We start from the raw sequence: 57671 nt of genomic DNA on the forward strand, positions 1-57671 counted from the left end.
CGCCCGCCGCGTCGCGGTGGCGCGCGCGGCGCGGGCATAGGCGGCGGCCTGCTCGATCTTGGCGTTGAGGATCGCGGGGAGCGGCGGCTGGTGGGGAATCGGTGCGGCGGGCGAGGCGATGACGGGATGGGGTGCGGATGCGGGCGGGCGGCGGGGCATGGGGGGAGCGTGGCATGCGGCGGCGGCGGTGGCTAGGGGTGTGTCCGGGAATCATGGTTATCGGACGCAATGCCCCCCCCATTGATCCAGCACGCAAGCGGCCTAGTCGCGGCTGGTAGCCGACTGTCGGAAGCCCTTCAGTATCTCGCACAACGCGAGCAGCACAAAACGGCTATCCTTGAAGTATCGGGGTCCCAACCGCTTTGGATCGCCCGCCATGCGCCAAAGCCACTCGAAGCCGCTGCGCTGCACGATCAATGGCGCGCGCGACAGGGTTCCGGCAGCGAAATCAAGCGCCGCACCGACCCCCAAGATGGCGTCGCACTGCAACTCGCCACGCCACAACGCGGCCCACTTTTCCTGCTTGGGGGCACCGACGCCAACGAACAAGATGTTTGTTCCGGCCTTGTTGATCTTGTTAACAAGTGCTCGCGAGATTTTCTCATCCGCCTCAAACCCAAAGGCCGGACAGTCTGTGCCACTGACGACAAGCCCAGGAAAGCGGGCGCGCAACACCTCCGCCGCCTGCAGGGCCACGCCCTGACGCCCGCCCATCAAAAAGATTGACGCGCCGCTCCGTGCCGCGTCTTCGGCGACCGAAATCAGCAGGTCGGCCCCGGTCACCCGTTCGGGCAAGCCGGGATTAAATCGCATCCTGCTCAGCGCGACGATCGGCATACCATCCGCATAACGGTATCGTGCCGCCTGGAATATCCGCATCATCAGCGGATCGCGCTGCATTGTGACGACATGATCGACGTTGGGCGTGACGATGAGTTCCGCCCCGCCCTTGCCGACAAGCGCCAGCACCTGCCTTGTCGCCTGCTCCAACGTGACGCGCTCGAATGCCAGCCCAAACATCTCGAGGCTGGTCAACGCTCAATATCCCCGTTGCCCGGCACCGCCCCGCGCCCGTTTTCATCCACTGTCCTCAGATCGGGCAACACGATGATCGACCTACGACTAACGAACCCGGCTAGGAACCAAGCGAACCAGGCCGAAGTCGTCGCGAAGAACACACTGGACACGATCGAGAGCGTTAATACCGCGATAAGCATGATGATTGCTATATAAGCGGTTCTAGATCCTTCTAGAGAATTGTTCGCGTAAATGCCGCGTAGGAACATTAGAAACAGTGCAAACGGAACAAACCCGAATAAAAATAGCATGTTGAAAAAGCCGGGTTCAAAGCCCGGCATGTTATTACTGGCCAAAGCGCCACCAAGCAACGTCGGCACGTTGATGAAGTCGAGAACCATGTTGACGGATAGGACATGCGCCGTAGTCGAGCTATTGTCTGACAGCCCCGAGATCAGATCGCCGGCAAAGATGATCGCGACGATGCCAAAGAAGGCAGCGGCCAGACAGATCATGAAGCCGCGGCGCGGTGATAACCAGTATATTAAGGCGCCAATTGGGAGGAACAGGAACACGGCACGAGTGAAAGACGCCGCAACGATGACGATCAGAGCGCCGCAAAATAATAGACGTTGCCGCGGAAACACGAAGTAGGTCGGGACGATCAAAATCATGCCGGCATAAGCAAGGGCAAGCGGATCACCGAACGAGCCCAAAAATCGGACGATCTGCCCCCCTTTGTAGTTGAAGAAGAAATTACCGTGCAATCCCTCGACTACATCATCGGTGAAGCCTTTGACGTCAAGGATGAAGCCAGCATAGTCTAGATAGTCGCGCCATATCGTAATTGCGCCAAAATAAACATTCAGCACACAGAACAGCGCCGCCATTCCCAAATATGAGTAAAGCTCGGCTTTTACCAAGTATTGGGTATCAAACGCCGATCTCGCACCAAAATAAACGCCAGCGTAGTACAGAATAACCGGAAACATGTATAGATACAGGCGGCTTGCAGCACTATATTGAGAATGAGCTGCGATGATTCCAACCCCTAGCACTACCACCGCAGCTAGGTAGAGCAGCCCGCACCATTCGTGGGAACGCAATTTAAAGCCGTTGACGAGATCGAATAGAAAAGCGACGAAGACCCCGCCTACTACGGCATATTTCACGTAGATGACTTGGAGTGCAAGGGCCTGATTTCCGGCACGGGCGTGCAGCCACGCCCCGAGGATGTTATCGGTCAGGTTGAGAGCGATGATGATGAAGAGGACGAGCTTTAGGAACACGTGGCGACTTTCGCTCTAAACACTAGGGCGTCAGTCATGATTAACCCGTACCAAGTTGATGTTGCCAATCCACTGATCACCGGCGACAGTATCAATGGGATTACCGGCCTCAAGCACCAGCCACTGCGACGAACAGCCCTGCGCGGGGACGCTGAAGTTGATCATAACGTTGCGCCCGCGCGATGGTGCGGTGGGGACGCTAGTGGCGGACAGCGGAGTCCCTGCGGCGAAGCAGGTAAGAAGGACCTTGGGTCGGTCCGCGACGTCGCCCGTCACTCCGCCGGTCGCATACTGCAGGCGATAGCGTCCGGGTACTAGGAACAGCAACTGGCGGGCGAAAGCGCCGACACGACCGCCCCGATTGACGAGGTTGAGCGCCGGCTGACCAGCCTCGTTCGTACCGAGTTCGGCCCGCAACTGTTCATTATCGGCCAATTCCCAGTCGATGGGCGGCAGGCGCCCTAGCCGTTCGAAGGCACCTTCGCGGAGCAGCGGGATGGATGCCGTCCGCACGTGCGTCGCCCGCGCATACAGGTGCAAGGCTAGGTCTGGCCGTCCGCTGTCGATCAGCCGCCCAATCGCCAGCGCAAGGCGTCCAGCCTCGTCGGGGTTTTGGACATCGAACCGCATTGCTTCGACCAGCCGCACGAAGTTGACCGGTCCGGGAAAGGTCGCCAGCAATCCACCGAAATAGTCGCCAGTCCAGGGGGGGCGCGTCGCCAGCACCTTGGTCATGCCACGCGTTACCTCGGACTCGGCGCTTGCCTGGAGCAACGTCGGCAGGAACTGCTTGCGATAGACGTCCGCCGTCCGGAACAGTCGATCATAGGCTTGTAGGGCAATTGGGATATTTGCCTGACTGACGCCATATTCGATGAACCAGATCTGGGTAAGCGCCAGGCGACGGGTCAGCATCTGGCTATATTGAAACGCAGCAAGTGGGGGCGTGTCGGGCCGGAGGATCGTCTCGGCAGTTCCAAGGGTAGCCGCGGCCTCGGCGCTCAGCGGACTTTCCCGTAGGGCCCGCTTGGCCAAGGCAGCGGCGCGACGCGCCGCTTCAGGCGTGGCTTCGCCGCTGATCAGCGTCGCTTGTCGCTCTGCGGCCCAGCTGTTGCTACTGTCAATCGCCAGAGCCAGCGCTGGATTACTCCGCGCAAATACCGTTGCCGCGGTGATACGGAACGACAGCCAGATGGCGACGAGGAGGATGGGCACCACCACGAGCGCACGGCCCCGTGCTGTGCTCCACAGGCTGCCGAGCCGTCCGAACACTGCGTGCTATCCTTGCTTCTTGGACGGGGCATCGGCCCCATAGGTATAAGCATAGTTAAATGAATAGCCGTAGTCGGCCTGACGGTGGTCAAATTTGGTCAGCACCGCGCCGAGGACCGGGACGTTGGCATTGTGGAGGCGGTTGAGGGCCACCTGCGCCATTCCCTTCTGGCTGCTGTGCGCCTGGACCACGAATACTATGCCGTCGACATAGCTGCCAATCAATGGAGCGTCGGCGAGACCCAATAAAGGCGGCGCATCGACAATGATATGTGCGAACTGATCGCTCAGGCTGTCGAGCAGCTGCCTGAAGCGGCCCGTCTCCAAAAGCTCGGGCGTGCTTGGCGGATTAGGACCCGCGGTGATCACGAACAAGCCGTCAAGATGGGTCGGCCGGAGCAGACTCTCTAAATCGCTGTCGCCGGCAAGATAGTTGCTGAGCCCGGTAGTGTTGGGGATGTTCATCAATCGGTGGATGGCCGGTCGCCGCATATCAGCATCGATGATGAGTATGCGATTGCTTGAGCGGGCGAGTAGCGTCGCCAGTGCGTAGGACGTCGTCGTCTTGCCCTCCGAGGCGCGCGTGCTCGTCACCGCAAGTACCCGAGGGAAACCACTGCTGGTCGACAGCGACAAGGTCATGCGCATCGAGTTGTACGCTTCGGTCAGCACCGACTTGCGATCACGCAGCGCCTCGCTCACGTCATCGCCATCAAGTTTGGGGATCGTCCCCAGCAGCGGGATCCCAAGTTCACTCGGGATCTGCTGTGGATCCGATATCGCCCGGTCGAGCTGCTCCTGCAGCAACGCAACGCCAAAGCCGAGGACTGTCCCCCCGGCTACCGCAAGCGCCAGGATGATGAACATTTTGGGCCACGACGGTGCCAGCGGCAGTTCCGCACCGTCTACGACTGATATGTTGTTCGCGCCGACGCCGCCTGCGACGCCGATCTCCTTGTATCGCTGCAGCAGCGCGTCGTATAATTGGCGATTGGTATCGACCTCACGAAGGTAAATATTGTACTGAATGCTTCGTTGACGCGCGTCGAGCACGCCAGTTTTCAGACTGCTAACGCGATTCTTAAGCAAGTTCTCACGCTCAAGCGCAGAACTATAGATGCGCCTCAGCGAGCCACCCACTCGATTTTCCTCCGCCGCAATTGAGCGGTCGAGCTGGTCGAGCTGGGCCTTGACCTGCCGCGCAGGGGGATAGTCCGGTTCGAATTGGGTCATAAGCTTAGCATATTCAGCTGCACGTGTAGCACGCTCCTGTCGTAGCGTCGCGATCGCTTGGTTCGACAGCGCCTCGCTGGCTTGTGCCGCCGGCGTATCAAGGCGGCTTTCCGCTTCGATGCGGCTGGCAGTCGCCTTCGCCAGTTCTGTGTTGAGCGTTTCCAAGTCACTGTCGACGAGCGAGCGTTCGGACGTCTGCCCGTCCCGACCGCCCGACGCGCCCGGCAAGTTCACGATGCCCTGTTGGCCGGCATAGCGTACCAGATCACGTTCAGACTGATTGATCCGCTCGCGCAACTGCTTCAACCGCCCTTCAAGGAAGTTGCGGGCATAGGCCGTGGCGCCGTAACGCCGCTCTAGAGTTGCTTGGACGAAACCGCGCGACCAGGCATCAACCACCTTCTTCGACAACGTTGCATCGGAACTGACGAACTTGATCCGCACCAGTCTAGAGTTGCGCTCGCTATTGATCGAAATATGCCCAAGCAGGATCGCACCGGCCGCACGTACTCTATCCTCGCGAGAGGCCGGGGTGAACCGGCCACCCTGTTCCCAGCTCGGATCAATCCCGCCCAGTTCCTTGAAGAAGCTCCTATTGTCGTACAAACGTAGATCAGTCGCCACGCGTTCGGCTAGCGACTGTGCGCGCAAAAGACCGTATTGCGTCTCGTAAAACTCTTGGTCGACCATCATTTGCTGCGCCTGAGAGCTACCGATGGAGACTAGATTTTCATTTTCACGCTTGATTTCAATCAGCGCCGTCGCCGTATACTGCTTTGTCGCGAGAAGCGAATAGGCTACCCCCGCGAGCAGACAAACCGCGGAGACCGCGATGATCGTCCGATAGCGCCGCCTCAACAACGACATAACCATGACGAGCAGATTGCTGCGATGCTCGGTATGAGCAGATGGGAGCGCGGCGGACAGGCCCGGATGCGCAGCAAGAGCATTAACAGGGCGGTCTATTACTTGCATTTCGATGCTCATTCTAGCGCTGAATCAGGGCAATTAGCGGTGCAATCAGGATACCCGAGCTTTGCAGGAACGCCCGGAACGTACGTGCACCACGATCTTCGCTCACTAGAACGAAATCATTCGCGTAGACTTCGGGGTCGGGGTACATGCCCTGCCGGATGGCGCGGACATCGTATAACGCCGCCATTTGCTGGTTATTGACCTGCCGAAAGACAGTAACATAACTTAAATCGGCGAACTCCCCGGCCCCTTGGGCTTGGGCAATGGCACGCATCAGAGTCAGTCGGCCGTTCACCGGATATAAGCCCGGCTTTTCCACTTCGCCATCGACGGTGATCTGCTGGCTTACCGTATCGACACTGACCGTCACCTGCGGATCACGAACATAGCGACCGCGCAGCGCGGTGGTGACGATCTGCGCCAGTTCAGAGGACGAACGGCCATTGGCTTGGATCTTGCCGATCAGCGGCAGCGCAAACGAGCCATCGGCATCGACCTGGATCGTGCGGGTCAATTCCGGCACGCCATAGACGTCAACGCTTACCTTATCGAGCGGCCCGATCAGATACGAGCGCTGCTGGAGCAGCAAATCTTCTCGCGCTGGTGGCGGAAGATTGCCCGATACGAGTTGCAGGCCCGGCCGGCCGACCAGCTTGTCCGTCGAGCAGCCACTTAGACCGCCGAGCAACGCCAGCGGCAGCATTAACGCAAGAACTCGCATTATCAGGCTATTTCCCGAAGAAATTTGTGTCGATCGGGCGGCTCGGCTCAGTAGATCCAATCGGTACACCCTATCGCTCCTATGCCCCGATAGGTCGGCCGAACGCAAGTCCGCCATTGGACTTCGACGAGTGCCCTATGCCATGGGCCCCCCTTACGGTTCAGGAGTATCAATCATGTGGTCGCGTCGTCAGGTCGTCGCCGGCGTTATGTGCTTGGGCAGCTTCCCGCCTACATCCACGATGCGTTCCGATCTATCGCAACTTCCCGATATCGGCGATTGGCCGTCGCTATTGGATGTCCTGCCGGCCCGCATCCAGGCCGATGTCAGGGCCGGCCGTTACCAAGGGGATCTTTCGGCCGCGATGCGCGAGGCGGTGGAAACGGGACGCGACTTCACCATCCCCGCTGGAACCTATCCGATCGCCGGTGGAATTATCGAGATGCGCAAACCTGGCCAGCGGATCGTCGGCACTGGCGGCCTGCTCCGCCGACTGCCGCTACGGGACGGCGTCGGCCTGCTCGTCTCGGCCGCCGACGTTGTCATCTACAATCTTCGAATGGATGGCACCGCCGCGGCGGTCGAAAACAACCAGATCAACGATATGGTCCGGGTCGTGGGGGATGGTTGCACGCTCGTCGACCTGCTTGTCCACGGCGCTTGGGGAAGCAACTTGCGGCTCGACGGCGTCCGCAACTGCCATGTCGTACGACCGGTGTTGACCGACGCCTATCAGAACAATTTGTTGATCTGCAACGCGCCTACCCAGGATATCCGTATCGACAACCCGATTTGCCACCGCACCGTTACCCAGAACAACATCTTCGTCACGGCGAGCGATGCCAGCACAAACAACGGTCACTCAATATTCCGGGTAACGATCAACAACCCGCTCTGCACGGATGCGGGGGATACAGCGATTGAGCTGGGCTATCACAGTTTCGACTGCACGGTGGAAGGCGGCAGGGTGGTGAACAGCTATCATCCCGGTCTGCTGCAGCGCGACGGCCGGCGCAACCGGTGGATCGGCACGATCGTCGAGAACAAGAAGCTCAGCGAGCAGCATGGCGATTACGACGGGGTGGCCGTAGTGCCGCAATGGGAAGCTCCGTCATGGGACAGCGACAGCGAGTTCAATGGAATTGTCGTCAAGGGGCAGTCGCGGCGTGCCGCCTATTATTGGGGCCAGAGCGGCATCCGCCGGATCAACTGCGTCGCCGATGCCTTCGCGCTCGGTGACGGTCCGGTCCGCGCCGGCCCGAACCGGATCGGAAGCGGCGACATGAAGGCCGGCGCTGTCTCGCGCATCCTGTTCCGTGGCGGAGCCGTCAGGGGATATGCGATCGGCGACAACTGGAATTACGACAGCCGGCCTTATGATCGCGCTGACTGCCTCACCGACGGCGTCGTGTTCGAGCAATGCGCCCAAATCCTAAATTGCTATAATATCGCGCCAAAGCATTCGGCGATTATAAACAACACCGGCAAGGACAACATTGTCAACGAGATCATGCTTCTTGCCGCCCGGCTCTGGCCTTCCGACGACAATCCGGACGTCGGTCTTACCTATTATAATAATAGTTTCAGTGGATCGTCAGGGCAGCAACGCTTGATGATCCTGCTGCCGCCCGGCGCGCCCCCGGTGGAGGGCTTGCTACTCTCGCGTAACAGTCGCTTCCTTAGGATAGCGCCGGATCGCCCGACCGTTGTTGATATCTGTGATACCGCCGGACTTTACAGTATCTACGCGGAAACGATGCGCATCAACTTTACACTGGCGGCGAGCGCCAGCGGCATATCTTTATTGGGATCGCCGAAGGTCAGCGGCAGCGGCAGCGGCAAGAATGACTTCCATATCGCGGTTGAAAATGGCAAACTGTTGCTGCATCAGCAGAACGCGCAGAATGGCGCCAGGTGGATCCACATCTCTGGCCCCGGTATCCGGGGTATCGCCAACGCCGGTACAACGTAAGGAAATATCGTGTCTCCAACCGTCAGGCGAGCGGATCAGCATCGTAGCAGGCCGACTGCCCTTACCCGGATACTAAGGCTGAGCGCATTTTTCGCCGCGATGCGCCAGCACCCTCGCTTGGCAATATTGGTCTGCCTGCTTGTGCTTTTCGCTGCCGGCGGTGGGGTAGCGCGATGGGACGCCTATTCGCTGCTATACGTACGGCCGGCCGCCGTAATAGCGCTGGGTCTGTTGTTCATCGTCCCGGGAGCGTGGAATTGGCAGGGGTTGCGCACGCCGCTCCTGCTGCTGCTGGCGTTCACCGCAACCATCGCCGTCCAGCTTATTCCCCTTCCCCCGGCGCTCTGGTCGCAACTGGGCGCGCGCGAACCCTATCTCCAGGCCGCCGTCATCGCAGGCGTCCCGCAACCCTGGCGTCCGATCAGTCTGCTCCCGTTCCGCACGGCGAACAGCCTCCTTGCAACAGTGCCTGCTTTTGCCGCGCTGATCGCGCTGGCGGGTATCCCGCGGCACAAGTGGCGCACGATCGTCCATCTCCTCCTAGCGATTTGCTGCGTCAGCGCCCTACTCGGCACAATACAATATGCCTCGAGCCTGTTCTACCCCTATGATCCGTCGGACAAGGGCTTGCCGATCGGTCTGCTGGCCAACCGCAACCACCAGGCGCTGCTGCTGACGATCGGCCTGCTGCTGCTCGCGCAGTGGGGCCTAGACGACTATGGCCATACTGGCGGCATGACCAAGCCGGCCGTGGCCCTCGCCGGCATCGTGTTCCTGTGCCTAATCATACTGCTGACCGGATCGCGTACCGGACTAGTCATCATGGTGCTCGCGCTAGCAGTGATAGCGGTGGCTGCCGGCTTGCTGATCACGCGCGTCAAGGGGCGGCGGCGGCCCTGGCTTCCCTGGCTGATCGCGCTGGCCCCCTTCCTTGTAGTGGCGGTGGGCGCCTATGCCGCGCAAAGTTCCGGTTTCAGCCGCCTGGATCAGTCACTGGGTGAGGACATGCGCACCAAGGCGCTGCCGACTGTCTGGCTGATCGCGCAGCATTACCTGCCTTGGGGCGCGGGTTTTGGCACGTTTGATCGGGTGTTCATGCAATTCGAGCCCGAGCAACTGCTTGTTCGCGGTTTTTATAACCGCGCGCACAGCGATCCGCTTGAGGTGCTAATCGCCGGCGGCCTTCCTTCTATCCTCGTCGTTGCTGCTTTTCTGGTCTGGTTGCTGGGCATAACGGGCATCGACCTGTTGCGCAAAGCTCGTGTCGGCAGCGGCCGCTATATCGTGTTTACCGCAATCATGCTTGCCCTGATCGCCAGCATCACCGACTATCCGCTACGCCCGCCCCTAATGACGCTGATCTTCACGCTCTTGTGCGGCCTGTATGCGGGATCACTGGCGGTCGATGCCGCAGACAGCCCGTTCCCGCCGATGCCGCGACGACGCTCCCGGTGAGCCCCATCTTGAAAATCGCGCACCTTGCCGGCAGGAAGGATCACCCCGTGATCGTCCATGACCTGATCCTAGCGACGCGGCGCCGTCATCTGACAGGTATCGAGCGCTTCGCGATCAACGTCTTCAAGGCGTCGGCCGCGACCGCCACTGATGTGATCGCCTTGGTCTCCCCCGGATCGCCGCTGGTTCACCACGACAATGTCGTCACGGTGGAGTCGGCAGCGAGCTGGGCTGCCGTTGCCGGCTATTTGCGTCCGTCGGACGCATGCCGTGGCCTGATCTGCGCGGCCTTCCCCGCCGGTCCGACGATGCTGCTCAACCGCATCCCGATCGTCCGCGTCATCCATGACGCGTTCGCCTGGACGCGCCCGCAGAACCTCAGCTGGCAGGGACGGCTGATGTTCGCGAAATGGGACCGGTTGGCGTTGCGCCGCTATGCCCACGTGTTCGCACCTAGCCAAATTGCGCGGGATGAGCTAGTCGACGTGCTGCCGCGCAAGGACATCAAGGTGTGCGGCAATGCCCCCGGCATGGACTTAACCTCCTCCAAAATGGCCCCGATTTCCCAACTGGAGGGCAAGACGTTTCTGCTCGCTGTCGGCACCGCAGAGCCACGGAAGAATTATGAACGGCTGATAGCGTTCGCCGATGCGACCGCCGACGGGCCGATGATCGTCGTCGTCGGGCGCTCCGGCTGGGGGGAGACCGCCGGGCGCCTGCACGCGGCGCAAACCCGGATGCCGCAGCGCTTCTTGTGGTTGCAGGATATCGACGACGCTGGCCTGCGCTGGCTATACCGCCATTGCGCGGCCTTTATCTCGCTGTCACACGCGGAAGGCTTCAACATGCCGCTCGTCGAAGCCGGCGTGACCGGTTGCCCGATTGTCTGCTCTGACATCCCCATCCACGCGGCAGTGGCCCCGCATTGGGCGGTCCGCGTTCGAGACGACATCAGCAACGAGGCTCTAGCGCAGGCGCTGCACGCAGGTACGCGCCCGCAAACCATCGAGGTCGAAGGCTATCGGGTGCGACATGATTGGCAGACCATCGCGCAAGCGATAGAGGCGCCGCTTCGCGCATAACCGGTCGAACGAAAACCAGTCGACGAAACTTCTGCTAGAGGCCGCCCATGCCTACCGTCACGCTTCCTACTGGCCGCTCGTTCGACGCGGACCCTACCCTCTCCATCCTCGACGCCGCGCGCAACGCCGGTATCACGCTCGAATATAGCTGCCGTACCGGCCGGTGCGGCATCTGCAAGGCGCCAGCGGCGGGCGACACAACGCTTCTACGCAGCGAAGATGAATCCCTGTCCCGCGAAGAGGCTGCAGCCGGCCTGATTCTCACCTGCTGCCGGGCGGCAACCGGCGCGGTGGCGCTGGATATCGAACCCCTCGACCGCCTGGCCAATCTTGCAATTAAGACGATGCCTGCCCGCATTGTCGCGATCGATCGCCTGGCTCCCAATGTCGTTTCCGTCACGTTGAAGACGCCGCCATCGTCGCCGATGCGGTTCGTTGCCGGGCAATATATCGATGTGCTGGCTGACGGCGTGCGCCGCTCCTATTCCTTGGCCAATGCGCCGCGGAAGGATGGCGTCCTAGAAATGATCATCAAACGCTACCCTAATGGCAGATTAAGTTCCTACTGGTTCGATCGGGCACAGCCCAATGATCTGGTGCGTATAGAAGGACCGTTTGGCACGTTCTTCCTGCGCGACGACGGGCCGCGCAATGTCGTTTTCCTGGCGACAGGGACTGGCATTGCCCCCGTTAAGGCCCTGCTCGAGGAACTAGCGGCAGATCCCGACCAAGCCTCGCGCCATTGCCTCTCCGTGTTCTGGGGCAATCGCGAGGCGGAGAACTTCTGTTGGAATCCAGCCAATCTAGGTCTCGACGTCCGCTTTGAATACCTGCTATCGGGCCCCGATATAAGCTGGGCTGGGTCGCGAGGGTATGTACATGAGGCGGCGGTGAGCGACGGGATCGATCCGAATGACACCGTGGTCTATGCATGTGGATCCAGCGCTATGATCGGATCTGCGCGAGAGGTTCTTCTGGCGCGGGGCCTGCCGGCCAAGCGCTTCTTTTCCGACGCATTTGTCAGCTCGAACTGAGGTTATAAAGATGAAGGCAGTCATCCTGGCCGGCGGCCTTGGCACGCGCTTTGCCGAGGAAACCAGTCTCCGCCCCAAGCCGATGATCGAGGTCGGTGGACGTCCCATCCTCTGGCATATCATGAAGATCTACTCTGCGCACGGCATCAATGATTTCGTCATTTGCTGCGGTTATAAAGGCTATGTGATCAAGGAATATTTTGCTAACTACTTCCTGCACATGTCCGATGTCACCTTCGATATGCGCGGCAACGAGATGATCGTGCATGAAAAGCGCGCCGAGCCGTGGAAGGTAACGCTGGTCGATACCGGCGACGACAGCATGACCGGCGGCCGGCTCAAGCGGGTCGCCGACCACGTCAAGGACGAGGAATTCTTCTTCTTTACCTATGGCGATGGCGTCGGCGACATCGACATCGCCAAGTCGATCGAATTCCATCGCGCCCATGGCAAGCTGGCGACGATGACCGCGACCTATCCGCCCGGCCGGTTTGGCGCGCTTGAGATCGACAACGGCCAAGTCACCCACTTCCTCGAAAAGCCGCAGGGCGACGGTGGGATGATCAACGGCGGCTATTTCGTGCTCAGCCCCAAAGTGATCAACTATGTCGCAGACGACGACACGATCTGGGAACAAGAGCCTCTGCGCGCCCTAGCCAAAGATGGTGAGCTAATGGCGTTCGAACATCACGGCTTCTGGCAGCCAATGGACACACTGCGCGAGAAGCAGCTGCTCAACAATCTGTGGGACAGCGGCAAGGCGCCATGGCGGACGTGGTGATCTCCCCGGCTGCCCCGATCGGCGCTGTCGACCCCGCCTTTTGGGCGGGAAAACGGGTGTTCCTGACCGGTCATACCGGATTCAAGGGCAGCTGGCTTTCGCTGTGGCTGCAGCGGATGGGCGCCGAGCTCACCGGTTTCGCGCTCGTACCGCCTACCAGCCCGTCGTTGTTCGAGGTCGCTGATGTTGCTGACCGCATGACCTCGATCGTCGGTGACATCCGCGACCAGCCCGCCCTGGAGCGTGCGTTGGTCGCGGCCGACCCCGAAATCGTCATCCATATGGCCGCGCAGCCGCTGGTCCGCGCCTCCTATGACGATCCGATCGGTACCTATGCGACCAATGTGATGGGCACGGTGCATCTGCTCGACGCGGTGCGGCGCGCGCCGGCCGTGCGCGCGGTCTGCGTCGTCACCACCGACAAATGCTACGAAAATCGCGAATGGGCTTGGGGCTATCGCGAAGACGAGGCGATGGGCGGCTATGATCCCTACAGCAATTCCAAGGGTTGCGCCGAGCTCGTTACCTCCGCCTATCGCCGCTCGTTCTTCGGCGAGAGCAGCCCGGTGGCGCTGGCTTCCGGTCGTGCCGGCAACGTCATCGGCGGGGGGGACTGGGCGGTTGACCGCCTGATTCCTGATATCCTGCGTGCGGTTGCGGACGGCCAGCCGGTGCCGATTCGCAATCCGCTCGCCATCCGCCCTTGGCAGCACGTGCTCGAACCGCTGTCTGGCTATCTGACCTTGTGCCAAGCGCTGTGGCATGATCCCAGCCACGCCGCGGACGCCTGGAATTTCGGCCCGCGCGACGACGACGCGCAGCCGGTCCAGTGGATCGTGGAGCGGATGTGCACGCTATGGGGAGACGAGGCGGGCTGGGTTCGCGACGAAAGCATCCAGCCGCATGAGGCGAACTACCTCAAACTTGATATCTCCAAGGCACGCGCCGGACTGCGCTGGCAGCCGCGCTGGTCGCTCGGCGAGGCGCTGGACAGCATCGTTGGCTGGCATCGCGCTTGGCTCGCCGGCGCTGACATGTACGCATACTGCAACTCAGAGTTGGAGCGCTTCGCCGGCGCTCACCTCGCCCATGCCGCATAGGACCCGATTTTGATGACCGCTGACGACCTTCGCAAGCAAATCCGCCAGCTTGTCGGGCAATATGCCGAAGCCCAATTTGCACCCAAGCCGTTCGTGCCCGGCGAGACGGTGATCCCGCCCGCCGGCAAGGTGATCGGCGCGCCCGAGATCGAGCTGATGGTCGAGGCCTCGCTTGACGGCTGGCTGACTACCGGCCGGTTCAACACCGAATTCGAGGCCGGGCTCGCCAAGCTGCTCGGTGCGCCGTTCGTGCTCACCACCACCTCCGGGTCGTCGGCGAACCTGCTCGCCTTGTCGTGCCTGACCAGCCACAAGCTCGGCGACCGTCGCCTCAAGCCCGGGGACGAGGTGATCACCGTTGCGGCTGGCTTCCCGACCACGGTGAACCCGTCGATCCAGCACGGCTTGGTACCGGTCTTCGTCGATGTCGACGTGCCGACCTACAATATCGACGCCAGCCTGATCGAGGCGGCGATTACCGAAAAGACCGGTGCGATCATGATCGCACACACGCTTGGTAACCCGTTCAACCTCGCCGAAGTGCGCCGCATCTGCGACGAACACGATCTGTGGCTGGTCGAGGATTGCTGTGATGCGCTTGGCGCCACCTTCCTCGACACCAAGATCGGCGCGCACAAAAACGTTGGTCTGTGGGGCGACGTCGCCACGGTCAGCTTTTACCCCGCGCACCATATCACAATGGGTGAAGGCGGCGCGGTCTTCACCCAGTCGCTAGAACTTAAGCCGATTATCGAGAGCATCCGCGACTGGGGCCGCGATTGCTATTGTGCGCCGGGCTGCGACAACACCTGCGGCAGCCGCTTCGGTCAGCAGCATGGCTCGCTGCCGTTCGGCTACGATCATAAATACGTATACAGCCACCTCGGCTATAACCTCAAGATCACCGACATGCAGGCGGCATGTGGCCTTGCTCAGCTCGATCGGGCCGAAGGCTTCGTCGAAGCACGTCGGCGCAACTTCGCGCTGCTTACCGAGCGGCTGAAGGGGATGGAGGAAATTTTTATCCTGCCCGAGGCGACGCCGGATTCAAACCCGTCGTGGTTCGGCTATCCGCTGATGCTGCGCGATGGCGTCGATGCCAAGCGCGTCGACCTCACCCGCTTCCTCGATCAGAACAAGATCGGCACGCGATTGCTGTTCGCCGGCAATCTCACCCGCCAGCCCTATTTCGAACACGTCAACTACCGCGTCGTCGGCGATCTAACCCGCACTGACCAGATCATGAATAACACCTTCTGGCTAGGCCTGTTCCCGGCGCTGGGTCAGCAGCACTTCGACTATGTCGGCGAGAAGCTCGAAGAGTTTTTCGGGCTGAACTTCTGACCTCGTGCAGCGGATACTGATCACCGGGGCGTCGGGATTTCTCGGCGCCCACGTTGCGGCTGGGGCAGTCGCGCTGGGACTGGAAACCCATGCCGGCGTCCGGGGCTCGAGCCAGCGTGATCGTCTGACTAGGCTGGCACCGGACGCCCAGATACTCACCTTTGACCTTGACAGTCCGGCCAGTACGCTGCTGGCGTCGCTGGAGGGGATCGACGTGGTGATACACTGTGCCGCTTATGGCGTGGATTATCGCCAGACCGACTTTGCGGCCGCGCTGACTGCCAATGTCGCGGGGTCAATGCGTCTGGCGGAGGCCGCGAGCATCCTGGGGTGCCGGTTTATTCATGTCGGGACATCTTATGAATACGGCACAGAAGACGGTATTCTAGCCGAAGATCGACGTCTCGCCCCCACGGGGGTCTATGGGGTGACCAAGGCGGCGGCAACGCTCGCTTTGCAGGATTTCGCGCGGCGTACCGGTGCCGATCTGGCGATCGTCCGCCCCTTCAGCATGTACGGTCCGCTAGAGGGCGATCATAAATTCGTCCCGCTCGTCATGGCTGCCAGCCGGACCGGGACGCCGATCGAGCTCAGCCCGGGATATCAGGAGCGCGACTATCTGTACGTCAGCGACGTCGCTGAGGCATGTCTGGCCCTCGCATGCACCGCGACCTTTCCGAAGGGGGAGATATTTAATATCTGCTCCGGTCATGGGGTGACCCTGCGCGATCTGGCGTTGGCCGCCGTCGCAGCCGTCGATGGCGATGCCTCGATCCTGCGATGGGGTGCAAAGCCCTATCGTCCGGCGGAGAGCATGCGCGTGGTTGGCGATGCCGCTAAGATTGCCGGCGTGATCGGATGGCGGGCAACGACATCGCTCGCCGAGGGTATGACAAGAACCGCAGCCGCCGACGCCTGACGTCAGGCAGGGAGATCGTACTATGAAACTTCTTATCACCGGCGGTTGCGGCTTCCTCGGCAGCAACCTTGCCGCCTCGGCCCTCAAGGCAGGCGTCGAGCTGATGGTGTTTGACAATCTGTCCCGGGTGGGCTCACCGCAAAACCTCGACTGGCTCCGCGGCCAGGGCCAGTTTACCCATGTCCATGGCGACATCCGCAACATCAACGACGTGACTCGGACGATCCGAGACTTCAGGCCGGACGCCGTCTTCCATGTCGCTGGTCAAGTCGCAATGACCACCTCGATCGCCAATCCCCGGCTCGATTTTGAGATCAACGCGATGGGCTCGCTAAACGTGCTCGAAGCCGTGCGCGACCATGCGCCTGACGCGGCCGTGCTGTATAGTTCATCAAACAAGGTCTATGGCGATCTGGAATATATCGCCTATCAAGAAACCGATACGCGCTATATCGATCCGGTGCATCCCAACGGGCTAGACGAAACCACACCTTTGGAGTTCCAGTCTCCCTACGGCTGCTCAAAGGGATCCGCCGATCAATACATGCAAGATTTCAGCCGGGTTTATGGCCTAAAGACGCTCGTATTCCGCCATTCTTCGATGTACGGATCGCGTCAGTTTGGGACTTTTGACCAAGGCTGGATTGCGTGGTTCTGCTCACAGGCGATCAAGCAGAACCAAGGACTTAGCAACGCCCCGTTCACGATTGCTGGCAATGGCAAGCAAGTTCGCGACGTGCTGGAAGCGACCGATATGGCGCGGCTGTACTTCGCTGGTCTGAAGCATATCGATCGTGCCAAGGGCCAGGTGCTTAACGTCGGGGGCGGCATGGCCAACAGCCTGTCGCTCCTTGAGCTGTTCACCCTGCTTGAGGAACTAACCGGTACACCGCTCCGGTATGACAAGACCCCTGCCCGCTTCAGCGACCAGCGGATTTTCGTCGCGGATCTGGCCAAGGCCAACGCTTTGCTCGACTGGGCTCCCCAAATCAGTGCTCGCGATGGCATCGCCGCGGCTGTCCGGTGGGCGGAGGAAGCTGGCGGGACGGCTTCTCGCACGCGATGACGGCGATGCTCCGCCTGGCTTGGCAGAGGCTGGGGTCGAGAGCGGCACTGCAGTCGGCCATAACAATGGTCATGCGGGTGGGATCAGTGGCGTGCAACGTGGCGGCAGCCGGGGTTGCGGTTCGCCTCGTCGGCGCCGAGCGCTATGGGCAACTCGTCCTAATTGTCGCCTTGACCCCTTGGCTGGCGCTATGCGCTCTCGGTACCGGCGAGCGGCTGACGCAGGTAATTGTCTCGGCGGTACACAAGACCACGCTCGCCCAAGCCTACCCTACAATTAGATCGGTGTTCGTGATCAGCGGATTTGCCGGTCTAATTGGCGCGCTGGGTGCCAGCGCCGTCGTCGTTTGGGGGCTGCAGTCCGGGCATGACCCAGCGTTCGTCATCGGCGGTATCATCACGGTTGCGGCGATCGCCTTGCTGACGCCGCTGGGAGTGAGCAGCCCGATCCTGATCGGACAGGGTTTGATCGCTAAGGACGGCTTCTACAAGCTGGCGCAGCCGATCTTGTACTTGGTGCTGAGCGGCGCGCTCCTGCTCACCGAGCATTTGACCCGCGAACAGGCCTTTGTCGCGCTGTCCCTTGCCTATGCCCTGTCGTTCGTCGCCTCCAAGATCATGGGCATGGTCGGGAGCGGGGGCATCGCTTTTCTGCGGCATCGTTCCTCGCCGGAGGTGCGCCGCAATCTTCTCCAAACCGCCTGGCCCTTCTTCATCGTCCAGATCGCCGCGCTGCTCGCCTTTCAAACCGACCGTTTTCTGGTCAATCGCTTCGCAACGTCGGCGGAACTGGGCAGTTACGACTTTCTGGTACGTATCTACGCTGGCCTATACATGCTGTTTTCGGTGCCACTGCAGCATCTGTGGCGCAACGTCGCGATCCTCTACGAGGAGGGGGAACAACATGGCATACGGCGGATCGTCGGCACCTATGCGGGTGGTAGCGTCCTTTTTTGGCTGTCAGTCACGGCGCTGGTGGTCGGGCTTGGTCCTTTGATCGTCTCGATATTATCCGGCGGTAGATTACCTTTGCCCGGATTATCGATGATCCTGCTCGTCGGCCTGTTTTTCCTGATCCGCGGCACGACTGACGTCTTCACGCTGACTCTCTACGCCACAGGCCGGCAGCGAGAAACCGTCTCTTACGGCATTGCACACGGCGTCGCGCACGTCGTCCTGGCTTGGGCGGGCGGTGTCGCTTTCGGCGTCGTCGGGGTGCTTGCTGGCCAAGTGCTCGCGTTCCTGCTAAGCTCTTTTCTGCCCTTTCTGATACTTGCATTTCGCGTACCAGCGGAGCCTAGCGCGTGAAGCAGCTCTACCGCCGCAGCGGGACCGAACGGCCGCTTTTGTCGATTTGCATACCGACCTGGAACCGAGCGGAGCGGCTTGCCGCCATGCTTGATCGACTGGCGCCGTTTCTCGGCCCGGAAACCGAACTTGTCGTCTCCGACAATGGCAGTTCTGACGATACCGACCGGGTGCTTCAGGCGTTCGCCGCTCGGGGCGGGGTGTTCCCGTTGTCGATATCGACAAATGAGGTCAACCTCGGCGCCGACGTCAATTATCTACGGGTACTCGAATTCGCTAGCGGCACATGGTTGTGGATGGTCGGTGACGACGAGGCGATCCTGCCATCGGCGATCCCCAACCTGCTTCGCGAGCTGCACGGGCGATCCGGCGTCATCTTGCTGAGCTCACCGTTACCCGAGTTGCCCGACCTTCCGACTACCGCGCAACTCTCGTTCAGCCAGTTTCTTGAAGCCCGCTATGACGTATTCGGCATGGCACTATTACAAATCGGACGGTTCGTACTAGAGCGCAACGCCATGCTTGCCCATCTGCGGCGAGCCTACAGCGGCGGTGTCGGACACCTGCACGCCTATGCCTTTCTCAGTCTAGCCGCGATCAAGGACGGCGCGATGTTAAACGTGGTGCCGGTCGCCGGCATCTTCCCGTCGGTAGCCGAAATAGCGTCTGAACAACCGCGGTGGAACCAGTTGGCCGGTCACGTCGGCGCGTGGCGCTCGTCGCTGCTCGCCCTCGATGGTAACACATTGGCTCGTCAGCGCGAGCGGCGGCTACGCGCACGGGCCATCATCCATTCCGCGATCTGGCATCTCAACAACGGCGGCCGGCTCGGCACCGCTTTGTCGCTGTGGATGTTTCTCCAACTTCCCTTTTCCGGCAAGGCTCAGATGATGCCCGTCATTATCCTCGACATCATCCCCACCCGGACCAGAATGCACCTGCTCCGTCTAGCGAGATACATGACTGGTCGAAAGGAATTTACTATGACATCGTCCAGTAACTACTGAGCCGCTCGCCATCAACTGACAGGAACAGTATCGTGCGACTTTCTATCTGCATTCCGACCTATAACCGCGGTGAATTCCTTGGTGAACTATTCGATAGTATCCTTGCACAGCAAGGTTATGACTGCGAATTGGAAATCGTTGTTAGCGACAATGCCTCGACCGATACGACCAGTGCCGTCGTCGAGGCGTATCGGGAGCGCTTGGGCAAGCTGATCTATCGACGCTCCCCGACAAACATGGGAGCTGATCGCAACTACCTTCGGGTAGTTGAACTGGCGAGCGGCGATTGGTGCTGGCTGATGGGCAGCGATGACATCCTTGAACCAGGCGCGCTCGCGCAAGTTGCACGGGTCCTCGCCAGCGATAGTGATATTGCCGGCTTGTCGGTCGGCCGCAATATCCGGACCTTCACCTTGCAGAAGCGCGGTGAGGAGCGCCTGCCAAAAGGTCTTGCCCTGACCAATGCTGGCAGAATGACCGGTGCCGAGCCAATCTTTACCGCGCTAGCGGCCTATTTTGCCTATCTGTCCGGCCAAGTAGTGAAGAAGCGACTTTGGGACGAGGCGGTGGCCGCACATCCGGTAGACAATTACCTCAACGCCTATGTGCACGTTTATGTCATCGGCCGCATGCTGCAAGCTCAGCCCCGATGGTTTTACCTCGCTGAACCGCTGGTAGGCTGGCGGGACGGGAATGACTCGTTCCTTGCTGACGGCCAGTTTAACCGGCTTCGCATCGACGTAGTCGGGTTCGAGGAGATTGCCCGTGGTCTGTTCGGGACGGCAAGCACATCCTACCGGCATATCAACGCGGACATCGCTACTGGCCTGCTGTTTCATCGCTTGCTCGCTGGCCGGATGAACAAGGCGCCGGCGTCCTTCTATACCGCCGCGGCCCGGCTCACGGTTCCACGTTACTGGAAGTTCCCGAGCTTCTGGTTGCGCACCGTTCCAATCTTTCTTCTTCCGGGCAGCCCCATGCGCGCCGCCCGTTCGATCTTCCGTCAACTCAAGACTAAAAACGGCTGAGCGCCAGCGACGCCTGCGACCGATCGGACGCCGTCTTACCTCGCGTATCCGTATCTGTCCGTTGGAATACTATGGGAGCCACCATGCGGCTATCGATCTGCATACCAACCTTCAACCGCGCCAATTTCCTGACCGACCTACTTCAAAGCATCGCCGATCAGACCGGCCATGGCTGCGACGTCGAGGTCGTGATCAGCGACAATGCCTCCAACGATCATACCGCCGCGGTCGTCGCGCACTTCGCCGAGACGATGGATTACCTTGTCTATCATCGACAGGAGCGGAACGAGGGACCTGATCGGAACTTCCTTAAAGTGATAGAATTGGCAAGCGGTGATTTCTGCTGGTTCATGGGTAGCGACGACGTGCTCGAGCCGGGCGCGATCGTCCGCATCACAGAAGAAATTGCGCAGCATCCCGAGATCGCGGGGATGTCGGTCGCGCGTTCGATGTGGGATATCGCCCTACAGGAGCGCTTCGTCTCACCAAGCAACGATCGACGGCTCTTCACGCACAGCCGCATCATGCACGACGATGCCGCGATCTTCCCGATCAGTGCTGACTATTTCGGCTATCTATCAGGAAACATCGTCAGGCGGGCGCTCTGGAACCATGTCGTCGCGACGGAACAGGTCTCCAAGTACTTCAACGCCTATGTTCACGTTTACGTGATGGGCCGGATGCTCCAACACCAACCGGTATGGTATTACCTCGCCGAGCGATGCGTGAAATATCGTACCGGCAACGACTTTTTTCTGAAGGATGGCGAGTTCAAGCGCATCAAGCTCGATGTCGACGGCTATGGCGAAATCGTTCGGTCTCTTTACGGTGAGGATAGCGCCCCTACCCGGCGGATGGACAATCGGGTGATGTTCCATGTCCGGCATCGCCTGATCGTCGGCAAAGCCAGCAACTTCGACAGCGATTATTATCGCGATGTGCTCCATCTCTCTTATCGACATTACCGGCGCTATCCGCGCTTCTGGTTGGAAATTCTTCCGGCAGCGCTTGTGCCCTCAAGGCTGGTTCGGCTAGCGCGCGCGACGTACCGACAAACGATTAGGCCGCTCCGTCTGGCCTTGATGAACCGGCATCACTAACCGGTCGCCCGCTGCTCTTCTCCTTCTGGCCGGAACGACATGACCCTACAATCTCTCGATCATCTCCGTAAGCTCGACGGGAAGCGGATCATCGTCTTGGGCGACGTGATGCTCGACACCTTTGTCTACGGCCATTGCGCCCGGATTTCGCCGGAGGCACCAATCCCGGTCGTGCGCATCGAACGGGAAGAGGTGATGCTGGGCGGCGCTGGCAACGTCGCACGCAACATCGCCGCCCTAGGCGCCGAGGCCATCCTGATCGGCGTCGTCGGACAAGATGCGGCGGGCGCCGCGCTGCGGACAAAAATCCATGAGGAAGCGCGCATCTACGCCGACTTGGCGCTCGAACAGCGGCCGACTACGCAAAAAATTCGCTATATTGCCGCGCAGCAGCAGATGCTGCGCGTTGATATTGAAGAAAGCGGCCCAATAGGCGCGGCAAGCTTGCTTCATGCCTTCGCCCGCCAGTTGCCGACTGCCGATGCCGTTGTGTTGTCCGACTATGCCAAAGGGGTTCTTACGCCCGATCTGCTCACCACCGTCATCCGCCAGGCAAGGGCGGCAGGAAAGCCAATCATCGCCGATCCGAAGACCATCGACGTCGCGCGGTACGATGGCGTGACGTTGCTTACCCCTAATGCGGCGGAGGCGGCGCAGGCATCCGGCCAGGCCTGTGACGAGGATGAAGGCGCATGCAGCGCAGCCGACCAGTTACTGGCGGCGATGCCGACGTCGCCGGCAGTACTCATCACCCGCGGAGCCAAGGGCATGACGCTGGCCCAGCGCGGCGCGCCAGCCATCCATCTGCCCGCGCTGGCCCGCGCAGTATTCGACGTATCCGGCGCCGGCGACACCGTGGTCGCCATGCTGGCGGTGGCGCTGGCATCGGGCCTCGACGTCACCGAGGCGGCTCATCTCGCCAATGTGGCGGCAGGAAAGGCTGTCAGCAAACCCGGCACCGCTGTCGTGACCGTCGACGAACTGCGCGAGGAACTGCAGCACGATTATGCGCTGTCCACATCGGACAAGATCGCCGTACCTAGTGGTGCAGTGCGGATCATCGACTCCTGGCGTCGATGCGGCGCCCGCATCGGCTTCACCAACGGCTGTTTCGATCTTTTGCATCCCGGCCATCTTTCGCAACTAGCGCAAGCCCGTGCGGTGTGCGACCGCCTCGTTGTCGGCCTCAACACCGATGCCTCGATCCAGAGATTGAAGGGCCCGGCCCGCCCAGTGCAGCATGAACAGGCGCGCGCGGCTGTTCTCGCCGCCTTGACCATGGTGGATCTCGTCATCCTCTTTGGCGACGACACGCCGATCGATCTAATTACGCTGCTCCGTCCCGACATCCTAATCAAGGGCAAGGATTATACGGTGGACAGGATCGCCGGCGCCGACTTTGTTCAAAGCTATGGTGGCCGCATCTTCCTGGCTGACCTGCTGCCCGGGCACAGTACGACCAAGCTGATCAACCGAATCAATCATTTAGCCAACTGATCAGTCAGCATCGCGACGGCCGCATCAGCGACATCGGCGGGCGGCACGTTGAGGAAGCAGGACATCGCCGGGCATCCCGGGCTGTTGCAGGGCGCACAGACCACCGGCCGCGTCATGACTGCCACGCGGTCGGTATAAGGCGCCCATAGATATGGGTCGTTTGTGCCGGTGAAGATCGTCACGACGGGTACGTCGAGCATGGCCGCGACATGGCCGGTGACGGTATCGGGGCATACCACTAGGCTGGCGCTAGCGAGGGTGCGGACAAAGGTATCCCAATCGGAGCGGCCGGCTTGGTTGATGATGCCGGGTGCAGCCTGTTCGAGCTGCTCGGCGAGGGCGACGTCACCCGCGCCGCTGCCGGTGATAACGATCCGGTAGCCGGGGGACCGGGACACAAAAAGGGTGATGAACTGTCGCCAGCGCTCTTCTCCCCAAAGGCGGTTGGGAGATCCAGCGCCGGGATGAACCACAATATAGGGCAACACCTCCGCCAGATGCGCAGGCAGCGTGCCCAGCGTTCGCGGATCGCGATGCGGACGCATCTCAGCGGGCAAAAAGGGCGCATCGGGCGACAGCGCGTCGAGCAGCGGCCGGTAGTGCTCCGCCATTGGGCGGCGGCGCATCTCCCACGCGACGGGATGGGTCAGCAGAGGTCCGAACCCGCCGCTCACATAGCCGATGCGCAGCGGGATGCCGGCCTTGAAGAACAAGGGGTGCGCGGGCGGGAAGATCGGAAACAGGTCGATCGCGGCTTGATAGCGGATGCGCCTGATATCCTGCAGCGCCCGACGGCGCGTCGTGCGATACCGTCGCCATTTGTCAGGGCGGCTTATCGCTGATCGATTGAGTGCCCAGTGGTCGATGATGTGAAGGTCGTCAACCAGACCAGTCCCGGCGAGTGCCGCCTGCCCCCAGCTTCCAACAATCATTCCAATTCGGGCGGCAGGATAGCGGTGACGCAGTGATCGCAACGCCCCGATTGTCGAGATGACGTCACCGAGATGAGCCCAGTTCGCCACCAGGATCCGCTCGATCACGCCGTCCGGCGCAGCGTTCCGTCGTACCGGCAGCAGACGCAACGCTCCATCTAGCGAGGTGATCGCGAGAACCTTGAGCGGATGCGACATACGGTAGCGCCCCCGCATGGCGGGACGGGGTTTACCGAATGGACCAATCGGATCGAGGTCCTTGAGCGGCAGGATCACGTCGGCGACCTTTCGAGGACTTCGGAGAAGGCTAGAAACAGGTGGTATAGAGAACTTGCCGGAATAGACTGGACCATCGGCCTGCCGGCAGCGTCGACCCAGTCGGTCCAGGCGCCTATGACCGGCCGGTCGAGAAAGGTGGCGAACACTGCGTCGGTGATCGCCGCGATACGGCTGACAGCTGTCGGTACCGGTACTGCGCTTCCGGCGAGTGCCAGCTCGGCCTTGATGGCTTCGGTCTGCGGCCAGCAGCGCGTACTGGCTTTCTTCACCCGGCCGTCTATCCAAACTTCATCGCACAACAAGATACCGGCAGGTCGGCCATGGCGCTCGACGAAATCATACAGACGGCGGGCCGCGTCACACAGCGGCTCTCCCATCCGGTCGGCATACCAGCGTAGCAGCCATATCCATTCGCAATGATGCCCTGGTTCGACATAATCGCCCGCTGCGCCGGCCGCCGGCCGCCACCCCGTGTCATAGAATTCTCGTAATACCCCAGCCGTGTGATCAAACATGCCGGTCAGGAAAATGTCAAAGATCTCGCGGGCTCGATCGAGGAAAACCGACTGCCCGGTGGCGTCGTACGCTGCCAGAACCGCCTCAAATAGGTGCATGTGAGGGTTTTGATGAAATTCGGTCAGGTTGTTGCTATCGACTACGAAACCGTTACGGTTCGGGTGGCGCAGCGTCGCCGATATCGTATCGCCGAGCTGGATAATCTTTGTAAGGACGTCGCGCTCCCCAGTAGCCCGATAGTACCAGCTCAACGCGAACAGCAGAAAGGCATGGTCATAGGTATCGCGCTTGGGATCAAGCACCGCGCCATCACGGGCAAGGGCATGAACGACGCCATGCTTGATGCCATCCGGAAAGCCATGAGCGACGACGAAGTCGTAGCCGGTCCTGGCGACGACGTCGCCATCAGGCATCAGGCCCAGCAGCTTGGCGTGGGAAAAGACATAGATTTGGCGCGCCTGAACGCGCACTCGCTTGGGTGCCGTCAAATCAGGCAGGCCGGCTAGCGTCAGCCGCTCGACAAACCCGCCCTGTTCGCCATCCACCCCAATCGATGCCCACAAGGGCAGGCACACATCGGTCAACCACTTCCGAATGCGGAGAGAAACTGGTGTCACGCAGGTTGATCCTCGCTGCCATGAGGGGATAGAAGCATGCCTTGCGACGATCGCCCGTCTAGGATCGTTGTGACAAAGGCAAGCAGATCACCGCCGAGGAACTGAAAGCCCGTCACACCCGCAGCAGCGGCGGCGGTCATATCTGACGGCTTGTCCCCGATGAGGAACGAGCGTGTGAGATCGACACGCCAGTGCCGAGTGAGATCCAGGATCATGCCAGGCGCCGGTTTCCGCCAGTCGCAATCATGACGATAGGCCGCCACCGCCGCCTCGACATGGTGCGGGCAAAAACGCACATCATCGATCACCGCGCCTTCCCGGCCGAGCAGCGCATGCATATGCGTATGCACCCTATTAAGCGCAGCTTCGTCAAAGTAGCCGCGTGCGATTCCCGACTGATTGGTTACCACGAACACCAGCAAGCCTGCCTCGCGGCAGGCCCGTAAAGCCGCTGCGGCACCCTTAACTAGGTCGAATCGCGCCGGGGTGTCAATGTAGCCATGATCAACGTTGATAACGCCATCTCGGTCGAAGAAGGCAGCGGGTCTGTTTGCGATCATATGTCCATTAACTCCCGTAGAACGCCGACATTGCTGCGGACGTGTCATCTTCGATTGCAAAACCGCCCGACCGCCCGCTCGTGTGCAGCACGTAGCACGGCCTGCTAGAATCAAGTCACGTAACGATCTATCTGTTTATCTTCGGACCATGCCACTCCGAGGATGGCATGGCTGCAGTTCCACATCGCTTTGGAAAACATAGTCGCTGTCCCGCATCATCCAGTAGCCGCCCGTCACCGCCGACCGATCCTGCGAACGATGGTTTCGCTGCCATCCGCAATTAATTATAGTTAAAGTCGATAACAGCTGGTCGCAGCGGCACATATATTCCCCGGTCGTCTTAACTAGACAGAAATCCACCCCCTTTCTAAGGTACTGTCACATACCGGGGGTTCTAGAATGATCGGGACGATGACGTCGACGCGGCGAGTACGGGTGCGTGCTCTACATACGAGTGGTCTTGCGCTGGCAATTGTCGCAGCCGCGCCTGCATTCGCGCAATGCGCACCCGATCCCACCCAGACGAACACCCCCACCAATTGCACCGGCACTGATAGCGACGGACTCGTTGTCACCACCTACGGCACGACGGTCAACGTTCCCACCGGTGTGACGGTGCAAGGCGGTGGCCGGCCGGGGATCGCAGTGACGCTGCCGTCGACCGATTACGGCAGCGCCGTCGGCGTCACCGTTGCTGGTACGGTTGATGGCGGTGTGCAACCGGGAATCAGCCTGCTGTGGCAGACACCGGCGAGTGGCTACGGTTATAACGACGCCAATCTCAACCTCATCGTCGCGCAAGGGGGGGGCGTCACCGGCAGCAACGCGCTTGTCGTCGGCCGCAGCAGCGGCGCAGGCTATGGCTATGGCAGCGCCACCGCGACGATCGACAACAGCGGCACGCTGACTGGCACCAGTGGCATCGCGCTGCTCGCGAGCACGCCGGGCTACGGCGGCTTCGCGATCACCAATCGCGCGACAGGCACGATCGGCGCGATCAGCGGTACGGTCCGGACGCTCACCAATGCCGGAATGATCGATGGCGCCGCGCGCAGCGCTATCGATTGGGGCAATAGTACCATCTACTACGCCACCATCAGCAACAGCGGCACGATCACCGCCGCAGGCAGCGCTGCGTCCCTCGCCAATCTCTACACCGGTAGTGCGTTGGTCAACACCGGCCTGATCAGTAACACCGGTAGCGGAGCGGCAATCAGCGGTGTCTCGCTTGCGATCGTCAATGACGCAGCCGGGCGGATCACCACCGCGGGTACCACGGCGATCAACGCCAACAGCAATCTCATCCTCACCAATAGCGGCCTGATCAGCGGTAACATCGCCATCGCCGCCAGCGGCAGCTACCCGGGCGGGAGCACGATCGATTCGCGTACCGGCACGATCAACGGCTCGGTGACCTTCGGCGCCGGTAACGATACGCTCGTCGCCGGCTGGGACGGCACGCGACTGGTCACCGGCATCAGCGGAGCGGTCGACGGCGGATCGGGTACCGATACCGTCAGCCTCCGACTGACCGGCGACACGATTCTGGCAGCGCCGATCGCCTTGCCGACCAACTTCGAGCGGCTGAACCTCGCACCAGATGCTCAGACGACGACGACGCTCGCTGACGGCCTGACGATCCCGGGCACGCTGTCGATTGCCGGCGGCGGCACGGTGATCAACCGCACCACCCTGTCGGCGGCGACGCAGGCGGTGCTTACCGGCGCCGATTATACGACGAGCAGCTATGCGACCTTCGTCAACGCCGGCACGATCCGCACGACCAACGGCGTCGCCGGCACTGCCGCGGTCACCCTCGGCTCCTATACCACCCGCTTCGAGAACAGCGGCACGATCGACGCGACCGGCGCCGGTGTCGATTCGAGCACGGAGGGCAGCGTCGTCAACACCGTCAGCGGCACGATCACCGCGGCGGGAACCGCGGTATCTCTGTTCGGTCCCAGCTTCACCAATGCTGGCACGATCCGCTCGACCAACGGCACCGGCGTCGTCCTGTCCGGCTCCTACGGCGCCAACTGGAGCAACAGCGGTCTGATCGAAGGCAAGGTCGCCGGCGCCCGTATCTCTTCCTCGTTCGTCAATACCGGCACGATCACCTCACCCGGCACCGGTGTGCTGGTCGATTGGTACGGCGTACTCGACAATCGCGCCGGCGGCACGATCAACGGCGGCGTCGCCGGCACATCCTCCGGCTTATCCAATGCGACGATCATCAATGCCGGCACGATCAACGGCGCCGTGACGCTGGTCGGCAGCGGCTATGGCGGCAGCTATAACGCCAACCGCTTCTTCGCGCTGGCGGGCGGCGTGGTGAACGGCAATCTGACGCTCGGTGCTAGCGATACGCTCGTCGCGGAATTGGCGGGCAGCGGCGGCGAGCGGATCGCCGGCATCACTGGCACGATTACTGCCGCCAACGCGACTTTGCGCTATCGCGTCCGCAGCGATACCGCGACCAGCCTCGCCACCCCGGCCGGCTTCGCCAGCATCGGCTACGATCTCTACGACGGCGCGACATTGACGCTGACCGGCGCTGCGACGCAGGCCCCCGGCCTGTACGTCCCGCCGCTGACGCTCGCCGGCCAGGGCGTCGTCGATCTCGACGCGACGATCACCGCCACCAGCCAGCCGACGATCCAGATCACGTCGCTGCTGCTCGCGCCGGGCGAGGCGCAGCCGGCGACGCGCGGGCTCACCATCACCAGCCGCGGCGCGCTGACGCTCGACCGATCGGACAGCAACACCTACCCCTATACGGCAGTGGCGCTGACCGGGGACGACACGTTCACCAACGCCGGCACGATCACCGTCGTCGATCGCGTGGCGAACGCCTACAGCCGCATCAACGCGATCGCCGGCGGCAAGACCGTCACCAACAGCGGCACGATCACCCTCGACGGCGCGACCGGCATCTTGAGCGGGCGGGACGTCACCAACAGCGGCGCGATCGTGCAGGCCAGCGGCGGTCGGGTTGCGATCGGGATCAGCGGCGTCACCAATCTCACCAATAGCGGCACGATCGACGTCGCCGGCACCGCGGTGGAACTCAGCAACACCTATAACAGCACCATTATCAATTCAGGTCGCCTCGCCAGTTCCGGCGGCCTCGCGATCGGTCTGGATGCCTATGCCTATTCGTCCTACGGCCTCACCGTCACCAACTTCGCCGGCGGCACGATCGCCGGTGGTGCCGGACAGGCGATCCAGATGGGCGGCGGCACGCTCAGCAATGCCGGCACGATCACCGGCACGGTCGATCTTGGTTATGCGACCAATGGCGGCCGCGCTTGGAACCCGGCGGTCTATGTCGCCAACGGCGGCACGATCGCCGGCGACCTGCGCTTCGGCGGTGGCGACGACGTATTCGTCGCGATGGACGATGTCGGCGGGGTCAGCGGCATCATCGATGGCGGTGCCGGCGCCGACACCTATATCCATGCCCGTTCGACCAGCGGCACGGTGACGCTCGGGGCGCTTACCGCGATCAATTTCGAATATGAGGGTGCGCGCGCACGCGGCACCGGCACCGTCGTCACGATCGGCGCCGCAGCGCCATATAACGGCGACGTGCGGGTTTCTGGCGATGGCGCGATCGTCAATGCTGCGACGCTGAACGGCACGGTCTCGACGGGGAATTACTATAACACCGCCCAGGACCCGACCTATACCGACGCACAACTCGCCGCCTTCACCAACAGCGGCACGATCGCCGGCGGCTTTTACGGTGAGACCGGCGCGTTCACCAACACCGGCATGCTCGGTGCGACGACGCTCAAGGGACAGGCGCTGTCGCTCTATGAGACGCCGTCCTTCGTCAACACCGGCACGATCAGCAACAGCGGCAACAGCAATAGCAACACGATCTATCTGACCGGCGGGCAGTCGACGACGATCGCCAACAGCGGCACGATCACCGGCGGCGGCGTCTATGCCGCCGTCCAGGCCTATTGGCCCTATTACGATCCTTATTATTACTACATTAACCCCCAGCCGGTGGCGACGACATCGCCCCCCGTCCCGATCACGTTGGCGATGACCAACAGCGGCACGATCACCGTCGGCGGCTACGGGGTGACGCTGTCGGCGCGCAGCTACGCCATCGACGGCGTCGCCACCGTCTTGCTCAACAACAGCGGCACGGTCGCGACCGACGCCATCAGCGGCCATGCAGTGGCATTGAGCGCGTTCGGCAACTCGCCCGGCGCGCAGAGCGCCACGCTGGTCAACAGTGGCGCGATTCGCGCCAATGGCGGCGGCACCGCCGTGCCGGCCGACGCGTTGTTCGGTGAAACTCTTCCCGCGGCGGCGGTGCGCTATTCCGTCAACACCGGCGACATTGCCGCGATCACCAACACCGCGACCGGCACGATCGAGGCGACCGGCACGCTGTCGGCCGCGATCATGGGCCGCGGCGCGCTCCACCTCACCAACGCCGGCACGATCCGCGGCAGCAACGGTACCGCGCTCGCCGGCAACGACTACCTGTCCTATTATCTCGGCAGCGACCGGCTCGCCGGCGCGATCCAGACCATCGGCAATGCCGACAACCGCATCGTCAACACCGGCACGATTATCGGCTCGATCGGTCTCGGCGGCGGCAATGACCGGATCGAAAATCGCGGCACGATCACCGGTGACGTCTTCCTCGGTGCCGGCGACGACATCTTCCTCCAGCAGGCCAATGCGACGCTGACCGGTAAGGTCGACGGCGGCGACGGCACCGACCTGCTGATCGTCGATGCGACCGGTGGCGGCACGATCAACGCCGCGCAGTTCGTGCACTTCGAAGGGCTGAGTCAGACCGGTCAGGGCAACGTCAACTATCTCGGCAGCTTCGGCTTCGGCACGATCGGCCTGGTCGGCGGCACCATCACCGTCGCCGCGGGCGATACGCTGGCGACCAGCGGCCCGGTCGCGCTGACCGCCAGCAGCGGCGACGAGACGGTGATCAACAACGGCACCATCCTCGGCGCGGTCGCGCTCGGTGCGGGCAACGACACGTTCGTTGAAGGGCCGAACAGCCGCGTCACCGGATTGGTCGACGGCGGCACCGGCGACGATCTCTACTCGGTCGTCCTCGCCGGCGACCGCAGCGGCATCGGCGCGCGCACCGGATTCGAACGGCTCGCGGTCGGCGGCACCGGCACGCTGCGCCTGACGCTCGACCAGGATTTCACCAGCCTCGCGCTGAATGGCGCCAGCGCCGACCTGACGCTCGCCGGCTATCGCATCGCCGGTGCGACCGGATCGGATGCCGCCGAGACGCTGCGCGTCGACGGCGACATCGCCCGCGTCGCGCTGGGTGGCGGCGACGACACGCTCGCGCTCGGCACGTCGGTCGCGATGGACCGCTACGACGGGGGCAGCGGCACCGACACGCTCGCCTTCACCGCGGCCGCGCCGGTGACATTGGTCGGCAGCGCGACCGGGTTCGAGCGCGTCACGCTGACCGGTGGCGCGATGACCGTCGCGGGGACGCTCGGCAGCGCCGCAGCCCCCCTCGCCTTCACCACCGCCGATACGCAGCTCACCGTCGCCGACGGCGGCACGCTCGCCGGCGTCATCGATCTCGGCACCGGCAACACCCGCTTCCGCCTCGCCGCGGGCGGCACCCTGGTCGGCAGCGTTGCCGGTGGTGGTCAGGGCAGTGCGACCGTCGCCCTCGCCGGCGACCGGACGCTGACCGATGCGCTGACCGGCTTCGCGACGCTGACCACCGAAGGCAGCGGCACGCTGTCGCTCGCCGGCGCCTATGCGTTCGACCGGGTGGGCGGTACCGGCAACCTTGCCGTGCTCGCCAATGCGGCGCTGACCACCGGCCAGCTCCGCTTCGGCGATGACGACAACCGCCTGACCATCGCCGGCCGCTTCGCCGGATCGGTCGACGGCGGCGCCGGCCGCAACACGATCGCGATATCGGGCGGCAATCCCGCGGCGCCGGTCGCCTTCGGCAGCATCGCGCAGGTCGCCACGCTGTCGATGAGCGTCGGCTTCGCCACCGTCTCGGGCAATGCCGCGCTCGGCACTGTCGACATGTCGGGTGGTCGACTTGTCGGGCTGGCGGGCTCGACGCTGTCGGCGGACCAGTTCCTGATCCGGCCCGGTGCGACCTTCGGTTCGGCGGGCACGGTCAACGGCAACGTCACCGTCGCCGGCATCCTCAGCCCCGGTGCCTCGCCGGGGACGATGACCGTCAACGGCAATGTCGCGCTCCAGTCGGGCTCGGTATCGCTGTTCGAGATCACGCCGACCGTGTCCGACAAGCTCGTCGTCAACGGTACGGTGACGATCGCCCCGGGCGCGACGCTGCAGCTCGCACCGAGCGGGACGCTGCGCCCCGGAACCAGCTACGACCTGATCACCGCCAGCGGCGGCATCACCGGTAGCTATGCGACGATCCTCAAGCCCGACAGCCTGTTCGGCTTCGTCGTCCAGCGCGGCGATCGCCTCCAGCTGCTCGGCCAGTTCCTCGATCCGGCCGGCACCAACGCGCAGATCAGCCGCAGCATCGCCTACGCCAACCGCGCGATCGTCGCACAGCCGGCGGACAGCGCGCTGTTCGCGGCGCTGCCGGCGCTGCTCACCGCCAACGGCACGTCCGATGCCGCCGCCTTTGCCCGCCTCACGCCGGAGACCTATGCCTCGGCGAGCCAGATCGGCGTCGACAATGCGCTCGCGCTCGCCGCGACCCTGCGCGGGCCGGGTCTGGCGACCGATAGCGAGGACGTCCGCCTCTTCACCTTCGCGCAGATGCTCGGCGGCTGGCACCGGCTCGGTGCGGACGCTGCGGCGGGAACCGCGGCGACGCGCAGTCAGAGCTATGGCTTCCTCGGCGGCGTCGGCATCGGCGATGCGACGTGGAGCGTCGGCGCCTTCGCCGGCTATCTCAAAGACCGGCAGCAGATCGACGCGCTCGCCGCGCGCACCAAGCTCGACGGCGCGGTCGCCGGTGTCGAGGCACGCTATGCCGTCCCCGGCGGGCTCGGCGTCACCGCCGCGATCCTCTACGATGGCGGCACGGCGCATAGCACACGCGCGCTGCCCGGCGCGGGCACGGCGAATGCGCGGTACGGATTGCACAGCTGGGTCAGCGATCTGTCTCTGAGCTACGACCTCGGCCTGTCGACCGACTGGATGCTGCGGCCGCGCGCCGGGCTGACGCTGGTCCGCACCACCCGCGCCGCGCTCACCGAGACGGGCAGCGTCTTCGCGCTCAGCGTCGCGCGCGACCGTCACGTCGCCGGCTTCGCCGACGCCGGGCTGACCTTCGCGCGCAGCGATGCCTCTGAGGCACCGCTGCGGCCGTTCGTCTCGCTCGGGCTGCGCTACCAGTTCAAGGGCAACCGGACCGACGCGCTCGGCGGCTATGCGGGTGGCGGCCTCGGCTTGGCCGCGCTGGGTGCGGCACGCGCCGATCTGGTCGGCACCGCCGCGGCGGGTCTCGCCTACCGTCTGACGACCGGCCTCGACCTGTTCAGCACCGTCTCGTCGCAGACCGGGCGCGACGATCATCAGGAGAGCATCAGCACCGGTGTGCGGCTGCGGTTCTGAGTAGCACAAAAGTCCCGCAACCGGCTGTTCATAATTGGCCTGCTTGCGTCCGCCGTATACCTAGGGATAGGGGCGGTATGGTTTGATGCGGAGTTGTGAAATCATGAAGAAGTTAATCGCAACAGGCTCTTTCCTTGCTCTTGCTGGTTGCATTAGCAACGGGCCTCGCATGCCAACAGAGATAGCAAAAGGGGCGACGAGTGGCATATGGACGTCGCAACCAGCGGCACAAGTACAAGCATGTGTAAACCAGATTACTCGGCAAAACAATAATGCTCATACGCGCTTTTTAGTGAATTCAAATGACACTTCCAAGCAGGTTTATGCGACTACAATCTCCGTGTTCTCCGATGGCCGTGATGATGATGCTTTGCAGGAAAAGGTTGCGGCTATCTGCGCGAAAGCACACTATGGTATAGTTACAATTGATAGATAAATTAATCAATATCTTATTATACATCTCGAAGCTTAGTGTGGCAGTATCGAAATTTCGGCAGCCATACTGGTCAAATCAAAGTTACCGACGAGGCCCGCTTCTGTCCTGCGACCAATCGCGCTGCAGCATCCGACAGCGTTCCTGCTCCAGCGCACGGACACGCTCGAGAGTCTGACGCAGGAATGCATCAACACTGTCAACCGATATACCGGCATGGGCCGGCGTGCCGGCTCATCGAGCGCCCGCATCTCCTCCGGTCGCTCGGCGGCAGTGCGACCCACCGGCCGATCGCAACCGGGGATTTTGGCCGCGCCCGCATCCCGCCCCCGCGCCGCTAATGCTTCGGCAGCCTTATTGATTCTAGCCAGTGTAGCTGTTAGCGGATTCGCCGCATCGCTGGCCTTTCGGTGCCTCTTTTTGATTTCGGCCCTTGCCGCTTCCAGCCGTACCAGTGCCAGCCCAATCGGATCGGCAGTCTTGGCTTCCTGTGCACGCCGTTCCGCTATCTTCGCCGTCACAGCCTCCAACCGTGCGAGCGCCGCGGTGATTGGGTTGTCGGGATCGATGGCGCGATGGCAGGCCGGCGCGTCTGGCGGCGATGCGGGAATTCGTCGCTTGCGTCCGCGCAAGTGCTGCGGCGATGGGGTCAGCCGTTACGTCACCCTGCTGGCGCCCACGCGTGGCCGGTACAATCTCACGATCATCTAGCAGGGCACAGAAATTCGGCACCGGCTCCGGCATTGCCGCGATGAACTTACGCAAGGTTTGCGCCTTCACCTGATCGACAAACGACGACGACGCCCGCAACTCGTCGATCGAGCGCTGGAACGTGTCGCGCACCACCGCCTGCCGTTTCGCCAGCGCGGTTTCGGCAGGATCGGCGCGGCCGCTTTCGTGTAGCCGACGTGCACGATCGACCCGGTTACGGTCGATCTGCGGCACCGCGCCCTGCTCGCGAATTTTGCGCGCCGCGATCGGTTCGTGCCTCGCATCGACGCCGCGCGCCCGCACCGGCGTGGCGTTCGCCTCGATGCCGCGGTCGCGCAGCTTCTGCGCGAAACGCTGGCGATACCGCAACAGATCGTCGCGATCGGGATTGAAGCGGCGGCCGTCGAAATCGCGCCGCGCGACCGTCAGATGGACGTGCGGATGATCGCGGTCGACATGCAGCGCCGCGACCCAGGAGCGGTTCGCGAACGCCTCGCGCGCGAACGCCAACGCCGCCTCTCTGACGCCTTCCGGGTCAGTATGCGCCGGCATCGACAGGATCATCGACAGCGACGTTGCGCCCTTGCGGCGCGCCTCGTCGGCGGTCTCCCACTCCTGCCAGTCCTGCGCCAGCGCATGCATATCGCGGCCGTCGCGCAGCACCTCGCCCTCGCTGGTATGAAGGTCGATCTGCTTGTCCTCGCCATGGCCGAGGCGGCTGATATACGACATGTTGGCGAGCACGTGGCCGCCGCCATGCTGGCGGCCGGTGACGCGCACCATCACCTCGGGAACGCCGCGTGCGGTGCGCTCCATCGTCCGCAGTGCGCGCGCGCTGATCGCCGCATGCGACCCGCCTCCGAACGGCTGCTTCACTTGCGCACTGGGGCGATAACCGCTGCTCGCCGGCGCGGCCTTGCGCAGGAGCGACGCCGCGGCAAATGCCAGCATCGCGCCGTCGTTCCGGGCCCCGCCCTTCCCACGTCCGCCGCCACGCGACCGCCGTTTACGGGGCGGCGCGAACACGCCCGCCAGCGAGTCCAGCGTTCCCGGCGAGAGGCGGAAACTCACGTCTCCTGCTCCGCCGCTGCGCGGGTCCAGTAGGCAACCTCGCCGCTGACGTAGCAGCTGAGCGCCCGGCGCAGCGCGAACAGCTGCGACTTCAGCTCGGCGCAGGTGTCAATGAACGGCTCGGCGATCCGCGCGATGTCGAGCGAGCTGCCCGGCATGTTCGCCGCATTCATCGCGTGCACCGCCTGGTTGATGTTGCGCCCGATCGCGAGCACCTGCTTGCGCAGCTTGCCGATCTCCGCGGCGGTTGTCGGGGCAAGCCGCAGCACCCCTGCCCTGTCCCACAGCTGCCAGCGGATGGCGCGCTTGATCCACTCGTTGCGGCTGAGGCGCAGCGGCGTGCCGACCGCATCAATCAGCATCTACGACCGCCCCGTGCAGCGGCGCCATCTGTCACTTCACAGCATTATAGAAGGAAATTCGTTCACTCCGCCTCGGCAATGGCTTGCAAACACAGCGGCGAACTACGCCATCAGGTTGGCGCAAGCTCGGGGGCATTGTGACACCTCAGCTATCGGCATGGCCGGCCAATTCCGTTCCCTACGGCGCCGCCTGCGCCGGCATCTCCACCCGCCGCACGCCGGGCAGCAACGCGCGCACCAGCCGCTCGTACGGCCGCGCGACCACCAGCGCGCCGAAGAAGACGATCAGCGAGATTCCACCCGTCGCCGCGATCTCGACCGGCAGATGCCGCCACAACCCCTTGATGTGCGGATAGACGCCGCCCTGCAGGATATAGGCGGGGTAAGACGCCTCGCCGAGCAGCAGTGAGACGCGGGTCCACCGCGGCGCATGGCTGTTGCTCCCGGCGATCAGCAGCAGCGGGAAGACGAGCGCGACGCACAGCATGTCGAACAGGCCGTTCCACGCCCCCAGCGCCGGCATCAGGAAAATCCCGAAGGTGACGAGCGCGATCAGCGGCACCGGCAATCGCCACCGCGGCCGCTCGATCCGGTAGAGCCAGACGTCGAGCGTGACCGAGAAGCTGACGTGTACCGCCCCGCCCCACCAGCTGCCCTAGGTGAAGCCTTGCGACAGCTGGCCGTAGGAGAGCGCCTGCGCGGCGAGCGCGACACCGCTGACCAGCAGGATCGCGGCCAGCACGCGCCGCGACCAGCGCCACGCCCAGCGCGCGAAGATCGCAGTGACCAGCAACTCCCAGAACAGGCTCCAGCTCGGCGGATTGATCGCAACCGCGGCATGCCCCTCCTCGGCGCTGCCGAGCGGCGTCGGCAGCATCAAGAGCCCAGTGACGAACAATATCGCCAGATCGCGCGGCGGATAGGCGCGGATATAGCCCGCGAGCCCGATCAGCGCGTTGAGCAGGATCAGCGGGTACAATCGCTTCATCCGCACCGCGGCGAAGGCGGACAGGCGCATGCCGGTGGCAAGCTTGGGCGCATAGGCCGCGGCGACGACGAACCCGCTCAGGGCCAAGAACAGGTCGACCGCGGCGAGGCCGCGCATCAGGTCGAGCGTCTCGTACCGGCCCGCCGGGCGCGTGGTCAGGGGCATGCGGCGGCTCCGGTAGGGGGGCAGGGATGTGGCATCAGCTGCGCCAGCCGGTCGGCGAGCGGTGCGGCGAGCGTCGCGGCATAATGCGCGGTGATATGATGATCGTCGCGCCAGACGACGAGATTGCCGATCACCGTACGGCAATGGCCGCGCGGGCAGAACCAATCGTCGAGATCGAGCATCGGCACACCGCTCGCCTGCGCCGCGGTTCGCAGCATGTTACTGCGCCGGGCGACACGCGGCAACGGCACCGGCTGTGCGGGGCGATCGAGCGCGGCGATCGGATCGACGGCAAGATGCGGCGTATCGCGCAGCACGATGACGCGCGAACCGAGCGCGGCAAGCCGCGCGAGCATCGGCCGGATCGCCGCCAGCCGCGCATCGTCGTCGGCCAATTCCTCTACCTCGCCGTCGAGGTAGAGCGCATAGACGATCACCGCCGGCGGGTGCGCGGCGAACGTCGCGAGCACGATGCGCGCCCAAACGGCGCAGGAGGCGGCATCGGCATGGACCATCCGCGTTGCGACCAGCGGGCAGGAGGATTTGGTCAGCGGCACGATTCGCCAGCCGCACCGCTGCCCGGCCCGATCGAAGGCGGGCAGCCATTGCGCGGCATGGGAGTCGCCGACCACCGCGATCGTCGTCGCCGCCCGCAGCGCGCCGGCCGGACAAGCGCGGATCGTACTCGCTCCGAACGGCAGGCTGCAGCCGTCGGCATAGACGCTGGGGATGTCGAGCGGCACGAGATGCGCGGCGGAAAAGACGGGCGCAGCCGGCATCGGCGCGCCGGTCAGCGGCGCGGCACCGGGATAGACGCGTGAGTCGAGCTGCGCCCGCTCGAAGCGATGGCGATCCCAGGCGACATAGCCGAGCAGCGCACCGGCAAGCAGCAGCGGCACGGCGATGGCGATGGCGACCGGCACGAAGCTGCGCACTCCTGCCCGCCCGCGCCATGCAGACGGAAGCAATCTTCGACCAGCCGCTTGGTCAATTCGGCGAGCAGCAGCACGACGATCAGGATGCCGACCATGTCGAACAGCGTGCCCGTCGCTTCGATACCCTACCGCGACAATGATCGGCCAATGCCAGAGATAGATCGCATAGGATCGGTCGCCGATCCACCGCATCGCCGTATTGTCGAGCAGCCGATTGCGCCCCCGGTCCTCCTGCGCGGCGAAGATGACCAGCGCCGCACCGAATGTCGGCACCAGCGCGGCATAACACCTTGTCTGAAGCCGGCGGGGGAACGCTTCGCCACCATAGCGAGATACGCGGGAAACGGGAACGACATCTCTCCGCCGGCGAACCGCGCGGGCGCGAGACTCCGCCCCGCGCGCTCAGTCGCCGATCGGACTCTCGCCGTGCTTCCTCAACACGTCGTTGAACGCCTCCGCCATCAGCGCCTGCAGGCTGCGGCCCTGGCGGCGGGCGAGCGTGTGCATCGCGAACGACATTTCCGGGCTGAAGAAGCCGGCGATCTGCTTGCGGCCCTGACGGCTCGCCGACCCCTGCCCTGCGCCCGCGGCGGGAACGGGCGCGGCGACCGGCGTTGGGGTGGTGGCGGGCGGGGGCGGTGCGCCGACGGTGCGCAGGTTGGCGAAACTCGGCTTGCGGCTCATGCGGGCACCTTCTTGCGGGTCTTGCTCTTCGCCTCGGGCAAGCCGAGCTGTCGACAGGTCCACGCGTAGAGCTGTCGGATGTCGTCGGCGGCCTTGCCGTCGGGTTCATATTCCATCACCGTCCGGCCTTCGCCGCTGGCGTGGCGATAGGCGGCGCGGTCGGGGATCTGCACCGGGCAGGGCGGCGTGCCGAAGCCGTCGACCAGTTCGCCCGCCTCCTGATAGACACGCGGCGCATTGGGCGATCCCGCGGTGAACACGACATAGGCGGGCTTGCGCAGCAGCTGGACGAGCTTCGCCGTGGTCTGGATCGCCGACAGGTCGAACGCGCTCGGCCGGCATGGGATCAGCACCAGATCGGCGACCTCGACCGCGGCGCGCGCGGCGCTGTCGGCATGCGGCGGCGTGTCGATGACGATCATCTCGGCGCCCTGCTCGGTCGCGGCGGCGACCTTGGCGGCAAGCCGCGGCGGCGGGCTGTCGATCACCTCGGGTGGCGCGTCGCCGCGCCAGGCCGCCCATTGGCTCGCGGTCGCCTGCGGATCGGTGTCGACGATCAGCGCGACGCGGCCGGCATCCTGCGCCGCGGCGGCGAGGTGGAGCGCGAGCGTCGTCTTACCCGCGCCGCCCTTCTGACTGATGATCGCGATGGTCGCCATAGCCTCCTCCTACATGTCTACATGCCGACGTGGCAAGTCCTCGACATATAGACGTGTCGGTGCGTCGGATGGCGAGCGAGCCGCATCAGCGCGCCCCATCATCACATCGTTCGCATCGGGCGTCATCGTTCTCCGCCCTATCCGCTTGCTCCTCCTAGGAAGCATGTGTCGGCGAAGCCGGCACTTCTGTCTGTGCCATTAGGTCGAGGGTGCTTGTATCTCGCCTGTTCGGCTTTGCCGCCGTCAGGCGCAGGCGTTGGCCGGCAAGGCCAACTCGCTCGTTCCCTTATGAATAGAATCTATGAGTGATTCAGACCGGTTTTGAGACTCGCATGTTCGATCGATCGCGGCGCCCAGTGCGGCGAGGACCTTGCCGAGCGCGCCATCGACGGTCGCACGCGCCCGGTCGCGCGCCGAAAGCCCTGCGAGCATCGCCGCCTGCGCATCGGCCTGCGCCTGATGGTGGTCGAGCTGGTCGACCGGTACCGGCGCCGGTCGCATCCAGCGCGGCAGATAGGCGAGCACCGTCGCGGGAAGCAGCGCGCGATAGGCGTTGGAGGTCTGCCGATAGCGCGGCCCCTCCCCTGCCCCCTCGGCCCGGACGAAGCGGCGCTGGCGGACGAGGAAGCCCGCCGCCTCGAGCAGCACGAGCGCGCGCGCGACGGTGGCGCGGCCGAGCGCGGTGGCCTCGGCCAGCCAGTCGTAGCTCGGGAAGACGCGGCCGCGATGGAGCCGCGCCAGCGTGCACAGTTCCTCGAAGACGCGCACCGCCGCACCGGTCAGCGCCGCGATCGGCCGTTCGCGTACGCTGAGCGTCCGCGTGCCGGCGCGCGCCTCGCGGCGCAGCCGGCGGCCGGCATCGAGTGCGCCGCGGCAGGCGCGCAGCCAGCGGTCGGGCTCGCCGGGCGCGGGCGCGGCGAAGAAGACGTCTTCGAACGTCCCCGCTTCCATACTGTCGCGGCGCACCGGCGCACCGGTGCGATGGGGCACGCGGCGCGCGGCACGCGCGTCTCCCCGTACGCGCGCGCAAAATTGCGCGCTCGCTTCCCCGAAGGTCAACGCCGTCATCTTCCATCCCCTTACGGGCCGGACCGAGGACAAAAAAATCCGTGGCGCGAAACGCGCATCCTTGAACCGGATCGGGTTCGGCAGTATTCCTGTGACCTGACTACCGGTTATAGGTGTCTGGCGTTTGGCGACGCTGGTCACACAGGAATACTGGGATGCCCGGCCTCGTGCCGGGCTTTCCTTTATGGGGTCACGGCCATTCCACTCAACAAACTGCACGGCCGACGCTGGCCGCGCCCCTTTGTTGCAGCATTAATCCAATACTGGAAGCGGCTACGATTCGTGCTTTCGAGTATTTAACCCAAAAAAAGTTCGTGCTTTCGAGTAGAAATGTGCTGTCGATTCGTGCTTTCGAGTAACAATGCCGCGGCTGAGTTCGTGCTTTTGAGTAGAAAATCCGCGACCCATTCGTGCTTTCGAGTAACAATTCGGCGGCGTGCCCGAATCAGTTGGCCGCGGCCGGCGAATCGGTTGCGGCGGGTTCGGCATCGGGTGATTCGCCCGACTCGGCCGATTCCAGCATGGCCCGAGTCGAGCTCAGCACCGCTTGGCCGGGCTGTGGACGCGGGGTGATCACCACCCGGCTCTGCGGCGCGCGACGGCCGCGACGCGGCGCGCCCTCCTCCGCCGCTGCGCCCACGTCGCCCTCGACCAGTTCGAGGTGATAATCAGGGATGCCGTCGGTCGCGACGATCTGCTTGAGCGCCGCCTTGAAGTTCGACAGCGGGTTCTGATAGCCGATCTGCAGGCGGAAGGTGGCGAGATCGAGATCGAGCTCCTCCTCACACGTCGAGCGCGCCACTTCGTAGATGCGCCGCTCGATCGGCCCCAGCTGGAAATAGGCGGCGGCATAGTCGAGCACGTGACGATCGAGCAGGATCGCCCGGAACAGCCAGTCGCACAGCCGTACCTTGACCGCTTTCAGCCGCCGTTCGCCGCTTTTGGTACGCGAATAATGGAGCTTTGCTTCGGACAGCCAAGAGAAGAAGCCCTCCTCTCCTTCCCCGCCGGCTTCGATATTGGTCTTGATCTGCGTACCCTGCAGTCGCTCGAGCGCCTCGGACAGCCGGTTGTACGACCGCGCGCTATGATTGGAGCCGGTCACCGAGAACAGGTCGTGCGCGGTGAAGATGAAATCCTGCTCGACATGCTCGCCCGCCTCGAGCTTCGCCGCCATCAGGCTGGCGATGTAGAGGACGATCTCCTTGTCGTAGATCGTCGCGACGCCGCTCGCCGATGGACGCACCTCGATCGACACGGTGGCATGGTCGTAGGTCAGCGGTTTCATCCACGCATTCTTGCTGAGCGCGAAGAACGGGAAGGCCATCAGCGAACGTTCGCCGCGGATCTCGCCGTGCAGCGGGCTGTCGAGCGTGAACAGGTCACGGTGCGGCACGGCGGCGGAGCCGGACGCGGGGCGGGCGGGCGTGGTGGAACGGGCCATGGGCATTTCCTACTCGAAAGCACGAACTTTTGGCACCCCGCACTGGAATCCTTAGGGAAAATGCGTCCCGGCCTGCGTCCATTCGTGCTTTCGAGTAGGAAATGGCGCGCCCTCCCCTGCCGCGACTGCTCCCGGCCCGCTTCCCGGCGGACGCTTGCGACATGTCGACAGTTCAACATGTCGCCACCGCCCCTTCGAGCGCGACGTGTCGTCACGTCGACATGTCGTCACCTCGACCCGGACGCGATGCCGGCTTGACCCGGCGCCCCGACCCGGCGGATAGCGGCGCGGTCGATACGGGAGAGACCGGGCCTGCCCCGGCGCCGAAGGAGCAACCGCCCCGGAAACTCTCAGGCCAAAGGACCGTAGCGACGCGAAAGATCTGGAGAGAGGCGCAGCTGCGTCCGCCGACGGGATAACGATCTCAGGCGCAAGGGACAGATGGGGCAGGCCGGCGATGCCGGCGGAGGATGCCCGTGCCGACCGACCTGCCCCAGCCCCTGCCCCGGACGCCGCTCGATCGCGGCCTCGACCGGCCGATCAGCGTCGCCGAGCTGTTCACCATCGGCATCGGCCCGTCGAGCTCGCATACCGTCGGGCCGATGCGCGCCGCCTTCGACTTCGCCCAGCGGGTCGTCGGACAGGGCGTCACCACGGTCCGCTGCGACCTCTACGGCAGCCTCGCGCTGACCGGGCGCGGCCATGCCACCGATACGGCGGTGATCCTCGGCCTCGCCGGCTGGCAGCCCGAGCGGCTCGATCCCGATGCCGCGCCGGCGATCCTCGCCGATATCGAGATGCGACGCCGGCTGCCGCTCGCCGGCGGCGCCGAGATCGCCTTCGCGCCCGGCGGCATCGTCTTCCATCCGCGCGAGTTCCTGCCCGAACATCCCAACGCCCTGACCTTCACCGCCGAACGCGCCGACGGCACGCTCGCCGAGACCTATTTCTCGATCGGCGGCGGGGCGATCCTGCGCCGCGGCGAGCGGCTCGCAGCGGGCAATGTCGTGGTGCGCCACCCGTTCGGCTCGGGCGCCGACCTGCTCGCGCTCGGCGACGCGACGGGGCTCGGCATCGCCGACCTCGTCCGCGCCAACGAGGAGGCGTGGCGCGCTCCGGCGGAGACCGACGCCTTCCTCGACGCGGTGCGCGCCGCGATGCACGCCTGCATCGACCGCGGCATCGCGCAGCAGGGCATGTTGCCCGGCGGGCTCAAGGTGCGCCGGCGCGCGCAGGCGATCGCGCAGGGGTTGAGCGGCTGCGTCCCCGGCAGCAACCCCGCCGAGGTGTTCGAATGGGTCAGCCTGTGGGCACTCGCGGTCAACGAGGAGAATGCCGCCGGCGGCCGCGTCGTCACCGCGCCGACCAATGGCGCGGCGGGCGTGCTGCCCGCGGTGCTGCGCTTCTACGAGACATTGGTGGCGCGCGACTGCGATCAGGCGACGCGCGGGGAGGGCGCCCGCACCTTCCTGCTCACCGCGGCGGCGATCGGCATGCTCTACAAGAAGCGCGCGTCGATCTCGGCGGCGGAGATGGGCTGCCAGGGCGAGGTCGGCGTCGCCTGCTCGATGGCGGCGGGTGGCCTCGCCGCGGTGCTCGGCGGCAGCAACCGCCAGATCGAGAATGCCGCCGAGATCGGCATGGAGCACAATCTCGGCCTGACCTGCGACCCGATCGGCGGGCTCGTCCAGATCCCGTGCATCGAACGCAACACGATGGGCGCGGTCAAGGCGATCAACGCCGCTTATCTCGCGCTGCGCGGTGACGGCAGCCACGTCGTCAGCCTCGACGCGGTGATCGAAACGATGCGCCAGACCGGCGAGGACATGCGCTCGCAGTATAAGGAGACGAGCCTCGGCGGGCTGGCGGTCAACGTTGTGGAATGTTGACGTGTCGGGGTGTCGACAGGTCGATCATCTGACCTGACGATTGGGACCGTGTTGCGCGTGCCGTTCCGCGCGGGTGATGGCGGCCGCCGGTTCGGGTCGCGCAGAGGCGCAGAGAGCGCAGAGCGTCTGTGGGGGGAGGGGGCTGCCCCTACGAGACGGTGAGAGCTGACGCTTGATCTATGGGCAGACCAGCCGCACGACCGGGGCCTCGTGGCGCGACCTGTCAACGTGTCGTAGTGTCGACAGATCAATCATTCGATGTGATGCCCCGTGTAGGAACAGCGTGGCGCCCTGAGCGGCCGGAGCGCGACCAACGCCGCTTGTGGGTCACGCGAAGACGCGAAGGGCCTGCGCCAGCGCATCCCTCCTTCCCAGCCGCCGCTGTAGGGCGGGCGTTCCCGCCCGCGCGCTACTCTCCGCGCCTCCGCGCCTCCGCGTGAACTTCCTCCTCTTCGCGTCTTCGCGTGATCGATCCTCCGGCCGTCCGTCCGCGAACCGGCCGGGATTTGGTTCATGCGGAGGCGCAGAGGAGGTGTATTTAGGGAAGCGGCGCGTGTCCCCGCGATCGGGAAAGCGGCTGCGCCGCATGACGATTCCGCGAGAGCCACCTTCGGCGTCCGAGATTCCGTTGGGCGAGCTATCGAGGTGTCTTGGTGTCGACAAGTCTATGGCTCGATACGATGCATTTGTCGGGAGTGGCGCGGCATCCCGAGCGGCCGGGTCGCAAGTGACGCCGCTTGAGGATCACCCGAAGACGCAACGACGCGAAGTGGCTGCGCGCTAGTGCATTGCTCCTTCCCAGCCGTCACTGGAGGGTATGGCGTTCCCTCTAGCGCGTCCCTCTCCGTGCCTCCGCGTGAACCTCCTTTTCTTCGCGTCTTCGCGTGATCCATCGTCCGGCGATCCGCGAAGCGGCCGGGTTTCGGTTCACGCGGAGGCGCGGAGAGGTTTCACTTGAGGAAGCGGCAAGTGTCTTCACGATCCGGAAAGAGGCTGCGCCGCATGGCGATCCCGCGACGGCGGGGCGCAAGGGGGCCGGACCATGCTCCCGTGGGCCTCTCTGCGTCCTCTGCGCCAGTGTTTCTCCGCCCTGCGCTATCGTCACGCACCCCATACCCCAGCAGGTCGATATGACGACGTGTCGACACATCGACCCGTAGGATAGGATATCACAATCCGACATGTCGACACACCGACATGTCGAAAAGCGATGTCCTCCTGCAGCGCCGGCGTTGCCGCTATGATGGCAGGGCAGGAGGAATGCATCATGTGGCAAGAGCCGTTCATCGCCGCCACCACCCGCGCGATGCGCGATGCGCCGCATCTCGACGCGCTGTGGCTCGGCGGCAGCTTCGGACGGGGCGAGGCGGATGCTTATAGCAACGTCGACCTCATCGCCGTCGTCGCGCCGGAGCATCAGGCCGGTTCGCGCAACACTGGCGCGTGCAGGTCGACGCCCTCGTGCCAATCGTCCTCTGGTACGAGGCGCGCAGCGGCGGCGCGGTGCACAATGGGATCGGGCAGGGGTGGGAGCGGATCGACCTGCTGCTCACCGACCATGCCGGCGCTCTCCGGCAGACCCAGGACGGCACGCGCTGCCTGATCGACCATGCCGGCCTCTACGATCGCCTCGCCGCGCATCGCGACTGGCCGGGGCCGGATCGCGCGCGCATCGCCTTCCTCATCGATGAATTCCTGCGCGTGCTGGGGCTGCTGCCCGTCGTGCTCGGCCGACGGGGGTATCTCGCCGCCCGCGCCGGTCTCGAGATGCAGCGCATGGCGCTGTTCCAGCTCCTCTCCGAGGCGGTCGAGCGCGCCGACACGGGCGGCATGCTCGCCTGGAGCCGCCGGTTGCCGCCTGATCAGCTTGCGCTGCTCGAACGGCTCCCACAGGCCGATCTGAGCGAGGCGTCGCTGATCGAGGCCTATCGCGCCGTCGCATCCGCCTTCCTGCCGCACGCTAGGACATCGCTTGGCCGACCGCCTTCGAGGCGGGGACCAGAGCGCATCTGCGACGATCTCTGGGTGTCGAGGTCGAGGTGTAGAGCTGACGACGTGTCGACCTATCGACGGTCCGTCATCTCGACATATTCATGGGCCGGGATGAGGCGGCTCTATACCGCAGCGGAGAGCACGCATGTCGCCGCTGGACCCAGACCGCACAACACTCCATCCTGCCGGCGAGAGAGGGGCATGCCATGGCGATCGTGATCCGGGGTACCATCCTGCTCGCCACGCTGCTTGCGGCACAGACGCCCCCGGCGCAGCCAGCTGAAAATCAGGTCGACGCCGCGATGACCGCCTATGACAAAGGCGGCTATCTGCAAGTGACCGACATGCTCGCCGCGGCGGCGTTCGACGCGAAGGGCAAGGTCCGCGACGACCTCGCCTATCAGATGTGGAAACAGGTCAGCACCACCGTCACCAACGAGCTTGATCTCGCCACGCTCGCCACCGCGCAGCCGCATGGCGCCGGCGAGGCCGGCTGGGACGCGGCGATCGGCGAGTCGGTCGGACGCGACGCAATTGCCGAGATCGTCCGCCGCGTCCGCGCGACCAGCATCGTCATCCTCAACGAAGCGCACAGCAGCCCGCGCGACCGCGCCTTCGCGTGGCGGGTGGCGCAGGCGTTGCGGCAGCTCGGTTATACGGTGCTCGCCGCGGAGACGTTCAGCAACGAGCCGGCGCGCGACGGCAAGCCGACCGCGGTCGCGCAGCTCGCCCGCGATGGCTTCGCCCGCATCGGCACCGGTTCCTATACGCGCGATCCGGTCTATGCCGCCTTCCTGCGCAATGCGCTCGCCATCGGCTACCAGCCGGCCGGCTATGAGCAGACCAGCCTGCAACGTCCCAAAGGGCAGCCGTCGCGCGCCGCGGGGATCGCGGCGCGTGAACAGGCCGAGGCGGACAATCTCGCCGCCCTGCGTTGCCGCATGCCGGCGGCCAAGCTGCTCGTCTATGTCGGGCACAGCCATGTCGCCGAGGCGCCGCTCGACGAGGGCGACGGCAAACGCGCTGAATGGATGGCCGCGCGGCTGAAGCGGATGACCGGGATTGCTCCGCTGACGATCGACCAGACCACGCTGACCGAGGAGAGCGTCGCGACGCGCGCGTCTTATGATGCGGCCGCCGCGCGCGTGCAGGATCGCGACGGCATCCTATTCCGGCGCGATGCCCCGCTGGTGCTCGACCCATATGCCGGGGCGGTCGACCTGCAGGTGGTTCACCCGCGGCGAAGCTATCGGTTCGGCCGCCCCGTCTGGCTGTCCGATCTTGGCGGCCAGCCGCTGGCGGTGCCGGCAACGCTGCTGCCGGCGGCGGGACATCGGCTCATCCAGATCTTCGCCGCCTCCGCGCCGGCCGACGCGGTGCCGCTCAACCAGCTCGTCGTCCGCGCCGGCTCGCCCCCCGCACGGCTGTTCGTCCCGCCGGGCCGGTGCGCTTCGCCGTCCAGCCGTGAGCGGCACGGCAGGCACAGCTTGTGTAGCAGCGGATGCTGCCGAAGTCACAGTCGATGGGCGACGGCGTGTTTCGGATTGGTCGATAGCCCATCATCAACAATTCAAGAGCTAGCACCCGATCGACATGTCGACATTACGACATGTCGATCGGCAGATACGCCTGTTAACCAATGGCTGCTATAAGTGCGGCATGCGCATTCTCGTCACCGGCGGGGCCGGGTTCATCGGCTCGGCGCTCGTCCGCCACCTGATCCGCAACACCGGTCATATGGTGCTCAACCTCGACGCGCTCACCTATGCCGCGACGCCGGTCGCGCTGGACGCCGTCGCGGACCATCCACGCTATCGCTTCGTCCAAGGCGACATCTGCGACCCGCAAGCCGTCCGTGCCGCGATCGCCGAGTTCAGGCCCGAGATCGTCACGCATCTCGCCGCGGAAAGCCATGTCGACCGCTCGATCGACGGCCCCGGTGCCTTCGTGCAGACCAATGTCGTCGGCACCTATACGATGCTCGCCGAGACGCGTGCCTATTGGCAGACGCTCGACGAGGCGGCGCGTGCGGCGTTCCGCTTCCACCATATCTCGACCGACGAGGTCTATGGCAGCCTCGGGGACACCGGCCTGTTCACCGAAGAGACGCCCTATGATCCGCGCTCGCCCTATTCGGCGTCGAAGGCGGGGTCGGACCATCTCGTCCAGGCGTGGGGCCATACCTACGGCCTGCCGGTGCTAATCACCAATTGCTCGAACAATTACGGCCCCTACCACTTCCCCGAGAAGCTGATCCCGCTGATGATCGCCAAGGCGCTCGCCGGCGAACCGCTGCCGGTCTACGGCAAGGGCGACCAGGTGCGCGACTGGCTCTATGTCGAGGATCACGTCCGCGCGCTGCAGGCGGTGTTCGAGCGCGGCGCGGTCGGCCGCACCTACAATGTCGGCGGCCATAACGAGAAGCAGAACATCGAGGTGGTGCACACGCTCTGCGCGATCCTCGACCGGCTGCGCCCGCGTACCGACGGCCGCTCCTATGCCGAACAGATCACCTCGGTCGCCGACCGGCCCGGCCACGACAAACGCTATGCGATCGACGCCAGCCGGATCAACGACGAGCTCGGCTGGCGTCCGCAGGAGACGTTCGAGACCGGCATCGAGAAGACGATTCGCTGGTATCTCGACAACGAGTCATGGTGGCAGCCGCTGGTCGCCGCGGCAGGTGTTCGCCGTGGGCTTGCCCCGGTGCGGGAGGCGGCGGCATGAAGGGCATCATCCTCGCCGGCGGCACCGGCACGCGGCTGCATCCGGCGACGCTGGCGGTCAACAAGCAGCTGCTGCCGGTCTATGACAAGCCGATGATCTATTACCCGCTGTCGGCGCTGATGCTGGCCGGGATCCGCGACGTGCTGGTGATCTCCAGTCCCGAGCATCTGCCGCACTATCGCGGGCTGTTCGGCGACGGTGCGCGGCTGGGGCTGCGCATCGACTATGCCGAACAGCCGCGCCCCGACGGCCTGCCGCAGGCGTTCACCATCGGCCGCGACTGGATCGGCGGCGAGCCGGTGACGCTGATCCTCGGCGACAATATCTTCTTCGGCAATGGTCTCGGCCCGATGCTGCGCCGCGCCGTCGCGCGGGCCGAGGCGGAGGCAGGGGGCGCGACGATCTTCTCCTATCGCGTCGACGACCCCGAACGTTATGGCGTGATCGCCTTCGACGAGACCGGTCGGGCGGTGTCGATCGAGGAGAAGCCAGAACGGCCGCGCTCCAACCATGCGATCACCGGCCTCTACGTGTTCGACGCGACGGTCTGCGACCATGCCGCCAGCCTCGTCCCTTCGCCGCGTGGTGAGCTTGAGATCACCGATCTCGCGCAGCACTATCTGGCGGCAGGAACGCTGCACGTCGAGCCGATGGGCCGTGGCTTCGCCTGGCTCGACACCGGTACGCACGACAGCCTGCTCGAAGCGGCGGAGTTCGTCCGCACCATCCAGCATCGCCAGGGCATCCAGATCGCCTGCCTCGAAGAAATAGCCTTCCTGCAAGGCTTCATCACCGCCGAAGCGGCGACGACACAGGGTCTGGCACTCGCCAAGACGGCGTACGGCCGCGCGATCCTGACCGCGGTCGCCGAGACGCCGTCGCCGGCTATCGGCGAGCGGCGGGCAGGGGATCGGCGGCAAAACTGACTTACTCCGCACCTCCAATTCAGCCCAGGACTTTACATTCAGGCTGTGCAGCCGCCGATTGAGCTATTGCACCAAGATGGGTATCACGGATGCCAAGTGAACCGCGCCGGATTGGTCAGTTAGGGTATGCGTTGGCATGTTGGACGATGGGGATGCGCAGGTCGTAGAGCGCGACACCTTGTCTGATCATCAAATGACGGACTTCCATACCGCCGGTGTCCACTGGCGGCCACGCAGCACCGTGCTGCAATTGCGGGCCAAGCTGTATCTGTTGTGCATCGACGCGATCGCAATCTTCGTCGGCTTCATGGTCGCGGCAATCCCGCGTTACGCCTTGGATCTCGACACCGGTTGGCTCGTCTTCGCCTTGGTGGTGATCCCACTCTATGCGCTGATCGCTTCCAACCTAGACGCCTATGACACCGCAAATCTGCAGGATCCGTTCCGTGCGATACGTCGTGGCTTGCAGGCGCTGGTGCTGGCGGCCGGCTGTGTGCTGCTCGCCGTCTTCTACCTCAAATCGGGCACCACCTTTTCGCGCCTGACGATCGGTTTCGGCTCGGCGCTCGCCACGACCTTCCTTGGCGTCGGCCGCTATTTTACCGTCCGTCATCTCGATCAAATCGTCGGCGGCAATCCGTTCAGCTCGATCCTGCTCTGCGATCGCGGCGCGGCGATCCCGCCCGGGAATTTCTCGATGGTGATGGCGGCGGAGTCTTATTTCGACCCCGATGAACACGATCCGCATTCCTACGATCGTCTTGCGACGCTGATTGCCAGCGCCGACCGGGTGGTGGTGACCTGTGCGCCCGAACGTCGCATGGCTTGGGCACAGGCCCTCCGCGGTGCCAATGTGCAGAGCGAGATTGTCGTCCCCGAATTGCTCGAACTGGCGCCGCTAGGTCTCGGCCTCAACCGCGACGTGCCGACGATTATCGTCGCGACCGGGCCGCTCAACCTGATGGACCGCTGCATCAAGCGGACGTTCGATCTTGGCATAGCCGCTGTCGCACTAGTGTGCCTGACCCCGGTGATGATCCTCACTGCGCTTGCCGTGCGGTTCAACAGCCCCGGGCCGGTGTTGTTCAAGCAGGTGCGGATCGGCCGCGGAAACCAGATGTTCCGCATGTACAAATTCCGCTCGATGTACGTGCGGGAGCTTGACGGGGCAGGGCATCGCTCGACCTCGCGTGACGATGACCGGGTCACCGCGGTCGGACGCTTCATCCGCCGCACCAGTATCGACGAGCTGCCGCAGCTGCTCAACGTGTTCAAGGGCGACATGAGCATCGTCGGCCCGCGCCCGCATGCGCTCGGCTCACGTGCCGCAGACAAATTGTTCTGGGAGGTCGATCAGCGCTATTGGGGCCGGCATGCGACCAAGCCGGGACTGACTGGCCTGGCGCAAATCCGCGGTTATCGTGGTGCGACCTTAGTTGAGGACGACCTCAAGAACCGCCTGCTCGCCGATCTCGAATATCTCGAAAACTGGTCGATCTGGCGCGACATCAAGATCATCTTTCTGACGGTGCGCGTCATCCTGCACCGCAACGCTTTCTAGAGGACAGGCCGACACGTCGACATCACGACATATCGGCCTGTCGTCAGCTCAGCGCAGCAGGCCTTCGGCGAAGCTGCGCACCGCCGGCCCGATGTCGGCGCGGGCGAGGGCGAGGGCGAGGTTGGCCTGGATGTAGCCGGCCTTGTCGCCGCAATCGTAGCGTTCGCCGTCGAAGGTGAAGCCGTGGAACGGTTGCTGGCCGATCAGCTGCGCCATCGCGTCGGTCAGCTGGATCTCGCCACCCGCGCCCTTCTCCTGGCTTTCGAGGATACGCATCACCTCGGGCTGGAGGATGTAGCGGCCGGGGATCATCAGGTTGGACGGTGCGCTGCCCGCCTTGGGCTTTTCGACCAGCGCCTTGACCTCGGTGAGGCGGCCGTCGACCGCGCCCGGCGAGATGATGCCGTATTTGTCGGTCTCGCTGTCGGGCACCTCGAGCGCGCCGACGATATTGCCGCCGACCTGGTTATAGGCCTCGACCATCTGCGCGATGAAGCCGGGCTTGCCGACCATCAGCTCGTCGGGGAGCAGCACCGCGAACGGCTCGTCGCCGACGATCTCGCGCGCGCACCAGACGGCATGGCCGAGGCCGAGCGGCTCCTGCTGGCGGACGTAGACCGGCGAGCCGGGCTTCTGGCGTATGCCCTCGATCACGGCGAGCGACTTGCCGCGCGCGCGCATCGTCGCCTCGAGCTCGTAGGAGATGTCGAAATGATCCTCGAGCGCGCCCTTGCCGCGACCGGTGACGAAGATGATTTGCTCGATCCCCGCTTCCAGCGCTTCCTCGACCGCATACTGGATCAGCGGCTTGTCGACGACGGTCAGCATCTCCTTGGGCATCGATTTGGTCGCGGGCAGGAAGCGCGTGCCGAGGCCCGCCACCGGAAACACTGCTTTGCGTACGCGCTTGATCGTCATCGAGAGGTCCCATTGCTTATGCGAGCGGCCACATACCGTACACCGGCGTCTAGAGTGTTATGAAGACAGAAGAAATACACTTGGTATGAGGTGGTGCCGGTTCGGGACGAACCTTCCGTCACGGTCGGATGGATTTTTGGGTTCATGCGGAGGCGCGGAGGCGCGGAGCGACATCGTCCGGGGCGGGCGTGGCCCGGTCCTATCCTTGGCGTGAGGAAGGGCCGCCGGCGCTGCAGGCGCACCCCCTCCGCGCCTCCGCGTGAACCAGAGTTACCGCAAGCGCCCGGCGGCGTCGCGGGCGAGGCGGTCGCCGACGGCTCGGCGGTCGCTCATTCATTACCCCCACGTGATTGCAAGCGAGGCGCCCGGGGGCGCCGCCAGCATGGCCGAGGTTAGGCGGGGCAGGGTATATTGGCCAGCGATATCAACTACTCATCCGATAGAATGAGCCAATTATCCGACCAAAATAAGGCTGCCGTGACAGTATTGCTGTTCAAACATATTGCAATACATCAATGTTGAACGCTAGATGACTGCCACGCCACCGGATACCGGCTGGTCCTCTCCACTGGTAATTTTTTGGATAGCCGCGACCGCGACAGGTCTGGACTAGTCCGCTTGGCCGGTCGACCGTTTGATCAGGCCGTAATCCTTATCGATCACGTCGTCGAAGACGCCGAGAACGATACGAAGATCGTCGCCGGTCAGCTGGCTGTTCCGATCGACGACATCACTGCCGCGGATCGAGCCGGCGAAATCGCGAAGATGGGCGATGGCCTCGTCCACCCGGCGTGCGGCTTCCTTCTCGGTCATGCCGCTTGGTGGCATCCGTCCTGATATTGCACAACCTTTTATGGTGCGGCGCAGCGGATACGCGACGGTCCGAGCCGGCGGCGCGACCGATGCCGGCTAGCGGATCAGCCGCTGCGTGAACGGCAGCCGATCGAGCGCCAGCACGCACAGCGCCGATGCGATCACCGCAAGCAGCGCATCGACCAGACAGGCGGCGAGCGTCTCCCGCCCGATCAGCCGCACGGCAAGGTCGAGGAACAGCAGATGGACGACGTAGAGGCCGTGGCTGAGCCGCGCGAGCTGCGCGAGCAGCGGCGGCAGCCGCAGTGTCGGCGGCAGCGCCAGCGCGACGAGAAAGGCGGCGATGCCATAAGGAATGGTCATCAGCGTGTCGTCGGTGAAGCGCGGGAAGGGGATCGTCCCCTGCGCATGGAGCGCGGCGACCTCGCCGAGCTGGAGAATGGTGGCGAGCGCGAACAGCGCCAGCGCCGGGGCGGTCCGCGGCCGGATGTCATCTTCGCGGATCCACGCTCCGCCAGCCACGAACAGCAATCCGAAGAACGTTCCGTTGCGCGTGTTGAACGGCGGTCGCGACAGGTCGAACAGGCCACGATACGGCCCGAAGGCGAGCGCCAGCGCGTAGAACAGCAGCGTCAGCGCAAGCACCGCGCCCCAGCCGAGGCGGCTCTTCACCAGCGCGAACAGCACGCCGGCGATGCCGAGTGCGGGCAGGAACCAGAGATGCTGGCCGTCGAGCCCGGTGACCAGCAGCCGCACCAGCATCGCCGGCGACCGCAGCTCGGCGAGCGAGCCCTTGAAATAGAGGATATAGACCAGCGCCCAGACGAAGAAGGGCGGCGCCAGGCGGACGAGCAGACGCAGCGCAGTGCGCGCCGGTGCGCGCGACGACAGGAAATAGCCGAAGGCGACGAACAAGAATGGCACCGCGAAGCGCGCCAGTACCGCGATGGCGTCGGCCGCCGTGGCGGCATCGGTAGCGCTGTCGGCGACCGCGTGGATCAGCACCACCGCGATGAAGGCGATCAGCCGCAGCGCGACCGGCAAGATGGCGCTGGATATCGAAGCGATGGCGGGCCTCCGTACGACAACGGCCGGCGGCGGTGCGTAACGACGTCTCGATCGATCGCACAATCACCGGCGACGCCGGCGATCTTCACTCTAGTCGCTCTTCCGCGCCGACGCCAGCACGCCACCGATCCTGCATCTCCTGGCAAACAGGACAGGATTTGCCCCGTCGCACCTGCTCCGCGCCTTCACGTGATCCTGCCGGGGCGATCATCAGATCGTGCGCGCAGAGGACGCAAAGAGGGATGCGGATCGGTCGCGTGATCCGCAGGGTCACTGATGGATTGACGCGGGGGATTGCGCCAGCGGCGGGAACTCCCGTCAATGCCAGGCGGCGAAAGGAGCTTCGCAGCACGGCTTTGCGCGAAAAACATCTTCCTATTATGCGCTTAGCGGAAGCGACGCTTACTCTTTATAGTAATTGCGATAGGCGCGCCGTCTGCGTCGCCGCGACCGCCGCTTGAGGAAGACCACGACCGATAACAAGCCGATCAGCGCCGCAATGGTGACAATGGTAGGAACCGACATGCTCACGATTTAACACAGGCTCCTTCGTGAACGTGTGCCGGCATCTAACAATTATGCGCTGCGATATGCAACGCCCAATCGCTTCCCTGCCGTGTTCAACAATGGGAAAACATTGGCCGCATTTTGGGCAAATAGCAATACTCGCTAGATCTAGTCACAGTAAATATTTAGTAAACGACATCTCGACGCCAGATCTGCCGCGTCTTCTTCCTAATCCGGCGCGATCAAAACCAGCATGACGATCTGGCGGCGGCGTCATTATCAGGACACGGTTGAAATTTTCAGCGGCCAAGGACCCGTTAAATGACATCTGCGATAGATAAACGTCAGTACCGCGTCGCGGCGTTGCTGGATCAGGGTTGCCGGGGGTAGGGTCGTGCGACTTGTCGCGACGGTAACGGGCAGCGCTCGCAATGTCCGGCGACGTCAATCGACTTGCTGGTCATGCGGAACCCTGCGACGCCCGCGGCAACGCTGATGATATTCGCCGCGGCATGGCCGCGGACCGGGGTCGATTGTCCGCAGCGGCTACAGACCAAATTGATCCGCGGCTGATATTGCTCGCCTTCTATCGCGCGATTGTCGGTCGGCTGGACGAGATTGGCCTGCATCAGGATATCGAGGATGCGATAGACGCTCGACGCCGCGGGCTCGGCGCCGTTGCGCGCCGAGGCGTTGGCGAGCGCGAAGATCTGGTCGCGGGCATCGGCATGCGCCGCCTCCTGCGCGCGCGTCGGTGCCGGCGCGGCGGGTGCGACGCTGCCGCCCCGGCCGCGGCGCAGCATCTTGGTGGCGATGCCGAGCACCATCGCCTCGCCGCCCTGCGGCCGGCCGGCGAGCTGCCAGAGCAGCAGCACCGTCATGCCGTAGCCGAGCGCGCCCAGGGCGGCGAAGCCGGCGAGCGCGGCGACCAGCCACGGCTTGGCGAGATCGGCGGGCAGCAATTGCGTCGCCGGATAGACCAAAGCGCCCATCACCAGACAGCCGATCACCGGCCGCGTGATCGCCTTGAGCTGCGCCCAGACCGGCAGGTCAATCGCGTCGCGCGCCGCCTTCACCGCCATGCCGGCGAGCACCAGCGCGGCCGCCGCGCGTGCGGCGGCGATACCGGGGATGAGGAAGAACCACGCGCCGGCGATGACCAGCGGCACCTTGACGAGGAAGTCGGTGAGCTGGCGGTTGAAGATCAGCGTCGAGCGGCGCAGCGCCAGCGCCAGCGCGTTGAGCGGCGTCCACAGCAGCCCGGGAATGCCGGCGAGCGCGAGCCATTGCAGGATCGGCGCGACCATGTCCCATTTCGCGCCGAGCGCGAGGCTGACCACCGGATGCGCGAGCAGCGCGGTGCCGGCGAGGATCGGGAAACCGAGCAGCGCGACCGCGGCGAAGGTCTTGAGATAGGCCTGGCGCAGCCGCGCCGGATCGTCGCGCACCGCGACCAGCCCCGCCGACAGCGGCCCGAGGATCGGGGTGAGTAGCACCTGACCGGGGATCGAGGCGAGGCTGTCCGCCATCGTGAAGCGGCCGACCGAGGCGGTCGGCGCGAGCCGGCCGAGCACCAGCCGGTCCATCTGCCAGGCGAAGGCCGAGAAGAGCTGCGCGCCGCTCAGCCAGCTGAGGAAGTTGCGGAACAGCCGCCAGTCCTTGAGCGACAGGGTCGGGCGATAGGGGGCGAGCACGAACGACATCAGCGACGCGGTCACCGGCGAGGCGATCGTGCCGAGCGCGAGCGCCCAATAGCTGCCGGTCGCCAGCGCGACGCCGATCGACACGCCGATCGAGACGAGCTTGCCGAGCAATTCGGTGGCGACGGTGCGGCGGAAGTCGAGATCGCGATTGTACAGCGCGAGCCTGGGATTGTTGATGCCGCGGAACGCCGGCGCGAGCGCCAGCGCGAGGATCAGCGGCAGCAGCCGCATGTCGCCGTAGACGATCGCGAACGGCCAGGCCGCCGCGCCGATCAGCACGGCGAGCACGACGCCGCGCAACACGCTGAGCGTAAAGGCGGTGTCCATCATCGACCGGGTGATGTCGCGCTCGACCAGCAGCACCTGCGACACCGGCAGTTCCATCACCGCCTCGACGATGAAGATCAGGCTCATCGCGATGCTGATCAGCCCGAAGTCGGCGGGCTGGAGCAGCCGCGCGAGCACGATCAGCGCGACGAGATCGATCAGCCGCGACAGCAGCCGCCCGCCGACCGCAAGGATCGAGGCGAGCGCGGTGCGGTGCGATGCGGCCGCCGCAGCGGGCGCAGGGGTGGGGACGGTGAGCGCGGTCACGTCAACACGCCGACGCCGGGGCGCAGCGGCCGGGACGGGGACCGGAAACGGGGCGCACGGCCGCAACGAACGCCAATAGTCTGTGCTCCGATGCCACGCCGGTGCGGGACCCACGCGATCCCGCTCCGCAAGCTGCACCGCGGCGGCTCATCGCTTTGATTAGCCGTTCCTTCATGGTCTGTCATCAGGCTTGCGGCGGTGCTGCACCGCGGCATGTGTCTCGCTGCGGTGCAACCACGGCGGCCCTGATCCGTCCACATCGTGCCGTGGATCGCTGCGCCGCAGTCTATTTCTCTAGTAATGATCGGCTAACCATAATAAACAGCCCAATCGTATCGGCAAACATCGTTCACCTTGTCTTTACCTTTTGCCGGCTAGGACTATAGGGGAAGGTTTAGGGTGTGATTATGGCGATACCTGCTCAGATCATCGGCGACGACCGCGGCTCGGAACGTTTCACGGTCGGGCTCAATGCGACGCTGCGCGACCAGGTGACGCGCCCGCACGACGTGATGATCGACGATCTGTCGCTGACCGGCTTCCGCCTGTCGGGCGGCCCGGCGCTGACCGTCGGCAGCGAGGCGTCGATCGGCTTCGCCGGTATCGGCGTCCATCAGGCGCGGGTGACGCGGCAAGACAGCGACGTCTACGGTTGCGAATTCGTCACGCCGATCACACCGGAGATGCTCGGCCGCGCGCTGTCCGCGGGGCCGGTCACGCCGATCGCCTTCCCGACCGGTGCCGGCTCGCTGCTCGACCACGTCCCCGAACCGTTCAT

The 57671-nt window shown here is 64.1% G+C and carries 46 protein-coding genes and 1 riboswitch (2 of these 47 cut by a window edge); of the genes, 24 read left to right on the forward strand and 22 right to left on the reverse strand.

Going from position 1 to position 57671, the window contains the following annotated elements:
• The 6 genes from PBN85_RS18680 to PBN85_RS18705 all read right to left on the reverse strand — a co-directional run.
• Positions 1 to 159: the 5' portion of a site-specific integrase gene (locus tag PBN85_RS18680; protein ID WP_271301135.1), read on the reverse strand. 858 nt of this gene lie to the left of the window's left edge; the window shows 159 of its 1017 coding nt (coding positions 1-159); it begins with the start codon at positions 157 to 159; its stop codon lies beyond the left edge, outside the window.
• Positions 160 to 261: 102 nt separating this feature from the next.
• A complete protein-coding gene (locus tag PBN85_RS18685) occupies positions 262 to 1035 on the reverse strand; it encodes a WecB/TagA/CpsF family glycosyltransferase (RefSeq protein ID WP_271301136.1) in 774 nt (257 codons plus the stop codon).
• Entirely contained in the window at positions 1032 to 2306 is a 1275-nt protein-coding gene (locus PBN85_RS18690) for a hypothetical protein (RefSeq protein WP_271301137.1), read from the reverse strand. Before PBN85_RS18690 ends, PBN85_RS18685 begins: the two co-directional genes overlap by 4 nt.
• Positions 2307 to 2336: 30 nt before the next feature.
• Positions 2337 to 3578: a hypothetical protein gene (locus PBN85_RS18695; protein WP_271301138.1), complete on the reverse strand. Its 1242-nt coding sequence runs from the start codon at positions 3576 to 3578 to the stop codon at positions 2337 to 2339.
• 6 nt (positions 3579 to 3584) lie between these two features.
• Positions 3585 to 5798 (reverse strand): GumC family protein, encoded by a 2214-nt coding sequence (locus tag PBN85_RS18700; protein WP_271301139.1) that lies wholly within the window; start codon positions 5796 to 5798, stop codon positions 3585 to 3587.
• 1 nt (position 5799) lies between these two features.
• Positions 5800 to 6507 carry a polysaccharide biosynthesis/export family protein gene (locus tag PBN85_RS18705; RefSeq protein WP_271301140.1) on the reverse strand — a complete coding sequence of 236 codons (708 nt, stop codon included), beginning with the start codon at positions 6505 to 6507 and terminating at the stop codon, positions 5800 to 5802.
• A 241-nt stretch (positions 6508 to 6748) separates the two neighbouring features.
• On the opposite strand from PBN85_RS18705, the gene PBN85_RS18710 reads away from it, so the two are divergent.
• The 14 genes from PBN85_RS18710 (at position 6749) to rfaE1 (ending at position 23199) form a co-directional block, all read left to right on the forward strand.
• The gene (locus PBN85_RS18710) at positions 6749 to 8479 is read left to right on the forward strand and encodes a hypothetical protein (RefSeq protein WP_271301141.1); all 1731 of its coding nucleotides are present in this window, start codon (positions 6749 to 6751) and stop codon (positions 8477 to 8479) included.
• Positions 8480 to 8710: 231 nt separating this feature from the next.
• Positions 8711 to 9934 carry an O-antigen ligase family protein gene (locus PBN85_RS18715; protein ID WP_271301142.1) on the forward strand — a complete coding sequence of 408 codons (1224 nt, stop codon included), beginning with the start codon at positions 8711 to 8713 and terminating at the stop codon, positions 9932 to 9934.
• A 47-nt stretch (positions 9935 to 9981) separates the two neighbouring features.
• On the forward strand, positions 9982 to 11016 hold the full coding sequence (locus tag PBN85_RS18720; protein ID WP_271301143.1) for a glycosyltransferase: 1035 nt from the start codon (positions 9982 to 9984) through the stop codon (positions 11014 to 11016).
• A 47-nt stretch (positions 11017 to 11063) separates the two neighbouring features.
• Entirely contained in the window at positions 11064 to 12050 is a 987-nt protein-coding gene (locus tag PBN85_RS18725) for an FAD-binding oxidoreductase (protein WP_271301144.1), read from the forward strand.
• Positions 12051 to 12060: 10 nt separating this feature from the next.
• The gene (rfbF, locus tag PBN85_RS18730; protein WP_271301145.1) at positions 12061 to 12831 is read left to right on the forward strand and encodes a glucose-1-phosphate cytidylyltransferase; all 771 of its coding nucleotides are present in this window, start codon (positions 12061 to 12063) and stop codon (positions 12829 to 12831) included.
• The gene (rfbG, locus tag PBN85_RS18735; RefSeq protein ID WP_271301146.1) at positions 12816 to 13931 is read left to right on the forward strand and encodes a CDP-glucose 4,6-dehydratase; all 1116 of its coding nucleotides are present in this window, start codon (positions 12816 to 12818) and stop codon (positions 13929 to 13931) included. The genes rfbF and rfbG overlap by 16 nt, the downstream gene beginning before the upstream one ends.
• Positions 13932 to 13943: 12 nt before the next feature.
• On the forward strand, positions 13944 to 15275 hold the full coding sequence (gene rfbH / locus PBN85_RS18740) for a lipopolysaccharide biosynthesis protein RfbH (protein WP_271301147.1): 1332 nt from the start codon (positions 13944 to 13946) through the stop codon (positions 15273 to 15275).
• Between the two features lie 4 nt (positions 15276 to 15279).
• A complete protein-coding gene (locus tag PBN85_RS18745; protein WP_271301148.1) occupies positions 15280 to 16194 on the forward strand; it encodes an NAD-dependent epimerase/dehydratase family protein in 915 nt (304 codons plus the stop codon).
• A 22-nt stretch (positions 16195 to 16216) separates the two neighbouring features.
• On the forward strand, positions 16217 to 17260 hold the full coding sequence (locus PBN85_RS18750) for an NAD-dependent epimerase/dehydratase family protein (protein ID WP_271301149.1): 1044 nt from the start codon (positions 16217 to 16219) through the stop codon (positions 17258 to 17260).
• Positions 17261 to 17325: 65 nt separating this feature from the next.
• Positions 17326 to 18567 (forward strand): lipopolysaccharide biosynthesis protein, encoded by a 1242-nt coding sequence (locus PBN85_RS18755; protein ID WP_271301150.1) that lies wholly within the window; start codon positions 17326 to 17328, stop codon positions 18565 to 18567.
• On the forward strand, positions 18564 to 19574 hold the full coding sequence (locus tag PBN85_RS18760; RefSeq protein WP_271301151.1) for a glycosyltransferase family 2 protein: 1011 nt from the start codon (positions 18564 to 18566) through the stop codon (positions 19572 to 19574). Before PBN85_RS18755 ends, PBN85_RS18760 begins: the two co-directional genes overlap by 4 nt.
• A gap of 32 nt (positions 19575 to 19606) precedes the next feature.
• Positions 19607 to 20602, forward strand: a complete 996-nt coding sequence (locus tag PBN85_RS18765) for a glycosyltransferase family 2 protein (protein ID WP_271301152.1) — start codon at positions 19607 to 19609, stop codon at positions 20600 to 20602.
• Between the two features lie 83 nt (positions 20603 to 20685).
• Positions 20686 to 21702: a glycosyltransferase family 2 protein gene (locus PBN85_RS18770; protein WP_271301153.1), complete on the forward strand. Its 1017-nt coding sequence runs from the start codon at positions 20686 to 20688 to the stop codon at positions 21700 to 21702.
• A 39-nt stretch (positions 21703 to 21741) separates the two neighbouring features.
• Positions 21742 to 23199: a D-glycero-beta-D-manno-heptose-7-phosphate kinase gene (gene rfaE1 / locus PBN85_RS18775; RefSeq protein ID WP_271301154.1), complete on the forward strand. Its 1458-nt coding sequence runs from the start codon at positions 21742 to 21744 to the stop codon at positions 23197 to 23199.
• Here the strand turns inward: rfaE1 and PBN85_RS18780 are convergent.
• From PBN85_RS18780 to PBN85_RS18790, 3 genes are read right to left on the reverse strand one after another with little or no spacing between them, the layout of a single operon-like run.
• Positions 23184 to 24407 carry a glycosyltransferase family 9 protein gene (locus tag PBN85_RS18780; RefSeq protein ID WP_271301155.1) on the reverse strand — a complete coding sequence of 408 codons (1224 nt, stop codon included), beginning with the start codon at positions 24405 to 24407 and terminating at the stop codon, positions 23184 to 23186. The two genes, rfaE1 and PBN85_RS18780, sit on opposite strands and share 16 nt — an antisense overlap.
• On the reverse strand, positions 24404 to 25543 hold the full coding sequence (locus tag PBN85_RS18785; protein WP_271301156.1) for an AGE family epimerase/isomerase: 1140 nt from the start codon (positions 25541 to 25543) through the stop codon (positions 24404 to 24406). The genes PBN85_RS18780 and PBN85_RS18785 overlap by 4 nt, the downstream gene beginning before the upstream one ends.
• Positions 25540 to 26103 (reverse strand): D-glycero-alpha-D-manno-heptose-1,7-bisphosphate 7-phosphatase, encoded by a 564-nt coding sequence (locus PBN85_RS18790; RefSeq protein WP_271301157.1) that lies wholly within the window; start codon positions 26101 to 26103, stop codon positions 25540 to 25542. The genes PBN85_RS18785 and PBN85_RS18790 overlap by 4 nt, the downstream gene beginning before the upstream one ends.
• A gap of 609 nt (positions 26104 to 26712) precedes the next feature.
• Here PBN85_RS18790 and PBN85_RS18795 point away from each other — a divergent pair.
• Positions 26713 to 33675, forward strand: coding sequence for an autotransporter outer membrane beta-barrel domain-containing protein (locus PBN85_RS18795; RefSeq protein ID WP_271301158.1), 6963 nt, complete (start codon positions 26713 to 26715; stop codon positions 33673 to 33675).
• A gap of 103 nt (positions 33676 to 33778) precedes the next feature.
• Positions 33779 to 34111: a hypothetical protein gene (locus PBN85_RS18800; protein WP_271301159.1), complete on the forward strand. Its 333-nt coding sequence runs from the start codon at positions 33779 to 33781 to the stop codon at positions 34109 to 34111.
• Between the two features lie 360 nt (positions 34112 to 34471).
• Here PBN85_RS18800 and PBN85_RS18805 read toward each other — a convergent pair whose 3' ends face one another.
• The 5 genes from PBN85_RS18805 to PBN85_RS18825 form a co-directional block, all read right to left on the reverse strand.
• The gene (locus tag PBN85_RS18805; RefSeq protein WP_271301160.1) at positions 34472 to 35890 is read right to left on the reverse strand and encodes a relaxase/mobilization nuclease domain-containing protein; all 1419 of its coding nucleotides are present in this window, start codon (positions 35888 to 35890) and stop codon (positions 34472 to 34474) included.
• Positions 35887 to 36252, reverse strand: coding sequence for a hypothetical protein (locus PBN85_RS18810; RefSeq protein WP_333781847.1), 366 nt, complete (start codon positions 36250 to 36252; stop codon positions 35887 to 35889). Before PBN85_RS18810 ends, PBN85_RS18805 begins: the two co-directional genes overlap by 4 nt.
• A 178-nt stretch (positions 36253 to 36430) precedes the next feature.
• A complete protein-coding gene (locus PBN85_RS18815) occupies positions 36431 to 36814 on the reverse strand; it encodes a hypothetical protein (protein ID WP_271301161.1) in 384 nt (127 codons plus the stop codon).
• 93 nt (positions 36815 to 36907) lie between these two features.
• Positions 36908 to 37405 (reverse strand): acyltransferase family protein, encoded by a 498-nt coding sequence (locus tag PBN85_RS18820; protein ID WP_271301162.1) that lies wholly within the window; start codon positions 37403 to 37405, stop codon positions 36908 to 36910.
• Positions 37396 to 38340, reverse strand: coding sequence for an SGNH hydrolase domain-containing protein (locus PBN85_RS18825; RefSeq protein ID WP_271301163.1), 945 nt, complete (start codon positions 38338 to 38340; stop codon positions 37396 to 37398). Before PBN85_RS18825 ends, PBN85_RS18820 begins: the two co-directional genes overlap by 10 nt.
• Positions 38341 to 38357: 17 nt before the next feature.
• On the opposite strand from PBN85_RS18825, the gene PBN85_RS18830 reads away from it, so the two are divergent.
• The gene (locus PBN85_RS18830) at positions 38358 to 38480 is read left to right on the forward strand and encodes a hypothetical protein (protein ID WP_271301164.1); all 123 of its coding nucleotides are present in this window, start codon (positions 38358 to 38360) and stop codon (positions 38478 to 38480) included.
• Between the two features lie 262 nt (positions 38481 to 38742).
• Here PBN85_RS18830 and PBN85_RS18835 read toward each other — a convergent pair whose 3' ends face one another.
• The 4 genes from PBN85_RS18835 to PBN85_RS18850 all read right to left on the reverse strand — a co-directional run bounded on the left by PBN85_RS18835 (position 38743) and on the right by PBN85_RS18850 (position 42195).
• Positions 38743 to 39024: a ribbon-helix-helix domain-containing protein gene (locus tag PBN85_RS18835; protein WP_271301165.1), complete on the reverse strand. Its 282-nt coding sequence runs from the start codon at positions 39022 to 39024 to the stop codon at positions 38743 to 38745.
• Positions 39021 to 39683 (reverse strand): ParA family partition ATPase, encoded by a 663-nt coding sequence (parA, locus tag PBN85_RS18840; protein WP_271301166.1) that lies wholly within the window; start codon positions 39681 to 39683, stop codon positions 39021 to 39023. The genes PBN85_RS18835 and parA overlap by 4 nt, the downstream gene beginning before the upstream one ends.
• 243 nt (positions 39684 to 39926) lie before the next feature.
• Positions 39927 to 40751: a helix-turn-helix domain-containing protein gene (locus PBN85_RS18845; RefSeq protein ID WP_271301167.1), complete on the reverse strand. Its 825-nt coding sequence runs from the start codon at positions 40749 to 40751 to the stop codon at positions 39927 to 39929.
• A 445-nt stretch (positions 40752 to 41196) separates the two neighbouring features.
• Positions 41197 to 42195 (reverse strand): replication initiator protein A, encoded by a 999-nt coding sequence (locus tag PBN85_RS18850; RefSeq protein WP_271301168.1) that lies wholly within the window; start codon positions 42193 to 42195, stop codon positions 41197 to 41199.
• A 287-nt stretch (positions 42196 to 42482) separates the two neighbouring features.
• A riboswitch (glycine riboswitch) is annotated at positions 42483 to 42571 on the forward strand.
• Positions 42572 to 42665: 94 nt separating this feature from the next.
• Between PBN85_RS18850 and PBN85_RS18855 the strand changes: the two genes are divergently transcribed.
• The 6 genes from PBN85_RS18855 to PBN85_RS18880 all read left to right on the forward strand — a co-directional run bounded on the left by PBN85_RS18855 (position 42666) and on the right by PBN85_RS18880 (position 51290).
• Entirely contained in the window at positions 42666 to 44084 is a 1419-nt protein-coding gene (locus PBN85_RS18855) for an L-serine ammonia-lyase (protein WP_271301169.1), read from the forward strand.
• A gap of 1443 nt (positions 44085 to 45527) precedes the next feature.
• Positions 45528 to 46295 carry a hypothetical protein gene (locus PBN85_RS18860; RefSeq protein ID WP_271301170.1) on the forward strand — a complete coding sequence of 256 codons (768 nt, stop codon included), beginning with the start codon at positions 45528 to 45530 and terminating at the stop codon, positions 46293 to 46295.
• Positions 46283 to 47728, forward strand: a complete 1446-nt coding sequence (locus PBN85_RS18865) for a hypothetical protein (protein ID WP_271301171.1) — start codon at positions 46283 to 46285, stop codon at positions 47726 to 47728. Before PBN85_RS18860 ends, PBN85_RS18865 begins: the two co-directional genes overlap by 13 nt.
• Before the next feature lie 7 nt (positions 47729 to 47735).
• The gene (gene rfbB, locus PBN85_RS18870; RefSeq protein WP_271301172.1) at positions 47736 to 48803 is read left to right on the forward strand and encodes a dTDP-glucose 4,6-dehydratase; all 1068 of its coding nucleotides are present in this window, start codon (positions 47736 to 47738) and stop codon (positions 48801 to 48803) included.
• On the forward strand, positions 48800 to 49729 hold the full coding sequence (gene rfbA / locus PBN85_RS18875) for a glucose-1-phosphate thymidylyltransferase RfbA (protein WP_271301173.1): 930 nt from the start codon (positions 48800 to 48802) through the stop codon (positions 49727 to 49729). The genes rfbB and rfbA overlap by 4 nt, the downstream gene beginning before the upstream one ends.
• A gap of 139 nt (positions 49730 to 49868) precedes the next feature.
• The gene (locus tag PBN85_RS18880) at positions 49869 to 51290 is read left to right on the forward strand and encodes an exopolysaccharide biosynthesis polyprenyl glycosylphosphotransferase (protein ID WP_271301174.1); all 1422 of its coding nucleotides are present in this window, start codon (positions 49869 to 49871) and stop codon (positions 51288 to 51290) included.
• A gap of 48 nt (positions 51291 to 51338) precedes the next feature.
• Here PBN85_RS18880 and galU read toward each other — a convergent pair whose 3' ends face one another.
• The 4 genes from galU to PBN85_RS18900 all read right to left on the reverse strand — a co-directional run bounded on the left by galU (position 51339) and on the right by PBN85_RS18900 (position 56893).
• On the reverse strand, positions 51339 to 52208 hold the full coding sequence (galU, locus tag PBN85_RS18885; RefSeq protein WP_271301175.1) for a UTP--glucose-1-phosphate uridylyltransferase GalU: 870 nt from the start codon (positions 52206 to 52208) through the stop codon (positions 51339 to 51341).
• Positions 52209 to 52817: 609 nt separating this feature from the next.
• Positions 52818 to 53021 (reverse strand): hypothetical protein, encoded by a 204-nt coding sequence (locus tag PBN85_RS18890; protein WP_271301176.1) that lies wholly within the window; start codon positions 53019 to 53021, stop codon positions 52818 to 52820.
• Between the two features lie 96 nt (positions 53022 to 53117).
• Positions 53118 to 54065: an acyltransferase family protein gene (locus PBN85_RS18895; protein ID WP_271301177.1), complete on the reverse strand. Its 948-nt coding sequence runs from the start codon at positions 54063 to 54065 to the stop codon at positions 53118 to 53120.
• Between the two features lie 902 nt (positions 54066 to 54967).
• On the reverse strand, positions 54968 to 56893 hold the full coding sequence (locus tag PBN85_RS18900; protein WP_271301178.1) for an oligosaccharide flippase family protein: 1926 nt from the start codon (positions 56891 to 56893) through the stop codon (positions 54968 to 54970).
• A 407-nt stretch (positions 56894 to 57300) separates the two neighbouring features.
• On the opposite strand from PBN85_RS18900, the gene PBN85_RS18905 reads away from it, so the two are divergent.
• Positions 57301 to 57671, forward strand: the 5' portion of a protein-coding gene (locus PBN85_RS18905; RefSeq protein ID WP_271301179.1) for a PilZ domain-containing protein. It continues 97 nt past the right edge of the window; 371 of the gene's 468 nt are visible here — the first part of the coding sequence; the start codon lies at positions 57301 to 57303; its stop codon lies beyond the right edge, outside the window.

Origin of the sequence: Sphingomonas sp. CV7422 (assembly GCF_027945725.1) — a bacterium.
GTDB lineage: Bacteria > Pseudomonadota > Alphaproteobacteria > Sphingomonadales > Sphingomonadaceae > Sphingomonas > Sphingomonas kyungheensis.

What these genes read in the sequence shown, in the direction of transcription:
- PBN85_RS18865 (WP_271301171.1), top strand. Translation starts at nt 46,283, where the DNA reads ATGGCGATCGTGATCCGGGGTACCATCCTGCTCGCCACGCTGCTTGCG.
- rfbH (WP_271301147.1), top strand. Translation starts at nt 13,944, where the DNA reads ATGACCGCTGACGACCTTCGCAAGCAAATCCGCCAGCTTGTCGGGCAA.
- PBN85_RS18850 (WP_271301168.1), bottom strand. Translation starts at nt 42,195, where the DNA reads ATGGCCCGTTCCACCACGCCCGCCCGCCCCGCGTCCGGCTCCGCCGCC.
- PBN85_RS18845 (WP_271301167.1), bottom strand. Translation starts at nt 40,751, where the DNA reads ATGACGGCGTTGACCTTCGGGGAAGCGAGCGCGCAATTTTGCGCGCGC.
- PBN85_RS18810 (WP_333781847.1), bottom strand. Translation starts at nt 36,252, where the DNA reads ATGCTGATTGATGCGGTCGGCACGCCGCTGCGCCTCAGCCGCAACGAG.
- PBN85_RS18830 (WP_271301164.1), top strand. Translation starts at nt 38,358, where the DNA reads ATGCAGACGGAAGCAATCTTCGACCAGCCGCTTGGTCAATTCGGCGAG.
- PBN85_RS18755 (WP_271301150.1), top strand. Translation starts at nt 17,326, where the DNA reads ATGGTCATGCGGGTGGGATCAGTGGCGTGCAACGTGGCGGCAGCCGGG.
- PBN85_RS18710 (WP_271301141.1), top strand. Translation starts at nt 6,749, where the DNA reads ATGCGTTCCGATCTATCGCAACTTCCCGATATCGGCGATTGGCCGTCG.
- PBN85_RS18790 (WP_271301157.1), bottom strand. Translation starts at nt 26,103, where the DNA reads ATGATCGCAAACAGACCCGCTGCCTTCTTCGACCGAGATGGCGTTATC.
- rfbG (WP_271301146.1), top strand. Translation starts at nt 12,816, where the DNA reads ATGGCGGACGTGGTGATCTCCCCGGCTGCCCCGATCGGCGCTGTCGAC.
- rfbA (WP_271301173.1), top strand. Translation starts at nt 48,800, where the DNA reads ATGAAGGGCATCATCCTCGCCGGCGGCACCGGCACGCGGCTGCATCCG.
- parA (WP_271301166.1), bottom strand. Translation starts at nt 39,683, where the DNA reads ATGGCGACCATCGCGATCATCAGTCAGAAGGGCGGCGCGGGTAAGACG.
- PBN85_RS18770 (WP_271301153.1), top strand. Translation starts at nt 20,686, where the DNA reads ATGCGGCTATCGATCTGCATACCAACCTTCAACCGCGCCAATTTCCTG.
- PBN85_RS18820 (WP_271301162.1), bottom strand. Translation starts at nt 37,405, where the DNA reads ATGCCCCTGACCACGCGCCCGGCGGGCCGGTACGAGACGCTCGACCTG.
- PBN85_RS18705 (WP_271301140.1), bottom strand. Translation starts at nt 6,507, where the DNA reads ATGCGAGTTCTTGCGTTAATGCTGCCGCTGGCGTTGCTCGGCGGTCTA.
- PBN85_RS18890 (WP_271301176.1), bottom strand. Translation starts at nt 53,021, where the DNA reads ATGACCGAGAAGGAAGCCGCACGCCGGGTGGACGAGGCCATCGCCCAT.
- rfbB (WP_271301172.1), top strand. Translation starts at nt 47,736, where the DNA reads ATGCGCATTCTCGTCACCGGCGGGGCCGGGTTCATCGGCTCGGCGCTC.
- rfbF (WP_271301145.1), top strand. Translation starts at nt 12,061, where the DNA reads ATGAAGGCAGTCATCCTGGCCGGCGGCCTTGGCACGCGCTTTGCCGAG.
- PBN85_RS18700 (WP_271301139.1), bottom strand. Translation starts at nt 5,798, where the DNA reads ATGAGCATCGAAATGCAAGTAATAGACCGCCCTGTTAATGCTCTTGCT.
- galU (WP_271301175.1), bottom strand. Translation starts at nt 52,208, where the DNA reads ATGACGATCAAGCGCGTACGCAAAGCAGTGTTTCCGGTGGCGGGCCTC.
- PBN85_RS18855 (WP_271301169.1), top strand. Translation starts at nt 42,666, where the DNA reads ATGCCCGTGCCGACCGACCTGCCCCAGCCCCTGCCCCGGACGCCGCTC.
- PBN85_RS18725 (WP_271301144.1), top strand. Translation starts at nt 11,064, where the DNA reads ATGCCTACCGTCACGCTTCCTACTGGCCGCTCGTTCGACGCGGACCCT.
- PBN85_RS18750 (WP_271301149.1), top strand. Translation starts at nt 16,217, where the DNA reads ATGAAACTTCTTATCACCGGCGGTTGCGGCTTCCTCGGCAGCAACCTT.
- rfaE1 (WP_271301154.1), top strand. Translation starts at nt 21,742, where the DNA reads ATGACCCTACAATCTCTCGATCATCTCCGTAAGCTCGACGGGAAGCGG.
- PBN85_RS18835 (WP_271301165.1), bottom strand. Translation starts at nt 39,024, where the DNA reads ATGAGCCGCAAGCCGAGTTTCGCCAACCTGCGCACCGTCGGCGCACCG.
- PBN85_RS18800 (WP_271301159.1), top strand. Translation starts at nt 33,779, where the DNA reads ATGAAGAAGTTAATCGCAACAGGCTCTTTCCTTGCTCTTGCTGGTTGC.